The organism is Roseomonas sp. KE2513, assembly GCF_016107305.1.
Taxonomy (GTDB): domain Bacteria; phylum Pseudomonadota; class Alphaproteobacteria; order Acetobacterales; family Acetobacteraceae; genus Roseomonas.
In genome coordinates this window covers 1-42,958 of the sequence record NZ_RCVR01000040.1, presented here as the reverse complement: position 1 = coordinate 42,958, position 42,958 = coordinate 1, and the positions used below count along the sequence as shown (strand labels likewise).

At 64.3% G+C, this 42,958-nt stretch carries 40 protein-coding genes and 6 pseudogenes; 28 read left to right on the top strand and 18 right to left on the bottom strand.

The window, feature by feature from the left end; genetic code table 11:
• Nucleotides 1-556: 556 nt before the first annotated feature.
• The 3 genes from D9599_RS25245 (at nt 557) to D9599_RS25235 (ending at nt 4,054) form a co-directional block, all read left to right on the top strand.
• Nucleotides 557-1,966, top strand: coding sequence for a globin-coupled sensor protein (locus D9599_RS25245; RefSeq protein WP_232480889.1), 1,410 nt, complete (start codon nt 557-559; stop codon nt 1,964-1,966).
• Nucleotides 1,967-2,058: 92 nt separating this feature from the next.
• Entirely contained in the window at nt 2,059-2,892 is an 834-nt protein-coding gene (locus D9599_RS25240) for an alpha/beta fold hydrolase (protein ID WP_198384063.1), read from the top strand.
• Entirely contained in the window at nt 2,885-4,054 is a 1,170-nt protein-coding gene (locus tag D9599_RS25235; RefSeq protein ID WP_198384062.1) for a histidine kinase dimerization/phospho-acceptor domain-containing protein, read from the top strand. The genes D9599_RS25240 and D9599_RS25235 overlap by 8 nt, the downstream gene beginning before the upstream one ends.
• On the opposite strand, the gene D9599_RS25230 is transcribed toward D9599_RS25235, so the two are convergent.
• On the bottom strand, nt 3,945-4,613 hold the full coding sequence (locus D9599_RS25230; RefSeq protein ID WP_198384061.1) for an AraC family ligand binding domain-containing protein: 669 nt from the start codon (nt 4,611-4,613) through the stop codon (nt 3,945-3,947). The two genes, D9599_RS25235 and D9599_RS25230, sit on opposite strands and share 110 nt — an antisense overlap.
• A 162-nt stretch (nt 4,614-4,775) precedes the next feature.
• Here D9599_RS25230 and D9599_RS25225 point away from each other — a divergent pair, with 162 nt between their 5' ends.
• Nucleotides 4,776-5,090, top strand: a complete 315-nt coding sequence (locus D9599_RS25225) for a hypothetical protein (protein WP_198384060.1) — start codon at nt 4,776-4,778, stop codon at nt 5,088-5,090.
• Between the two features lie 326 nt (nt 5,091-5,416).
• Complete coding sequence (locus D9599_RS25220) at nt 5,417-5,596, top strand: DUF3309 domain-containing protein (protein ID WP_198384059.1); 180 nt, start codon at nt 5,417-5,419, stop codon at nt 5,594-5,596.
• Nucleotides 5,597-6,204: 608 nt separating this feature from the next.
• Here D9599_RS25220 and D9599_RS25215 read toward each other — a convergent pair.
• From D9599_RS25215 to D9599_RS25180, 9 genes are all read right to left on the bottom strand, one after another.
• Entirely contained in the window at nt 6,205-7,092 is an 888-nt protein-coding gene (locus D9599_RS25215; RefSeq protein ID WP_198384058.1) for a tyrosine-type recombinase/integrase, read from the bottom strand.
• Nucleotides 7,092-7,226, bottom strand: coding sequence for a hypothetical protein (locus tag D9599_RS32040; RefSeq protein WP_255531661.1), 135 nt, complete (start codon nt 7,224-7,226; stop codon nt 7,092-7,094). Before D9599_RS32040 ends, D9599_RS25215 begins: the two co-directional genes overlap by 1 nt.
• A gap of 67 nt (nt 7,227-7,293) precedes the next feature.
• Entirely contained in the window at nt 7,294-7,701 is a 408-nt protein-coding gene (locus D9599_RS25210) for a PIN domain-containing protein (RefSeq protein WP_198384057.1), read from the bottom strand.
• Nucleotides 7,698-7,934 carry an AbrB/MazE/SpoVT family DNA-binding domain-containing protein gene (locus D9599_RS25205; protein ID WP_198384056.1) on the bottom strand — a complete coding sequence of 79 codons (237 nt, stop codon included), beginning with the start codon at nt 7,932-7,934 and terminating at the stop codon, nt 7,698-7,700. Before D9599_RS25205 ends, D9599_RS25210 begins: the two co-directional genes overlap by 4 nt.
• A 747-nt stretch (nt 7,935-8,681) precedes the next feature.
• Nucleotides 8,682-9,329, bottom strand: coding sequence for a CoA transferase subunit B (locus D9599_RS25200; protein ID WP_198384055.1), 648 nt, complete (start codon nt 9,327-9,329; stop codon nt 8,682-8,684).
• 13 nt (nt 9,330-9,342) lie between these two features.
• Complete coding sequence (locus D9599_RS25195; protein ID WP_198384054.1) at nt 9,343-10,098, bottom strand: CoA transferase subunit A; 756 nt, start codon at nt 10,096-10,098, stop codon at nt 9,343-9,345.
• 66 nt (nt 10,099-10,164) lie between these two features.
• Nucleotides 10,165-11,079 carry an NAD(P)-dependent oxidoreductase gene (locus D9599_RS25190; RefSeq protein ID WP_198384053.1) on the bottom strand — a complete coding sequence of 305 codons (915 nt, stop codon included), beginning with the start codon at nt 11,077-11,079 and terminating at the stop codon, nt 10,165-10,167.
• A 90-nt stretch (nt 11,080-11,169) separates the two neighbouring features.
• The gene (locus D9599_RS25185) at nt 11,170-12,306 is read right to left on the bottom strand and encodes an acyl-CoA dehydrogenase family protein (RefSeq protein WP_198384052.1); all 1,137 of its coding nucleotides are present in this window, start codon (nt 12,304-12,306) and stop codon (nt 11,170-11,172) included.
• Nucleotides 12,307-12,348: 42 nt separating this feature from the next.
• Nucleotides 12,349-13,128 (bottom strand): crotonase/enoyl-CoA hydratase family protein, encoded by a 780-nt coding sequence (locus tag D9599_RS25180; protein ID WP_198384051.1) that lies wholly within the window; start codon nt 13,126-13,128, stop codon nt 12,349-12,351.
• 273 nt (nt 13,129-13,401) lie between these two features.
• On the opposite strand from D9599_RS25180, the gene D9599_RS25175 reads away from it, so the two are divergent.
• The 18 genes and pseudogenes from D9599_RS25175 (at nt 13,402) to D9599_RS25090 (ending at nt 32,006) form a co-directional block, all read left to right on the top strand.
• Nucleotides 13,402-13,983, top strand: coding sequence for a TetR/AcrR family transcriptional regulator (locus D9599_RS25175; RefSeq protein ID WP_198384050.1), 582 nt, complete (start codon nt 13,402-13,404; stop codon nt 13,981-13,983).
• A gap of 252 nt (nt 13,984-14,235) precedes the next feature.
• Nucleotides 14,236-15,132 carry a 3-keto-5-aminohexanoate cleavage protein gene (locus tag D9599_RS25170; protein WP_255531664.1) on the top strand — a complete coding sequence of 299 codons (897 nt, stop codon included), beginning with the start codon at nt 14,236-14,238 and terminating at the stop codon, nt 15,130-15,132.
• Between the two features lie 64 nt (nt 15,133-15,196).
• Nucleotides 15,197-16,336: an FAD-dependent monooxygenase gene (locus D9599_RS25165; protein ID WP_198384048.1), complete on the top strand. Its 1,140-nt coding sequence runs from the start codon at nt 15,197-15,199 to the stop codon at nt 16,334-16,336.
• 46 nt (nt 16,337-16,382) lie between these two features.
• A complete protein-coding gene (locus tag D9599_RS25160; protein WP_198384047.1) occupies nt 16,383-17,951 on the top strand; it encodes a class I adenylate-forming enzyme family protein in 1,569 nt (522 codons plus the stop codon).
• A 70-nt stretch (nt 17,952-18,021) separates the two neighbouring features.
• Nucleotides 18,022-19,026 (top strand): tripartite tricarboxylate transporter substrate binding protein, encoded by a 1,005-nt coding sequence (locus D9599_RS25155; RefSeq protein WP_198384046.1) that lies wholly within the window; start codon nt 18,022-18,024, stop codon nt 19,024-19,026.
• A 145-nt stretch (nt 19,027-19,171) separates the two neighbouring features.
• Nucleotides 19,172-20,248, top strand: coding sequence for a cupin domain-containing protein (locus D9599_RS25150; RefSeq protein WP_198384045.1), 1,077 nt, complete (start codon nt 19,172-19,174; stop codon nt 20,246-20,248).
• On the top strand, nt 20,245-20,955 hold the full coding sequence (locus tag D9599_RS25145) for a fumarylacetoacetate hydrolase family protein (protein WP_198384044.1): 711 nt from the start codon (nt 20,245-20,247) through the stop codon (nt 20,953-20,955). The genes D9599_RS25150 and D9599_RS25145 overlap by 4 nt, the downstream gene beginning before the upstream one ends.
• 170 nt (nt 20,956-21,125) lie before the next feature.
• On the top strand, nt 21,126-21,923 hold the full coding sequence (locus D9599_RS25140; protein ID WP_198384043.1) for a GntR family transcriptional regulator: 798 nt from the start codon (nt 21,126-21,128) through the stop codon (nt 21,921-21,923).
• 30 nt (nt 21,924-21,953) lie between these two features.
• Nucleotides 21,954-22,892: an ABC transporter substrate-binding protein gene (locus D9599_RS25135; RefSeq protein ID WP_198384042.1), complete on the top strand. Its 939-nt coding sequence runs from the start codon at nt 21,954-21,956 to the stop codon at nt 22,890-22,892.
• Nucleotides 22,893-22,902: 10 nt separating this feature from the next.
• Nucleotides 22,903-23,712 (top strand): ABC transporter ATP-binding protein, encoded by an 810-nt coding sequence (locus D9599_RS25130; protein WP_198384041.1) that lies wholly within the window; start codon nt 22,903-22,905, stop codon nt 23,710-23,712.
• The gene (locus D9599_RS25125) at nt 23,709-24,470 is read left to right on the top strand and encodes an ABC transporter permease (protein ID WP_198384040.1); all 762 of its coding nucleotides are present in this window, start codon (nt 23,709-23,711) and stop codon (nt 24,468-24,470) included. The genes D9599_RS25130 and D9599_RS25125 overlap by 4 nt, the downstream gene beginning before the upstream one ends.
• Nucleotides 24,470-25,222, top strand: coding sequence for an ABC transporter permease (locus tag D9599_RS25120; protein ID WP_198384039.1), 753 nt, complete (start codon nt 24,470-24,472; stop codon nt 25,220-25,222). The genes D9599_RS25125 and D9599_RS25120 overlap by 1 nt, the downstream gene beginning before the upstream one ends.
• A 155-nt stretch (nt 25,223-25,377) precedes the next feature.
• Nucleotides 25,378-27,468: a hydantoinase/oxoprolinase family protein gene (locus D9599_RS25115; RefSeq protein WP_198384038.1), complete on the top strand. Its 2,091-nt coding sequence runs from the start codon at nt 25,378-25,380 to the stop codon at nt 27,466-27,468.
• A complete protein-coding gene (locus tag D9599_RS25110; RefSeq protein WP_198384037.1) occupies nt 27,465-29,612 on the top strand; it encodes a hydantoinase B/oxoprolinase family protein in 2,148 nt (715 codons plus the stop codon). Before D9599_RS25115 ends, D9599_RS25110 begins: the two co-directional genes overlap by 4 nt.
• A gap of 92 nt (nt 29,613-29,704) precedes the next feature.
• A complete protein-coding gene (locus D9599_RS25105; protein WP_198384036.1) occupies nt 29,705-30,442 on the top strand; it encodes an SDR family NAD(P)-dependent oxidoreductase in 738 nt (245 codons plus the stop codon).
• A gap of 70 nt (nt 30,443-30,512) precedes the next feature.
• The gene (locus D9599_RS25100; RefSeq protein WP_198384035.1) at nt 30,513-30,947 is read left to right on the top strand and encodes a thioesterase family protein; all 435 of its coding nucleotides are present in this window, start codon (nt 30,513-30,515) and stop codon (nt 30,945-30,947) included.
• A 50-nt stretch (nt 30,948-30,997) separates the two neighbouring features.
• Nucleotides 30,998-31,626, top strand: a pseudogene (locus tag D9599_RS25095) (IS3 family transposase); the annotation flags it as partial.
• Between the two features lie 149 nt (nt 31,627-31,775).
• A complete protein-coding gene (locus D9599_RS25090) occupies nt 31,776-32,006 on the top strand; it encodes a DUF6429 family protein (protein ID WP_198384034.1) in 231 nt (76 codons plus the stop codon).
• Nucleotides 32,007-32,024: 18 nt separating this feature from the next.
• Here D9599_RS25090 and tnpC read toward each other — a convergent pair whose 3' ends face one another.
• From tnpC to tnpA, 3 genes are all read right to left on the bottom strand, one after another.
• Nucleotides 32,025-33,560 carry an IS66 family transposase gene (tnpC, locus tag D9599_RS25085; RefSeq protein ID WP_232480890.1) on the bottom strand — a complete coding sequence of 512 codons (1,536 nt, stop codon included), beginning with the start codon at nt 33,558-33,560 and terminating at the stop codon, nt 32,025-32,027.
• Between the two features lie 113 nt (nt 33,561-33,673).
• Nucleotides 33,674-34,024 (bottom strand): IS66 family insertion sequence element accessory protein TnpB, encoded by a 351-nt coding sequence (tnpB, locus tag D9599_RS25080; protein ID WP_198384032.1) that lies wholly within the window; start codon nt 34,022-34,024, stop codon nt 33,674-33,676.
• On the bottom strand, nt 34,021-34,446 hold the full coding sequence (gene tnpA / locus D9599_RS25075) for an IS66-like element accessory protein TnpA (RefSeq protein ID WP_232480887.1): 426 nt from the start codon (nt 34,444-34,446) through the stop codon (nt 34,021-34,023). Before tnpA ends, tnpB begins: the two co-directional genes overlap by 4 nt.
• A gap of 120 nt (nt 34,447-34,566) precedes the next feature.
• Between tnpA and D9599_RS25070 the strand changes: the two are divergent.
• Nucleotides 34,567-34,785 (top strand): annotated as a pseudogene (locus D9599_RS25070) (DDE-type integrase/transposase/recombinase); the annotation flags it as partial.
• Nucleotides 34,786-35,019: 234 nt separating this feature from the next.
• Here the strand turns inward: D9599_RS25070 and D9599_RS25065 are convergent.
• Nucleotides 35,020-36,313 (bottom strand): annotated as a pseudogene (locus D9599_RS25065) (IS110 family transposase).
• 119 nt (nt 36,314-36,432) lie between these two features.
• Here D9599_RS25065 and D9599_RS25060 point away from each other — a divergent pair.
• Nucleotides 36,433-36,771 (top strand): annotated as a pseudogene (locus D9599_RS25060) (transposase); the annotation flags it as partial.
• Here the strand turns inward: D9599_RS25060 and D9599_RS25055 are convergent.
• Nucleotides 36,768-37,478, bottom strand: a complete 711-nt coding sequence (locus tag D9599_RS25055; protein ID WP_198384030.1) for a cation:proton antiporter — start codon at nt 37,476-37,478, stop codon at nt 36,768-36,770. The pseudogene D9599_RS25060 and the gene D9599_RS25055 overlap by 4 nt on opposite strands.
• A 327-nt stretch (nt 37,479-37,805) precedes the next feature.
• Here D9599_RS25055 and D9599_RS25050 point away from each other — a divergent pair, with 327 nt between their 5' ends.
• The 3 genes and pseudogenes from D9599_RS25050 (at nt 37,806) to D9599_RS25040 (ending at nt 40,309) form a co-directional block, all read left to right on the top strand.
• The gene (locus D9599_RS25050) at nt 37,806-38,150 is read left to right on the top strand and encodes an acyl-CoA thioesterase (protein WP_198384065.1); all 345 of its coding nucleotides are present in this window, start codon (nt 37,806-37,808) and stop codon (nt 38,148-38,150) included.
• Between the two features lie 120 nt (nt 38,151-38,270).
• The gene (locus D9599_RS25045; protein WP_198384029.1) at nt 38,271-39,533 is read left to right on the top strand and encodes a ferritin-like protein; all 1,263 of its coding nucleotides are present in this window, start codon (nt 38,271-38,273) and stop codon (nt 39,531-39,533) included.
• Between the two features lie 69 nt (nt 39,534-39,602).
• Nucleotides 39,603-40,309, top strand: a pseudogene (locus D9599_RS25040) (IS6 family transposase).
• A gap of 31 nt (nt 40,310-40,340) precedes the next feature.
• On the opposite strand, the gene D9599_RS25035 reads toward D9599_RS25040, so the two are convergent.
• The 3 genes and pseudogenes from D9599_RS25035 to D9599_RS25025 form a co-directional block, all read right to left on the bottom strand.
• Nucleotides 40,341-41,147: a C45 family peptidase gene (locus D9599_RS25035; RefSeq protein WP_232480886.1), complete on the bottom strand. Its 807-nt coding sequence runs from the start codon at nt 41,145-41,147 to the stop codon at nt 40,341-40,343.
• A 388-nt stretch (nt 41,148-41,535) separates the two neighbouring features.
• Nucleotides 41,536-41,703: pseudogene (locus tag D9599_RS25030) on the bottom strand (IS630 family transposase); the annotation flags it as partial.
• 106 nt (nt 41,704-41,809) lie between these two features.
• Nucleotides 41,810-42,865, bottom strand: coding sequence for a hydroxyacid dehydrogenase (locus D9599_RS25025; RefSeq protein WP_198384027.1), 1,056 nt, complete (start codon nt 42,863-42,865; stop codon nt 41,810-41,812).
• Between the last annotated feature and the right edge of the window lie 93 nt (nt 42,866-42,958).

The following is a 42,958-nucleotide window of genomic DNA, read 5'->3' as shown; positions in this document are numbered from 1 at the left end:
ATTGAGGCTCATGTGCATGGACCCTTGCAGATCGCCGATAACGTCGAGGCTGTCGTGCTGGATCTCTGCTTCAAGAGCACACGCGTTGAAACCGCAGCCCGCCTCTTGCCTTGTGCGGTGGAGTGGCACGGATGGATTCCGCCTGCCGGTTAATCGGCTCGAGGCCTGCCAACGCTGTCGCGGCCAAGCTGCCGCCGATGCACTCGCCTCCATAAGCGTTTTTGGCTTCGTCACACCCTTGGAGATCGGGGCGGATTGCTGGCATGGACTACCAGTTGGCCAAACGGGCATGGCATTGTGTCGCCCGCTTTGGCCTTGGCTAGGCGCATAGGTCTGGTTCCTACCCTGGGCGGCGGTAGCTCCGGCTGGGAAGGCTATTGCGGCAGTCGGTTGACAGGAGGCATTCGAAGTTGGAACGCCAAGAGACAGGATGAGCTTTGTGTCCTTGCTGAAGGACGGCGGCGCCGCGCTGCTCGACAATCAATAACCAAGTCTTTTAGTCGGTTAACAATTAATTCATGAAAGGGCAGCAGATGCGGGAATAGCGTCGCAGGTTTTGGACGACGCGTGTCCTCTGGTCAGGAAACGAGAAACAATCATGGCAACAGCAGTCGACCCCGCTCAGCGCAAGCGGCTGGATGCCTTTGGCATCACAGAAAACGATCTGGTGTTGTTGCGGCGACAATCCGGCTACGCACAGGAACGGCTGCCCGCGTTGATTGCGGAATTGCACCCGGCCTTCGCCAGCTGGCCGGAGATCCAATCCGCGCTGATGACACCCGAAGTGCACCAAATCCGCGTTGCTCACTGGCAGCGCGTGGTCTCTGGTGAGCTGGGCGAGGGCTTCATGGAGTCGGCCGAGCGGCTGGCCCAGGCTTTCTATAAACACGGTGTGCCGAGCTACGCGGTGGCCATCTGCCACTCCACCGTGGGCGCCGCGATCTGCCGAGATCTCGGGCTGGACGTGCCGCTGCCCTTGGGCCTCTCGGTTGCCTGGCTTTTCGGTGGACGCAAGGCGGCTCGGGGCAGGGCGGTGCTGGTCGCGGCCTTGAACCGTGTCGCCTGGCTCGACCTTGAGGTTCTGCTGGAAACCTATGTCGCCGCCGAGCGGGCATCCCGCCGCATGACGCTGGACCGTTTGGCACAGGGCTTCGAGGCCAAGATTGGCGGCGTGGTTCAGAGCGTTGCCAGTTCCTCCGCGCAGATGGAGGCTGCCGCAATCCCGATGGCGGAAGCCGCGGCACGCACCACCGAAGGCTCCGCTTCGGCCGCGCTGGCAGCGGATGAGGCGAACGGGAACGTGCAGACGGTGGCCGCCGCCACGGAGCAGCTGACAGCCTCCATCGGGGAGATCACGCGGCAGATGAGCCAGTCCTCAGCCATGGCAGGGAAAGCCGCGCAGCAGGCGCGGGACACCGACACCCTGGTTCAGGCGCTGGCGGAGAATGCGAGCCGCATTGGTGACGTGGTTCGGCTGATCGGTGACATTGCCGGGCAGACCAACCTTCTGGCTTTGAACGCCACGATCGAGGCCGCACGCGCGGGTGAGGCTGGCCGGGGCTTCGCGGTGGTGGCCAGCGAGGTCAAGGCGCTCGCCACCCAGACCGCCAGGGCCACGGAGGAGATCGGTGGGCGGATCGCGGCCATCCAGGCGTCCACCGGTCAGGCTGTGGAAGCGATCGAGGGGATCTCGCACGTCATCAATGAGATCAGCGGCATCACCACGGGCATCGCCGCCGCCGTGGAGGAGCAGGGTGCCGCGACAGGGGAAATCTCACGCAGCGCGCTACACGCCGCGGCGGGAAATCAGCGGGTGAGCGCACTCATGGGTGACATCCACACGGATGCGACGGACACGTCCAAGGTGGCTGGCGAGCTGGCGGGAACCGCTAGGGACCTTTCGGCGCAGTCCGGTGTGCTGCGCCTGGCGGTGGATGGCTTTCTTACGGACGTGCGTGCCGCCTGAGGGCGGTCTTGTCCTTGCGGGTTTCCGCGCCAGTTCCATTCTCTGGAGCAGTTGATAAGTCCTGACCAAAACAAGCCAGAGGTGGCGACGAGATGTTCTCCGCTCCTTCCAACGCTGATCCGACGGTGGCACGCTACAATCTTCGCCTTGCCGGCACCTCTGGCCCCACAATCCTTTTCGCACACGGGTATGGCTGTGATGCTTCGATGTGGCGCCTTGTTACGCCTGGCTTCACAGATAACTATCGCACTGCTCTCTTTGACCACGTAGGATCCGGCCGCAGCCGGGTGCCGTATGACCCAGACCGTTACGCCACGCTCAACGGCTACGCCGACGACGTACTTGCCATATGCCATGCGCTCGGGCCGGAGCCCGTGGTGTTTGTGGGCCACTCCGTCAGCGCCATGATCGGGGTCCTTGCCGCAGTGCGGGAGCCGGAGCGCTTCTCTCAGCTTGTACTTGTCTGTCCCTCGCCGTGTTACATTGACGACGATGGCTACCAGGGTGGATTTACGCGAGAGGACATCGAGTCTCTCCTGATCTTGCTGGAGGCCGACCATGATGGCTGGGCCCGTGCCATGGCGCCTACCATTATGGCTAACCCTCACCGCCCCGAACTGACCGAGGAGCTGGTCGAAAGCTTCTGTCGCGTCGACCCTCAAGTGGCGCGTCACTTCGCGCGGGTGACATTCACCTCCGACAATCGTGCAGACTTGGAGCGGGTTCAAACCCCGACCCTGATCATCCAGTCGGCCGACGACGGCATCGCCCCGCTCTCCGTCGGCGACTACGTCCACCAGCACTTGGCCGGCAGCAAGCTCGTCGTCATCAACACGTCCGGTCACTGCCCACACCTCAGCGCCCCCGTCGAAACAACGAAGGCGATCAAGAACTTCCTGCCGGATGCCGGAGCCTCGCTTGCCTGAGTCCAGCGGGGAAAGCCGCCTTTCCCTGCAGCTCGTGCAAGAGAGCGCCGAGGACCTCTACGAGGAGGCACCCTTCGGCTACCTCTCAAGCCAGGCAATCGACGGGCAGATCCTGCAAATCAATCAAACCCTCTGCCGCTGGACCGGCTACCGAGCGGATGAGGTCACCGGAGTCCGGCGTTTCGGTGACCTCCTTTCCCCGGCAGGGCGGATCGTGCATGCGACCCGTCACATCCCGCTTCTCCAGACGGCCGGTGCGGCCGACGGCATCGCACTCGAACTGGTGCGCACCGATGGCAGTCGTCTCCCGGTGCTGATGAACTCCGTTGTGCGACATGCTTCCGACGGTACGCCGCTCCTCACCAGGACAGCGCTTTTCGATGCAACGGCTTACCGCAGGTATGAGGCCCAGCTGATCGATGCGCGGGATCGTGCGGAACGATCCGAAGTCGAGACACGCCGTGCTCTTGCCGCTGCTGAAGCGGCTAACCTGGCGAAGGTGCGCTTCTTCGCCGCGATGAACCATGAGTTTCGTACCCCGATCAGCATCATCACTGGCTTCGCTGATCTGCTTGTGGAGGCTGCAGAGCAGAAGCGGGTGGTACCCACAGCTGACTGGACACGGGACATTGCGCATGCGGCAGCCCACCTGCTGGAACTGCTGGAGGATACCACCCGCTATGCTCAACTGGACGAGCTGAAGCAGCGGTTGGATCTCCACACCGCGAGCCTGCATGGTGCTGCCCGGGCAGGACTGTTCCGTGCCGCTGCGATGATTGAGCGGGCGCAGGTGACCGCCAGGCTGGAAGAGGGTGACGAGGTATTCGCCACTCTTGACAAAGAGCTTGCGGCAGAGGCGGTGTCTTGCAGCTTGCGTGACTTCGCTTACCGGGCTGGACCGGGTGCAGAGCTTCGGCTCCGTTATTTTGATGCGCCCGCAAGGATCGAAGTGAGCTGCTCTACTCTGCTCCTCTCTGAGGAGATGCGGGCGAGTGTCGGGGTTCCTCTCGATGCGCCGGCGGTGCTGCACCGCGGGCTTCAAGGAGCAGGTGTCAACATAACCATTGCCGCGCGGATAGCGGTTCTTCATGGAGGCAAGCTGAGCTTAACGTTGGACGAAAGGGGAGGAGCATCTTTGGTACTTTTCTTTGCAGCGAGCTGAGCAATGTGTCTGCATCAGACTGCGTTGCATGAACCAGCTTGGGGGCGAAGAAGGCGTCGGCAGGTGTGCGGTTATCGTTGTGCAGTGGACGACTGCCACAACGAGCAAGAAGATGGGCGAGCACCCGCATCAGGTGCTCCTCCGCACCGAGTGCATCGGGGTCCGGCACGGTCAAACTGGCAAAAAGCTGGACGAAGCGGTCCGCAAGAAGAGGATCGCGCAGGACGGGAAGGGTAATTTCTGCGTCGCCGCGTAAATCCTCCGCCAGCGCTAAAGTCACGTTATCCGGATCAAGGTAGAGCATCCGCCAGGACCGCGCGCCGCCCTGCACAGGTCCCGCATCGTGCATCTCGCCCGGGTTGACGGTGATGATGTCGCCGGCACCGGACTTCGACGTGGCCGATGCCACTCCAGGACCATGGGCACCGGCGTGGAGGACGCCAATGCCGAATTGGTCATGGGCATGGCGGGGAAAGGAGCGGTTGGAAGTGAGCGCGAAAGCCTCGACACGGGGGATGGCGGATCGGTGCTGCTCTGCCCGGTGCAGGCTCTCCGTCACGCCTCTGAACTCCATGGTTGGCAGTCATGTTTCGGTAAGTCGATAGTGCTCGCGCGCGGCTCCAGGGCAAGTCACACTGGCTTGCCTGAGCCAGAGATAACTTGGTCAGGAGCGCAGCCGATCCTAAGCTGCCGCTCCTCACAGCGCGGAGGACGCAGACCAATGGCGATCAACATCGACGCTCTGACCGAAAGCGAACTGATCGACCTCAACCGACGTGTTGTCGAGCGCCTCCGCTTCCTGCAGCACATGCGGGCCCACAGGCAGATGCTGGAGTTCAAGGTTGGTGACCGGGTCACCTTTCAAGGTGACGGGCGTGGCCAAGTGGAGGGCATGCTGGTGCGCTACAATCGTAAGACCGTTACGATCATCACTGACGATGGGCACCAGTGGAATGTCTCGCCGTCGCTCGTTTCGAGGGTCACAGCTGCTGGCAAGCAGCCCCAGGCGCCCTCAAACGTCATCCGGCTGAAGTAGCCACCCTCGCTGCCCGCCTTCCGGATTGGGGCCGCCACAGCATCGAGCCCAAGTTCGTGGCGCTGACGCGCGATGGTGATCAATGACGGTGAACACCGCCACCCGCCTCTCAGCTGTCCAGGTAGTGGTTACGTTTGTGTCCGATGTGCTGTCCAGCGCCTCCTGCCTACAGAGGCTATGGAAGAGGTTGCGGCGGCACTGAAACCCACAATGGGCACGCGACGTATGTTGGTTGATGGCTTGGTGCCTGGTGCCTTCTCCCCGTTTGGTGGGGCGGAACGCACGGGTGGGCGGTTCCTCAGGCACTGACGCGCGGAGGTTTTGCGATGTCCCTCATCCTGATCATCATCGTGCTGTTCCTGCTGTTTGGCGGGGGTGGGTATTACGGCTACCGGTCCGGCTATTATGGCGGCGGAGGGTTTGGCGGGATCCTTGGGTTGTTGGTGATCGTCCTGATTATCTATCTGGTGTTTGGCGGGGGCGGCGGCCGGCTCGGCGGGCTGTAGGCCGCTTTCGACAGCGCGGGTTCGCCGAAGCGCTCGCCTCACCGAACGCGGTGCCAAGCTCAGCGGCGGCTTCTTCCACGTGAAGAACATCGGCATCCTGTCTGATCCGCGCGTCCTGCTGCAGACGCTGTGCATCATCGTCTAGCCGGCGGTTAACCAGTAGCAGCACGGCCGAATGTCGCGATTTGGCTTTGCTGCACCGCACAAAAGAGATACTACGCTTCTCTGATTGGGTTACGGCGTTCGGCTTTGCTTCGCTGCCGCAACGCCAGGGGACGATCGTCCCGCCGGCTCATGGCTTTCGGGGTGCCATAAAGCGGGGATGCACGGTCCCCGACGGTTAGATTTGCTGCTTAGAAGTAGCTGCCAGCCCCAAGTAAGGTTGGCGCCGCTCATTCTGAATTGATATCAGATCGGCGACCTGGTGCAGCTAAGCACTGGATAAGGCCGCCGGTGCCGCAGGACGTGTCCTGACAGGCGCCGGCGGCTCTTCGTTTGATTGCCGCCACTGTGCATCCAACTCAGCAGCCACTGTGATTGCCGTCACCGGCGGCAGCGTCGGACGAACGGGCAAGTTCCACTCTGCACCGCCGGCAGTTTCCCCGCGATCAACCCCCGTCGCCTGGCTCGCCCCAAATGCCCTTCGTCGGGTTGTTGCGCCAGAGGTCGGCTGGGCGAAGGTAGCCGAGGGCCACGTCGGCGGAGCGGTGCCGGGTCTGTCGCATGACCTGGGCAAGGTCGGCACCGGCCTCGCCGGCCGCGGTGGCGAGCCCCGCGCGCAGCGAGTGCCCCGAGAAGCGCTCCCAGCCCTCCAGCCCCGCCGCCTCGGCCGCGCCCTTGACCAGCCGCCACACCGCCTTGTCGGAGAGCATCTGGCTTGTGAGAAGGCCCGCCTTGCTCATGCCGACAAAGAGCGGCCTTTCCTCATCCGAGGCGCCGCCAGTGATGTCCGGTCCCTTCCGGCGGAAGGCGAGCCAGGCCTCGAGGGTGGCGAGCGGGCAGAAGCCCGGCTCCTTGGGGTTGGCCCAGACGGCGACCTCCTGGCCGGCGCCGCACTGGTCCGTCTTGGAGCGGCGCACGAGGATCCGGAGCCCCCGGCCGGGAACGGGCGTGACGTCGCCGAGCGACAGCCCCGCGAGCTCGCTCCGGCGGAGCGCCGCGCCGAAGCCGAGCAGCAGCAGCGCCCGGTCGCGGGCGCCGAGCGCGGTGGTGGGGGAGGGGCGGGTGGCTAGCATCAGCCGGAGCACTTCGGGTCCGGCGGCGGCGGCCTTCTGGCGCGGGCGGGTGCCCTTGTCGCGGGCGATGCCCTCGAGAACCATGATGAGGCGCGGGTGGCGGAGGTCGAGGGCCACGCCGGCGAGGCGATGCGCCGCCTGAATGGCGGCGAGGTGGACGCGGAGGCTGGCCACCGTGAGGCCGTGGTCGGCGCAGCGGACGGCGTACATGGCGAGCGTCTCGGGGTCGCCGCCAGCGGCTCGCGGCCAAGCGAGGCGCACTAGGCCTCGAAGGCGCTCCAGGCGGAGCGATAGGCGCGGCGGGTGCCTTCGCCGCGGGCGCGGGTGGCGTAAACGGCGGCGCGCGCCGAGAGCGCCTGCAGCTCGGTGGCGCGGGCAGCGCCGTCCGAAACCACGAGGTCACCGAGGAGCGTGGTGGAGAGGCGGAGCGCGCCAGCGGGCAGGAAGGGGGGCTGGCAGCGCTCACGAGGCTGCGAAGGGGTTTTGGATGGTCAGCCTCCCCTCGACCACCTGCCCGTGCTGCAGGTCCTCCGAGAGGAGCGTGTCACAGCCGGCCTCGAGCGCCGAGGCGAGGATCAGCGCGTCGTAGATGGTGTAGCCCAGCCCTTCCGCGAGGCCGAGGGCGGTCTCGTGCACGGCGAGGCTGAGGGGACGGGGCGCAGGGCAGAGGGTGCGGATGGCGCCGAGCGCCCGTGTGACCTCCGGCCAGGGCCGGTGCAGCTTCCGCCGGGCGACGGCGGTAAACTCGTTGAGCACCTGCACGCTGATGACGCCGCCGCGGGCCAGCAGAGCTCTCGCCGCCTCGGAGCGAGGGTCGGGCTGCAGGGCGGCGTAGAGCAGGATGTTGGTGTCGAGGAAGGGAGGGGTCATTCGCCGCGCGCGTTGGCGTCGTCGCGCGAAAAGCGGAAGGCCTCGGGCAGGTACCAGCCAAGGCCGCGCAGCGCCTCCAACGCCTCGTCGCGCCGGGGATCGTGGTTGATGCGGAAGGTACGGGCGTCAGCGACCTCAATAGCGACCTCGTCGCCCTCACGCAGACCAAGCGTCTCGACGAGGGCAGCGGGAAGACGGACGGCCAGACTGTTGCCCCAGCGGCTCACCTGCATCAGGGTCTCCTTTGGATCTACACGGAGCAACGTATATCCTCCATCGAATGCGAGCAAGAGGTTCCGTCTGGAAAGAAGGATTAGCGGACGGGATGGCGCGGCCCGTGACGGAATGCGGCGCTGGCCTCCCAAGAAGCCCGAAAACCTCACCAAAACCGGGCTTTTCCGGCGAGCTGCGCACGATAACTAGTGATTATCGTGCCCAAGGGGCGGGGAGGGGGCGGTTGCCACGAACTACGGCGCTCGAACTTTTGAAACACGGCCATCGGCTTGCTGGGAGCCGACAATCCAGTGGGGCAGGGGAGGGGCGCTGAGGACTGGAAAGCTGCCAAGCCAGTGACCCGCGGCAGGCGCCCTGCCTATCGCGATCATGCCTGCGCTTTATTTGAGGCGGCTTGTCTTCTCCCCCACATGGAAAGAAGCGTTCGTCGTAGGTAGAGCAGCGTTTGCCGGCGCTACCCTGGCCCCCTTTCACAAAGGGCTTCGGGTCGCAGAATCCAGCTGATCGGGTCCGATCCAAGGACCCGATGGCGACGAAGCCGCGATCAGGAGCCTAGCCGCGCCTGCACCACCTCTCCAATTCGGCTCCCGGCGCGAGCTCTGACAAATCCGCCGAAACCGACCCTGATCCTGGTGGTAAGATCCACTACCAACTTGTTCGACCTGTAGTGCAGCCATGCCGTCCACTGCCGCCTTGATTCGAAGGAAGGCGGCCCGCCCCCTCCCGCCGGACAGCCGGCGGCCGCATCAGGCGGCCTGCAGGGCGACCTCGTACTCGGCCTCGGTCTTGGCGCGCATTTCCTCCTCGGTGACGCCGGGCGCCAGTTCGATCAGGCGCATGCTTCCCGCCTGCTTGTCGATCTGCATGACGCCGAGGTCGGTCACCACCAAGTCCACCACGCCCTGCCCCGTCAGCGGCAGGTTGCAGGCCTTGAGGAGCTTCGGCTTGCCGCCGGCGGTGTGCTCCATCAGCACGACCACCCGCTTCACGCCGGCGACCAGGTCCATGGCGCCGCCCATGCCCTTCACCATCTTGCCAGGGATCATCCAGTTCGCGAGGTCGCCGTTCTGGGCCACCTGCAGGGCGCCAAGGATGGAAAGGTCGATGTGCCCGCCGCGGATCATCGCGAAGCTGTCCGCCGAGGAGAAGAAGCTCGTGGTGGGCAGCTCCGAGACGGTCTGCTTGCCGGCGTTGATAAGATCCGGGTCCTCCTCGCCCTCGAAGGGGAAGGGGCCGATGCCGAGCATTCCGTTCTCGCTCTGGAGCTGGACGGAGACGCCTTCCGGGATGTGGTTGGCGACCAGCGTCGGAATGCCGATCCCCAGGTTTACGTAGAAGCCGTCCTCCAGCTCGCGGGCGGCGCGGGCGGCCATTTCGTCGCGGGTCCAGGCCATGGCTGGGCGCTCCTCAGCGGGTCGGAAGGGGGTCGGTGCCGGCGGCCGCCGGCGTGGCGGGCTCGGTGCGCTTGCGAGTGGTGCGCTGCTCGATCCGCTTCTCAGTGCCGTTGGGCACGACGATCATGCGCTTCACGTAGATGCCGGGGGTGTGGATGTGGTCCGGATCCAGCTCGCCCTGCCCGACCATCTCTTCCACCTCCACGACCGTCACCCGGGCGGCGGTCGCCATCATTGGGTTGAAGTTCCGCGCCGTCTTGCGGAACACGAGGTTGCCCTCCGGATCGGCCTTCCACGCATGGATGATGGCGAGGTCCGCCATGATCCCGCGCTCCATGACGTAGGTGACGCCATCGAACTCCTGGGTCGGCTTGCCCTCGGCGACCGCCGTGCCGACGCCGGTGCGGGTGAAGAAGGCGGGAATGCCGGCGCCGCCCGCGCGGATGCGCTCGGCCAGAGTGCCCTGCGGATTGAACTCGATCTCCAGCTCGCCGGCCAGGTACTGCCGGGCGAACTCGGCGTTCTCGCCGACATAGGAGGCGATCATCTTCCGGATCTGCCGTGTCTGAAGCAGCAGGCCGAGCCCGGCATCGTCCACACCGGCGTTGTTGGAGACGAAGGTGAGGTTCTTCACGCCGCTGTCGCGGATCGCCTCGATCAACAGGCCGGGGATGCCGCAGAGGCCGAAGCCGCCCGAATGGATGAGCATCCCGTCGCGCAGCACGCCGTCCAGCGCAGCCCGCGCGTCGGGGTAGAGTTTCCTGCTCAACGCATCTCTCCTCTCTGGTGGGCCGATGGCCGTTCTAATTGGGCGGACACAGTAGCCGCAGCCTCTCTACGTCGGCTCGTGTTGCTCGGGCACAGTGTGGTCGGAACGGCTCATTTCCTGAATGACGTCATACACGACGGCTATGTCGCGGCTGCCCCAGCCGCGATCCAGAGCAGCCTGGAAGCAGCGCCTTGCCGCATCAAACAGAGGGGTGGCACAGCCAGCGTTGTCGGCGAGGTCCGGGATGTGCTCAAGATATTTGGAGAAGACGCTTAGCCGTCCTGTGGAGCTGTCGAACTGCCGAGATGCCATCACAGGAGCACGCGACACCAGAAACTTCGAACTTCCTGAGCCACTCGCGAGGACCTTCGCGAGGAGATCAGGCTGGAATCCCACCTTCACGCCCAGTGCCATTGCCTCCGCCGCGGCCGCCGTGTGTACCGCCGACAGAAGATTGTTCACCAACTTCATTTTGGTGGCTGCTCCAAAGGAGCCAAGGTTGAAGACTTCACCGGTCACCAAACCGCAGAAAGGCAGGCACAGCTCGACCGCCGCGGCGTCGCCAGCGAGGTAGATACTTCCGCCGCCGGAGCGCAGCATGTCCGGCGTGCCGCTGACCTCGCCGTCAATCATTAGCGCGCCAGCCTGGGCGACCTGTTCGGCAAGGTGTGACTTGAACGGCAGGGTGTAGCTCGCGAGATCCACGACGATACTTGCGGGCCGCAGTCCTGCCAGGACGCCATCTGGCCCCCCATAGCATTCCTCAGCTGCCCGCTCGTCCGGCAGACAGCAGAAGACCAGCTCAACCGCCTGGGCGATATCTCGCGCCGTGTTGGCGGATATGCCGCCTCTTTCCTTGAAGCCGTCGTTCTCGGGGCGACTGAAACCGACTACCCGATGACCCGCCTTGAGGAAGGCATCGGCGAACACCGATCCGATGTTCCCGACGCCTACCAACCCGAGCTCAGCCACTCCGTCCATCAAAGGATCTCCCATACGAGTAGGCGGAAGCTCCTGCTCGTGCGCCGCCGATCACATCATCACAGGTAGAAGGCGCGTGAGATGGCTGCCTTACAAGCCGATCTGACGCGCGACGACGAGCCGCATGATGTCGCCAGTGCCGCCGCCTACCATCGGGAAGTAAGAGTCCCGGAGGAAGCGCTGTACTGGAAACTCAGTCATCAAGCCCCACCCGCCGAACACGCTCATAGCTTTTTGGCAGACCTCGTTACAGTTCTCCGCGGCGATGATCTTGGCAAGGGCGGCCTCGGTCGTGATCGACTGTCCGGAATCCGCTAGGCTAGCGGCGTGGTAGGTGTACAGACGCGCCTGTTCCAGCTTCGCCAGCATGTCTACCAAGCGGAACTGCACGGCCTGAAACTTCCCGATTGGCTGCCCAAACTGGGATCGCTCCCCAGCATAGCGAACCGCTGCATCGTAAGCGGCGCGACCGGTTCCAAGGGCAAGCGCCGCAGTGAAGATGCGGTCTACCGTAAGGGCCTTGTATGCATTCGTTGCGCTGTCCCCCAACTTTTGGCTGTCAGGCACGAACACGTCTTGCAGCACTAGCTCTACGGTATCCGAGCAGTGTGTCGTGAACTTCTCCAATCGACGTCCGACAGAGAAACCGGGAGATGTTGTGTCCACAAGGTAGAGCCCGTGCGCCTTCGCTCCCTTCCCGGGTTCACTCGTCGCGACGATGGTAACGAAGTCCGCGATGGCACCGTTCGAGGTGAACATCTTAGTCCCGTTCAGGAGGTATCCTCCCTGAACGCGGTCTACCCGAGTACGGACGGCGGCCGCATCCGAACCCGCGCCAGCCTCCGTGATGGCGAATGCGCCGACTTTCTCCCCCCGAAGTGCTGGAACCAAGTAGCGCTGCCGCAGATCCTCACTGCCCCAGGCATGGATCGTGTGCGTGGCAGTTGAGCCATGCATGCACACAGTGGCGGCGAAGCCCATCGAGCCACGCGCGAGCTCTTCACAAAGGATCGTGAAATAGACGTGCGGATTGGGGACACCGGAGCCGCCATACTCCTCAGGATACATCAACCCAAGGTAGCCAAGCTCCGCAAGCTCTACGAAGAGATCGCGCGCAAAATCGCCGGAGTGATCGAGCTCCTCCGCGCGAGGGACAAGCCGCTCGTCCACCCAGCGCGCGAGGTTCGTTTGAAACTCGCGTTGGTCCTCGTCAAGTTGCGGCCCCATGTTCTCGCCCTCCCTTAGCTATTTTGGCTCAGTGACTACCGGTCACTCGCTCCGGGCGGCAGGCCGGCTAGCGAAAAAGGCGTCGATGCCGCTGCGGACTTCTCCGGCGTCCTGCGACAAAGCAGCCGCCAGGCTCTCGGTGAAGAGGCCATCGGTGGCCGACATGTCGGTGATCCGTGGGAGCGCGTTGGTGACAAGGAAGTTCACAAAGGGCGTGTTGCCAGCAATTTCCTCAGCGAGCTCTAGCGCGCGGGTCTTCGCATCGCCGCGCTGCACCACCTCATGAACAAGGCCGATAAGCTCCGCCTTCTCCGCGCCCAACGTCCGTCCGGTCAGCAGCATTTCCGTCATCCGGCTCAGGCCGATCGCGCGGGAGATGCGGACGCTCCCTCCACCGCCGATGTAGAAGCCGCGCTTCGCTTCAGGCAGGCGGAAAAAAGCGGTCTCGTCGGCCACCCGAACGTGTGCTGCGGTCGCGATTTCGAATCCACCGCCGATCACAGCTCCAGTTAGTGCTACAACAACAGGCCGACCACTGTACTGCAGTTGATCGAGCACGGCGTGCCACTCGCGCGAGATTTTCATGACCTCGATCTGCGTCCGCTCCTTCTGCTCGGCGAGGTCGAGGCCAGCGCAGAAGTGCTCACCAGCCCCGGCTAGCACGACGACGCGGATTTCGGGAGGCACATCGGTGATCAATCGCCGCAGCTCCGCAAGCGTCGCCTCGTTCACAGCATTTCGCTTGTCCGGCCGCTCGAAGCTGAGCACCTGCACTGCCCCGCGCAGCTCGCAGGAGATGAATGACGTTGCCTGATTGTTCATTCCTACGCCCACTCCCTGGCGGTGACGCCGACCGTTAATTAGCCAAGCCGGCTTCTCACGATTACCATACCGATAAGTATGGTCTGAATTGAAGGAAGTCAATAAACAAACCGAAGGGTATGGACAACTGGAAGCTGGTGCTCTTCGGTAGAGGCGCTGCGTGGCCACCTGCCTATCCGTCGTGTAGTAGGCCAGCTGGAACAGCTGTACTCGTTGCAGGATCGATCAGGAGACTTCCGTTTGGCTCGAACCTTAGGTGCTGCGGCGTCTCGCATGTCGGCCAAGGGGCGTGGAGATGAGGGTAGTGGAAGGCTGAGCCGGGAGGACTGGATCGATGGGGCGATCATTTTTCTCTCTCGCGATAGGCTAGAAGCCCTGACCGTAAATGCTCTTGCCGAGCGGCTCGGGGTTACGAAAGGCAGCTTTTACTGGCACTTCGACAGTCGCGAAGGCCTTTTGGACGCCGTTGTCGATACGTGGCGCCGTCGCATGACGAGCGAAATCGAGGGCTTTATCCGCAACTCCGTCGGGTCGCCGATTGGACGACTTCGTCGCATCGTCCGAATTGCTATGGCACCTCGCCCGGATGTGCCGGGGGGGCCTCTGGAACTCCTTCTGCGGGACCTTGCCCGTCGCGACGCTCGGGTCGCGGACGTCGTCCGTGAGGTGGACGCTCGACGGCTCGCCTTCCTCCACGAGTTGTACAAGGAGGCAGGGCTAGATGACGAGAAAGCCGCCTCCTATGCGTTCCTGCATATGTCCTTTGTGATCGGGGGGCGCATCCTCCAGTCTAACGACCCTAAGGGTGAGGCGGAATTGGGGTGCAAGGTTGGAGAAGAGTTCTTGGTCCCGTAGGCCTGCCAAGGTGAGAGAGGCACTACTGTACGCCTAGCATCTCTGCTCCCGAGCCTGACCAGAAGTGCCGACAAGAGGGAAGATCACGCTTCAAAGCCCTGTTGGTGTTCGCCCCTTCCCCACAGCCCAAACCATACCTCAGGGTTTGTTTTTCGATTGACAGTCAAGCCGGACTGAGTCTAATTCCGACCATACCCAAAGGTATTGTTCAGGCTGCCTGAAGGGTTGCACAAGAAAGTCGGAGGGAATGCTATGGGGCCGAGGAAAGTCATTGTTACGGTCGCGCCGACAGGCGGAATGGCGTCCAAGAAGCAGAACCCGAACCTTCCGACCCAACCCGAGGAAATCGCTGAAGCGGTCTTCCGCTCCTACAAGGAGGGGGCTGCTGTCGCCGCTCTGCACGCTCGCCGTCCTGATGACGAGGCGACCTGCGACCCTGCGATCTATGGCCGCATGAACGACATGATCCGCGAACGCTGCGACATCGTCATTAACAACTCCACCGGCGGTGGGATCAACGGAGACATGGTTCGCGAGCTGCCGAACGGCTTGTGGGAGATCGCCTACGAAGAACGTCTCAGGGGCATTGAAGCCAACCCGGAAATGGCGACCCTCGACGCTCAGACCGTGGTGGCAAGCTTCGGCGGCCGGGAGATCCTAGTCGCGACCACTCCGACCCGATGCGAGGAGATGGCACGGCTCTTCAAGGAGCGGGGCGTAAAGCCTGAGTGGGAGGTTTTCAGTCCGGAGCATATCCTGCAGGACGTCACTCGTGCCATCGAGAAGGGCCTCGATAAGCCCCCGTACTTCATCAACATGGTGCTGGGAGCCGAGCGCGGCTTCCAGGGCGCGATGCCTTACACCGCCGACACGCTCCAGATGATGGTGCGGCTGCTCCCCCCTCAGACAATCTTCTGCGTCAGCGCGATCGGTTCGGCGCAGCTGCCCGCAACTACGCAGGCCATTCTGCTCGGTGGTCACGTCCGCGTCGGGTTGGAGGACAACAACTACTATGCCCCCGGGCAGCTTGCGACCAACGAACAGCTCGTCGCCCGGACTGTCCGAATCCTCGGCGAGCTCGGGCATGAGCCTGCGAGCGCAAGTGAGGCGCGGGAGATGATCGGCCTACCAGGCCGCTCCGCAAACTAAGCGGGTTCTCCGCTCCTGGCCACACGGCCAGGGGCTGACATCGATCGCAGTACGGAGAAGAACGATGAAGGTCGCCATCCTCGGCGGTGGGCCGGCTGGGCTCTACGCTGCTTACCTTTTGAAGCGCCAGAACCCGAACGCGCAAATCGATTTATACGAGCAGAACGCCGCCGATGTGACGTTCGGCTTCGGGGTAGTCCTGTCCGATCGCGCTCTTGAGTTCCTCGCGGCTGATGACCCAGAAACCCACGACGCGATCGTACGTGACTTGGAGGCCTGGAAGGACATTACAATTCGCCATCAAGGGCAGTCGATTCGGATCGATGGGGTAGGCTTCACTGCCGTTGGGCGCCTAAGGCTGCTCCAGATCTTGCAGCAACGTGCTCGGTCGGTCGGCGTCGAACCGCGGTTTGGGGTGACGGTCAAGAGCCTCGATGAGCTGGCTGATGCCGACATCGTTGTGGCGGCGGACGGGGTTAACTCACTCGTGCGGCGAACACATGCTGAGGAGTTCGGAGCAACCGTCACCTACCTCAACAACCGCTTCGCCTGGTTCGGTGCGCGCCGAACGTTCAACACTTTGACACAGACCTTCCGGGAAACCCCACTGGGTCACTTCAATGCGCACCATTACCGATTCTCACCAGAGCTCAGTACCTTCATCGTCGAAGTCGATCCAGAAACTTTCCAAAGCGCGGGCTTCGAACGGATGGACGAGGACGCCTCGCGTCTGCTCTGTCAAAATGTTTTCGCGGAGGAGCTGGAGGGCGCTGAGCTCATTTGCAATCGGTCAATCTGGCGGCAGTTTCCGATCGTTCACAACGATCGCTGGTCCGTCGGGAACCGTGTCCTGGTGGGAGACGCGCTACACACCGCTCACTTCTCAATTGGCTCTGGCACACGCTTGGCATTCGAAGACGTCATTGCACTCGCCAAGGCAGTTGGAGAGCACCCCAACAGTGTTCCTGACGCGCTTGCGGCTTACGAGGCAGCCCGGCGCCCGATCCTGCAGAAGCTGACGCACGCCGCAAACACCAGCGCAGAGTGGTACGAGCACTTCCCCGAGCACATGCGCTTAGCTCCTTGGGAGTTCGCCATGAGCTACATCAGTCGCTCGGGCCGGCTTGATCGCGAGCGGCTACGCCGCATGTCTCCACACTTTGTGCAAGCTTACGAAGAAAACTCTCTACAGGGCACGGGCTGACCGAAACACAGCCGACAAAAAGATCGGTGGAAGGGGAGTAAGTGCCGTGACGCCAGATGGCGAGCCGACAACGTTGAGTGAAGTGATATGCAGCAACGCTAGTCTGCGCGGCGGCAAGGTGGCCTTCGTCGATGAAAACCGACAGGTTTCCTTTGCGCAGTTCAACGGACGCGTCAATCGGCTGTGCAACGCGTTGCAGCGCCTTGGGATCCGCAAAGGCGACCGCGTCGCCTTTCTCTCCCGTAACTGCATAGAGTACGTCGAGCTCTATGGTGTGGCAAAATCCGGATCGTTGGCTGTACCGCTCAATTGGCGCCTTGCGATGCCCGAACTTGTTGCTGTCGTGCAGGACTGTGCGCCTGCCGTGCTCGTCGTGGAGGAGGGGCAGATTGCTGCCATCGACGCCGAACGCCCTAACCTTGCGGATGTCACGCACTTCGTGGCTCTGGGGCCACCGCGCGCAGGTTGGCTGTCGTATGAAGAGTTGCTTGCCGACGCCGCGGAAGACGAGCCGGAGTACTGTCCGGCACCGCACGACATCGCCTGCATCACCTACACTAGCGGTACGACTGGACGCCCAAAAGGTGTGATGCTTCGCCACGATGCTCTGGTCGAGAACGCCGCCGTTTCGGCCGCCGAAGCCATGGGCCTGAGCGACGCGGACGTGACCCTAGCCGTAATGCCGCTCTTTCACGTCGGCGGCATGTGGTATCATCTGTTTGCGAGCTTCGCCACGGGCTGCACGACGTTCATCCGTCCAGCTTTCGACCCAGCGGACGCTCTGTCCGCGATTGAGACCAACGGCATCACGAACGTCCACCTCGTACCCACGATGCTGGGCGACCTGATCGGACAACCTGGCACTGTTGCCGCCGCTCGGTCGTTGCGCCTTGTGTTCTATGCTGCGTCCTCTATGCCCGTGGAGCTTCTCCAGCGATCGATGGGCGTCCTGAGCCACTGCCATTTCCTTCAGTGCTACGGGTCGACGGAAGCTGGCATGGTGACGGCTCTTCTTCCCTCCGACCATGAGGAAGCGGTGCGGAATAGCGAGCGCGAACACCTCCTCCTCTCCTGTGGGCAGGCACTCCGAGGCGTTCAGGTCCGTATCGACCGAGACATTGGCGTTCCGGACGATATCGGCGAGGTCCTCGTCGGTGGCTCTAAGATCATGGCGGGATACTGGGGTCGGGATGATGCTACCCGCGCAAGTCTTTCGGATGGCTGGCTGCGGACTGGCGATTTGGGCCGGATCGATGACGAAGGTTACCTCTACATTGTCGATCGCAAGAGCGACATGGTGATCAGCGGCGGAGAGAACATCTTTCCGTCGGAGGTGGAGCAAGTCCTCTACCGACACCCGGAGATCCTGGAGGCAGCGGTCCTCGGTGTAGCGGACGCCCGCTGGGTTGAAAAAGTGGTTGCGGCCGTGGTGTTGAAGCCGGGGTCAGCATTAACACCAGGCGACATCATCCAGTTCGTGCGCCGACATCTGGCCTCCTACAAGTGCCCCAAGCTCGTCCTCATCATGGACAACCTTCCGAGGAGCGGGGCGGGGAAGGTGCTGCGCAAGGATCTACGCAATCGCTTTGATGTCTCAAATCAAACGGCGGATTGAATTCGGCTCCGCGGGCCAGGGCACCTGCAGAAGCATCGTCTGAAGCGGTCGCATTCACAGAGGAAAACAAATGATCAAAAGCATGATCTCTAGGCGGAGCACCGTCGTCGCACTGGGCGCCGCCCCCCTTATCGGCGCCCTCGGGCGATCCGCTGCGGCACAACCCCGAGCAGCCTTGGACCGCAACGCTCGCATGGTTGTCGGCTACGTGCCGGGAGGCCCAACCGATACGATTGCTCGCCTTCTCGCAGAGCGGTTGCGCGGCACCTACGCGCCACAGGTCATCGTGGACAACCGTCCTGGTGCCGCCGGCCGCTTAGGTGTGGAGTTGATCAAGGGCGCCGCTCCGGATGGAACTAATGTCCTTCTCACGCCAGCCACGACGCTAACGATCTTCCCGCACGTTTATCCCCGCACGACGCGGTACGACGCGCTAACGGACTTCGTCCCGGTGAGCACGATTTGTGCTTCGCCCTATGCCTTCGCTGTTAGGGCCGATCATCCTGCGCATGACCTAGCGTCCTTTGCGGCTTGGGCGAAGCAGCAAGGTGATGCAGTACCCTTCGGAAGCCCAGCGGCGGGTGCTGGTCCCCACTTCGCTGGCGTCAGACTGGCCCAGAAGATCGGCGTCCAGCTAACCCATGTGCCCTACCGCGGCACGGCCCCGGCCTTGCAGGACATGCTTGGGGGGCAAATTCCTGCCGTCTCCCTGCAAGTGGGCGACCTCGTTGAGTACCATCGCGCCGGCAAGGCGCGGATCCTCGGCGTGTCATCGGCGGCTCGTCTTCCCAGCCTGCCCGACGTCCCGACTTTCAGCGAGCTCGGCCATCCGGACCTCACGGGCGAGGAGTGGTTCGGGATTCTTCTGCCCGCTCGGACGCCTGCGCCCATGGTGGAAGGGCTTCACACGGCCATTCTCAAAGCGGCTGAAAATCCTGAGCTCCGGGAAGCTCTCGAGCGCCAGCAGTATCGCATGTTCACCCAGTCGCCGCAGGAGTTCGCGGAGCTGATCAGGACGGAACGCGCCAAGTGGGGCCCAGTAGTTCAGGAGTCTGGCTTCAAGTCTGACGAGTAACAGCAGGACGGCAAACCGAGATGGCGGGGCGTGGTGGCGCCCAGCTGCAGTGTGCCTGCCAAGTAGTCGGCCAGTCCTCCAGACTGGCCGACAGACCCGAGAGGTCGGCTGGTCGACCTCTGGAACTCCTTCACTGGAGAGTCGAATGAGTGACCCTCAAGCACACAGCGGCGCCTCATCGCTCGGCACCCTCGACGAGCTGCCGCAGGACTATCGGGATGCTATGACTTCCGCGAACCTGGTTCCGCTCTGGCCCAGCATGCGCGGCTTTCTGCCCCACGATGCTCCCCGCCCACAGACACGCCCCGCGTTGTGGCGCTACTCGGAAGTAAGGCCCCTGCTGCTCCGGGCGGGCAGCTTGACTCCAATTGAGAAGGCAGAGCGCCGCGTTCTCGTCTTCTCGAATCCCGGGCACGGGTTGGATGGTCTGCACTGCACTGGGACGATCTACGTCGGCATGCAGATGATCCTACCGGGCGAGATCGCTCCGAATCATCGGCACACGCCGTCGGCTGTTCGCTTGGTCGTCGAGGGCGAAGGGGGCTCCACTATCGTGAATGGCGAGCGACTGCCCATGGAGCGCGGCGACCTAATCCTCACACCGGCTCTCCAGTGGCACGAGCACACGCACGCCGGCTCTGGCCCGGTGATCTGGATGGACGCGCTCGACCTTCCTCTGGTCGTCGGGATGGAGGCATCATACGCCCTGGAGGGGGCTTCACAGACCGTCAAGAACGGCCTGGATGCCTCAGTCACTCGCTACCGGCGAGCCGGTCTCGTCCCCTATCAAAACTTCGCTTCGCCGCGTGCGCAGTATCCACTCATGCGCTGGCCCTGGGCGGAGGTGCGTGCAGCCCTTGAGGCCCTGGCTTCGGATACCGATGAGGGCAAGCCAGTACATCTTGGCTACGTGAATCCCGAAACGGGTGGGGAATGCCTGCCCACCCTCGGCTTCTCGGCAATCATGCTCCGGTCAGGTGAGGAGGTGACACTTCCCAGAGACAGCGCCTCCGCCGTGTTCCATGTTGTGTCGGGCACGGTTCAGGCCGAAGTGGCAGGCGAGGCGCTGCTTAACGCGGAAGATGCGGACGTCTTCGCCGCACCAGCCCATGCACGGGTCCGCCTCGTCAATCGTTCGACAGCTAAGCCCGCCTTCCTGTTCCAAATCGATGACGCACCACTGCAGCGCAAGATTGGTATCTACGAAAGGTTTGACGCATGACCACCGCACTCGACCTTCTTTTTGAACCCGATGCAACGCCAACACTGGAGGTCGAGGGCGGTGGTCGTGTCCCGGTCTCGCGCATCTTCTGCGTCGGGCGGAACTACGAAGCCCACGCTGCGGAAATGGGCACCCAGGTGGACCGCGAGGCGCCGTTCTGGTTCACCAAGAGCCTGCACGCTATCGTCGAGAGCGGATCGTCCGTTGCGTATCCGCCGGGCACAGGAGACTACCACCACGAGATCGAACTCGTGGTGGTCCTCGGGCATGGTGGCTTCCAGGTCCCATTGGACAAGGCTCAAGAACTCATCTTCGGGTACGCCGCAGGCCTCGACATGACCCGCCGGGACCTTCAGCTCGCCTCCCGCGCCAAGGGCCGTCCCTGGGATACGGGCAAGGACTTCGAGGAAAGCGCCGTAATTGGGAAGGTCGCACCGGCCGCCCGCATTGGGCATCCCGCAAGAGGGCGCATCTGCCTGTCCGTAAATGGGGTGGTAAAACAGGACGCTGACCTGGATCACCTCGCCTGGAAGGTGCCAGAGCTCATCGCGAACCTTTCAACCCTTTACCGCCTCCGTCCGGGCGACCTGATCATGACAGGAACCCCGGCAGGTGTGGGACCTGTGGTGGTCGGTGATCGCCTTGAGGGGGAGGTTAACGGGGTCGGTGCGGTTTCCCTCAGCGTCAGCGCCGCCGCTGAGGCCTGAGCGAGGTACATACGGGCGGCATCGTAGGGCAGACGACGCGCTGTCCTACTGCAGCGATGCAGGCCTTAGCCGCCTACTGGGGCTCGCAGGATCAACGCGGGCCGGCAGGCGAGCGGGCTTCATTTGAATACCGATGCGCTGATGCCCCATTCCCCCGGAGCCAAACCGCAATGATCGACAGATCGAACTTCAATCGATCATTGACTCGATCGTCGATGATTTGCACGATCTCGGTGATGATGAACGAGCCCCGGCGCCTGCCCTTTGAGATGGCGCCTTCCAGCGCCGGCCTACTGGGTGGTCCAACCCTGACCGACGAGGCCGAGCGCCGGATCAGGCAGGACATCCTCTCCATCGTGCTCGAGCCGGGTACGCGTCTTCGCTTAGACAGCCTGCGGGGCCGCTATCAGGTCGGGGCCAGCCCTCTTCGCGAGGCCCTGTCCCGCCTCGTCGGCGAGGGCTTGGTCGAGGTCGAGGGTAACAAGGGCTTCCGCGTCACCCCACTCTCGGGTGCTGATCTCGTCGACATTGCGTACATGCGCGCCACGATTGAAGGACAGGCGGTCAGAGATGCGATCGCACGGGGGGACGCGGCGTGGGAGGGTAACATTGTTGCCGCGCTGCACCGCCTAGTCCGCGCCACTGAGACTACGGCGACCGACCCGACTAGCTTGGCTACTTGGAATGCCGAGCACGACGCATTCCACCGCGCGTTGATTCATGCCTGCGGCAGCCACCGTGCCCTGGATGCACAGAGACGTCTTGCGGAGCAGCACGCACGGTACCGCATCGTGTTGATGGGCGCGAACATGCCACGCCAGCTTCTCGTCGACGAGCACCGGGCAATGGCCGAGGCGGTGCTGGCCCGAGATGCGGACTTGGCTCAGCGCCTACTCGGCCAACACATGCGAATCACGAGCGACTTCTACGCCCGACAGCTATGCGGGGCCGCTTCGCCCAGCGACTAGCTCATGCGTAACCAAGCGGAGGAAACAAGAATGATCACGCGTAGGTGCCTTGTGAGCGGTGCTGCTACGGTGAGCGCAATGCTGATCCAGCCGGCCCAGTCACAGGGCGTAGGCAAGATCCGCATCGGCTACACGGCCGTGCTCGACTACACAGCCGCATTCGTCGCTCAGGAAGAGGGTTTCTTTCGGCGTCAGGGGCTGGAGACAGAGCTCCAGCTTATTCCGCTGAACTCCACGCTGCCAGCTGCACTGCAGTCCAATTCGATCCAGATCGGCGGGCCAACGCCGTCCGTCATGATCTCCGCAGTAGATGGCGGGCTTGATCTCGTCGCCCTCACGGCATGCGCCGAGATCACGCGGGAGGTGACGACCTTCGGCGTGGTGGTGAAGACTGGTTCCGACGTCCAGGACGCCACGGGCTTTGTGGGGAAGAGGGTCGGCGTACCGGGATTGAATGCTTTCCTCCATGTGCTGTTCCGGAAGTGGCTTATGGACAAGGGCGTGGACCCCCGCCGCGTAACCTTCGTAGAGGTGGCCTTCCCTCAGATGGCCGACGTGCTGCGCGGCGGCACGGTGGACGCAGTGGTGACCGGCGAGCCTGTCTTGAGCCGGATCGTCGCCAGCAGCACCGGCCGCCTCGTATCAAATATGACCCCGGAGTTAGCTGAGCCGCTGCCAACCGCGCTCTGGGCAACCACTCGCGCCTGGGCCACGCGCAACCCTGACGCCATTCGTGGCTTCCGGAGCGCAATTGCGGAGGCGGTGGCATGGACAGGGAGCAACAGTGACAAGGCTCGGGAATACATCGCCAAGTACACGCGCCTTCCCATAGAGATCGTTCGTACCGTCCCGCTTGCCCGTCTGCGCTCCGACGTCACGCAGCGGGAGTTGGAGGCGTGGGTCCGCATTATGACCGAGCAGGACATGCTGACGTCCAAGATCGACGCAGCGCGCCTACGGCTAGCCTGAGGCCGTGATCATGGACGGCATGCAGGGCGCTGCGGGTACGGTTCGCTCAGGCGAGGTCATCAAGCCCGCCATCGCCTTTGAAAGCGTCCACCTTGACCTGGGAGGACGGGAGGTGCTGCGCGATGTCAGCTTCTCCCTGCCATCCGGGAGCTTTGGCTGCGTGATCGGACCATCGGGCAGTGGCAAGACCACGGTGTTGCGTCTCGCCGGCGGCTTCCTCCAGGCGAAAAATGGATCCGTCTGCGTCGGCGGTGTCCCGCGCTCCGGCCCGTCGCGGGACGTCGCAGTCGTCTTTCAGGACTATGGCCGCGCGCTGCTGCCTTGGCGCGACTCCTACGGCAACGTCTCCCTCGCACTCGAAGCCGCGGGCGTACCTCGGAGTGAGCGCAAGGACAGGATCGAGCGCCTGCTGACCACCGTCGGGCTCGGCAAGCATCTTCACAAGTATCCGTCGGAAATGTCCGGTGGCATGCAACAGCGCCTTCAAATCGCGCGCTGCCTCGCTCAGGAACCTCGAATCCTCTTAATGGACGAGCCCTTCGGTGCGCTGGACGCGATGACCCGGCAGACCCTCCAGGACGAGTTGCTTCGCCTTGTCTCTGACAGCGGCATGACCGTGCTCTTCGTTACCCATGACCTTGAGGAGGCGCTCTATCTCGGCGACGTGGTCGTGGCGCTCGCAGCTAATCCCGGGCGGGTGGACCGGGTGGTGACGGTTCCGCTGCCCTCACCGCGGAGCCAGCTCGCCACCCGCGAGCACTCGGAGTTTCTGCGTCTCCGGCGTGAACTGTTCGGCCTCATGCAGGATGGCCACGGATGATGCGCTCGGCCCGGCGTGGGGTGGTGATCCCGCTGCTCCTGCTCGCGTCCTGGGAGATCGCCTTCCTAGGGCAGCCCCCTAGTGACTCCCTAGCACCACCCAGCGCCGTCGTCCGAGCCGGTGCGACCGCCCTAGCTGACGGATCTCTGGTCGTCGCGACCTGGGAGACGCTCTCGGTGGTCGTGTCCGGACTGCTGCTTGGCGGGGGCGCGGGGATGGTGGCTGGCATCGTCCTCGGCCTCGTGCCGGCCTTAGCTCGCTTGGCCCGGGCGCCGGTAGAGGCGCTACGGCCGCTTCCTTCCGTCGCCCTGATCCCCCTGGCCCTGCTCGTCTTTGGCTTTGGACCTGCGATGGGCGCCTCGGTCGTTGCCTTTGCAACCTTCTGGCCCATGCTCGTCCTTAGCCAAGGGGCCGTCGGCGGCGTTGACCGTACCCTGCGCGACGTGACCCGCGCACTCCAGCTCGGACCGGTGGCGCGGGTTGCCAAAGTCATCCTTCCCGCGGCCCTGCCGCGGCTCGTCGTCGCCCTGCGTCTTGCAGTCGGCGTGGCCCTCGTCGTCGCGGTTACGGTGGAGATCGCGGCAAACCCGCAGGGGTTGGGCTATTCACTGACCATGGCCCAGCAGGGGCTCGCCCCCGCCCTGGCACTTGCGTACCTCGTCTGGATCGGCGTGCTCGGCTGGGGGCTCAACAGGATCCTCGTTGCAGCGGAGCGGCGATTGCTTCTCCATCATGGGCAAGCCGGGGGGGGGCGCTAATGCGCGCGGTTCGCGAACTCGCAGTTGCCCTGACCGGCCTCGGGATAGTGCTGCTCGTCTGGTGGGCGGTGACGGAGACCGGACTAATCTCACGCGCCTTTCTGCCGAGCCCGGACGCTGCGCTTGCCGCGCTCCAGCGAGGGCTGGCGCGCGATCTTCTCGCACAGACAGGGGCGACCGTGATCCTGATGTTCCAGGGATGGCTGCTCGCCAGCCTTGTGGCCATCATTCTCGGCGCGCTGATCGGACTGAACCAGACGGCGCGCGAGACGCTGGAGCCCCTGCTGGAGTTCATCCGGCCTCTCCCGGCCTCGGCCATTATCCCTATTGCCATCGCAGTCTTTGGCCTGACGCCGGGTATGGTTTTGAGCGTGGTTGCCTTCGGATCGCTGTGGCCGACCCTGCTGGCGACCGTCCACGGCTTCAAGTCCGTGGAGCCGCGTTTGGTTGAGGTATCACGTGCCCTAGGCCTCTCGCGCCTTTCCTTCGTCTGGAAAATCGGTCTGCCAAACGCGGTCCCGGATGTCCTGGCCGGCATGCGGCTCTCGCTGACTGTGGCACTAATCCTCGCGATCGTGACGGAAATGCTGGCCGGGCAGCAGGGACTGGGCACGGCAATTCTGCTGGCAGGCCGGTCGTTTCGCGCGGCCGATATCTTTGCTGGCTTGATCCTGCTCGGCCTGATCGGCCTGATCAGCAACCTCGTGCTCGAGGCAATTGAGCAGCGGCTTCTGCGCTGGCGGGCGGCATAACTCATTTAACTCGGGAGGATTGTCATGGCGATCAGGAATGCAACCGTCACAGTGGAGACAACGAGCATCTTCCACAGCCAGGACACCGGCCTAGCCCTGCCTGCCACGCCCCAGGATTTGCCAAGCGCCGAGTGCTGGCGGGCGGAGGTCGCAGGGTGAGCTATTACGTCGGGACAGATGTGGGCGGCACCTTCACTGACATGTGGGTCGCCGATGGGAGCGGGCAGGCGCGGGTCTTCAAGAGTCCTACGACGCTAGACGTCATGACTGGCGTGCTGAACACCACGCGATTGGCCGCAGAAGGTTACGGGCTGTGCTTCGAAGAGTTCTGCGCCCGTATCGTCCGCTTCGGGCATGGGACGACAGTCGGGTTGAACGCCCTGTTGACCAGGCGGGCGGCACGATGCGGCGTGCTGACCACCGAGGGTTTCGGCGACACGCTCGAGATCGGCCGCATGCGGCGCCTGACTTCCGGCCTCTCGGAGCTGGAGGTGACGGACTTCTTCCTGCACAACCGCTATGATCCGATCGTGCCGAGAGACATGGTGGAGGAGGTCCCGGAGCGGATCGACGTCAACGGGCGTGTGGTGCGCCAGCTGGATGAGACGCAGGCGCGCGCCGCCATTGCCCGGTTGGTGGCGAAGGGGGCACAGGCACTCGCGATTTGTACGCTCTGGTCGCCTGTGAACCCAGTGCACGAGCTGCGCCTGCACGAGTTGGCGCTGGAGGCGATGCCGGATGCCTTTATCACCCTCAGCCACGAGGTGTCTCCCGGCGTCGGCGAGTATGGCCGCATGTCGACCGCCGCCGCCAACGCCGCTCTCGGTCCCGTCGCCGGCCGCTACCTTTCGCGCCTCGAAAAGGAGCTCCAAGCGGCGGGCATGACGGTTCCCGTGCTGATGATGACCAACGCCGGCGGGGTCCTGCCGACCGCGTCGCTGACCGACCGGCCAGCCTACGCTATTTTCTCGGGGCCAGCGGCCGGTGTGATCGGTTCCCTCGCCATTGGCGAAATGCTGGGGGAGAAGAACCTTCTCGCGACTGACATTGGGGGGACCTCCTTTGACGTCGGGGTCATCGTCCGTGGTCGCCCCGTGATGCGGCAGGAGATCTCCGTCGCCGGCGCCGACATCCGCGTGCCCTCCATCGACGTGGACAGCATCGGGGCGGGTGGTGGGTCGATTGCTAGCGTGCAGTTCGGGGCGTTGCAGGTCGGGCCCCAGAGCGCCGGATCCATGCCAGGTCCCGCCTGCTACGGGCGGGGTGGAACGGAGCCGACGGCGACTGACGCAGACCTCGTGCTTGGCGTGCTGGATCCTAACAACTTCATTGGCGGGGCCATGAAGCTCGATGGTGAGGCGGCCCGCCGCGCCATCCATGATCGCATCGCCAAGCCGCTGGGCGTGGATGTGATGGAGGCAGCCTGGGGCATCCGCGAGGTGCTGGACGCGAAAATGGCGGCGCTGCTGCGCCGTGCCACCATCGAGCGTGGTCATGACCCACGGGATTTCGTGTTCCTGGCCAACGGCGGCGCCGGGCCAAGCCATGCCTGGGCCCTGACGCGGGAGCTTGGCCTTCCGAAGTTCATCGTGCCGGCGGCGGCGACCGCGCAGTCGGCCTTTGGCTGTGCCAACTCCTCGCTGGGCCTGACACGGGAAAGCCCCGTTTATCTGAGGGCAGGGGGTCGGGCGGTGCCGCCCGACAGCCAGCTCCAGACCGTCGAGGCGGAACTGGCCCGGCTTTCCCAGGAGGCGGCGAAGAACCTCGAATCCGCCGGCGCGCGCGGTGACCTCGTGCTTGAGCGCGTGCTGTCAATCCGCTATCGCGGCCAGACCAACACGCTGGACATTGTCGTGCCGGGCGAAGCTTTCGGCGCGGACGCATTCCTCTCCGCAGCCCGACAGTTCGAGCAGGAGTACGAGGGCCTCTTCGGACGCGGTGCAGCCTACAGCGCGGCAGGCTTTGAAGTGGTCGGCGCGAGGGTAACGGCTACCGGCCATTTGCCGCCTCCCCGGATCGCTGCCTCGGGCGAGGCCATGCGTCCGGCGGGAACCCGCTCGATCCTGTTTGACCTTCGGGCCGGTCCTGTCGAGGCCGCCATATGGCGCACGAGCTTTCCGCCACCTGGTGCTGAGGTGGTTGGCCCTGCCGTCATCGAGTTCCCGGGGCAGAGCGTGGTGGTGCCGCCGGGCGGCGTCGCCCGGGCCGATGAGATGGGGAACCTGCACGTGAGCATCGCCGCATGAGCAACGTCACGGTCAACCCGGTCGTTTACGAGGTCATCCGATCCCGCCTGCTGGCGAGCACGGAGGAGATGCGGATCGCGCTGCAGAGCGTCTCCGGCTCGCCGACCGTCACGGAGGCGTCGGACTTCTTCACAGGCCTTTTCCTGCCCGACGGATCCTTTGCCTCCATGGGCTTCCAGGTCTCCTTACAGGCTCCGGTGGTAGGCCACCTCATACGCGCCGTTCACGACCGGCCTCACCTTGAGGTTCGTGACGGGGACATGTTCATGGGCAATGATCCCTTCGTCGGCGCCTTGCACCAGAACGACCTCCAGCTCACCGGCCCAATTTTCGCCGACGGTCAGCTGATCGCATGGGCAGGGGTGGAGGCACACGTCACCGATATCGGTGGCATGGACTTCGCTTCGTGGTCGCCCCGAGCGCGCGACTGCCGCCAGGAGGGCCTCCGCATCCCTTGCGTGAAGGTCGTGGAGGAGGGGCGCCCGCGCGAGGACATCCTGGAGATGATTCTTACGGCGACCCGCCTCCCGGCCCAGCTTGGCTTGGATATCCGGGCCTTCATCGCCACGATAAACGTGGCACGTAGCCGAATTGCGGAACTCGCGGGTCGGTACGGGGCGGGCACTGTCTCCGAGGTCATGCGGCTCATGATCGCCCAGTCGGAGAGGCGGACCCGTGCCCGGTTACGCGAGCTGCCGGACGGCATCTTTCGCGCCACCGACTTCCTCGAGCACGATGGCGAAGCGAACCGCCTCTATAAGATCCATGGCGTGCTGGAGAAGCGCGGCGAAACGCTGCGTTTCGACTTCAGCGGCTCCAGCTACCAGGCGCCTGGTTTCATCAACTGCACGCGGTCTGGGCTTGAAGGGGCGGTGATCGGGTCAGTGATGCCGATGCTCGCCTGGGACATTCCCTGGAACCGAGGTATCCTGAACTGCTGCGAAATCGTCGCGCCCGACGGATTGGTAGTCACCGCGCAATACCCTGCGCCGGTCGGATCGGCGACCGTGGAGGCGATCTGGACCACGACAAACGTGGTGAGCGCTTTGTGTAACCGGCTTCTGGCCTGCTCCAAGAGCTATGCGCCCCGCGCGCAGGCAGTGGCGCAGGGAACCATGGCGACCTTCAACCTCGGCGGCCGCAACCAGTATGGTGAGCCCTTCGGGTTGCACCTGATGGACCCGCTCGCCGGTGGATACGGGGCTTTCGCAAGCAAGGACGGCTACGACGCCGGCGGTCCGCACAATTCGCCCATGGCGTCGATCGCTGATGTCGAGAGAAACGAGCGCGCTGTTCCTCTTTTCTACTTCTACCGCCGGCTGGCGCGGGACACAGGAGGCTGCGGCACCTTCGCGGGCGGTGCCTCGGCTGAACTTGCACTAACACTGGCCGGCGTGGACGAAGCCGAGGCGCTGATCATGACGCACGGAGCCGAGGTGCCGAACACGGCAGGCCTCGCGGGCGGCTTACCTGGCGCGACGGTCGTGCAGCGCTGGGCAGAGCAGGGTGCCTCGGAAGGGGTGCTGGACGCTGCTGCCCGCTTCGAAATGCTCGGACCCAAGCCGGGCCTCCGGCCTATGCGCCGCGGCGACGTCTTTGCCGTGTCCTGGCAGGGCGGCGGCGGATGGGGCGACCCTCTTGGACGCGACCCTGATGCAGTGCTCCGCGATCTGAACCGCGGCGTAATCTCGACACAAACGGCGAGCGAGATCTACGGCGTGTCAGTCGTGGACGGGGCCCTGGACCGGGACAGCACGGAGGCCCTTCGCGCGTCGATCCGCCAGAGACGAATAGGGGTCGCTATGCCCGCGAGGACGGTTGTAGGAGAAGTCCTCCTGCCGATTGGGCCCGCGCTAACGATCGTGCGTAACGCCGAGGGCGACCACGTCATTGGACCGTCAGGACACGTCCTATCTTCTGGGCATACGCGCTGGCGGGAGGGCGCCGTCTCTGCGCCCGTCCAGGCGGACCAGCTTCCGATGCACGTGCTCCATGCAGAGCTGGCGATGACTGCTTGGTATTGCCCGGTCTCGGGCATCCTGCTCGCCCTTGACATCCACCGTGCGGACGAAACTCCGCAACACGACGTGGAGATCGACCTTGCCCAGCTGACTGCGCCGACCACGGCTCAAAACGTGGCCTGACTCACCTTCGCCTGCCGCGTCCGGCAGGGCCGGCAGGCAGGCGGGGTAGGCCGCCGCAGAGAGGGAAGCACGGTGCACTGGGAGAATCGGAGATGACCAAGCGCATTCTTATAACCGCCGCGGCAGCGGGCATCGGCGCTGCCATAGCACGCCGAGCGAAGGCGGACGGCTACGACGTCATCATCTCCGACGTTGACCAGGAGAAGGGTGAGCAGCTGGCCAAGGAGGTGGGCCTGACCTTCGTTCGCTGTGACCTAGCGAGGGAGGCGGAGGTCGTCTCTCTTATTGGGCAGGTCGGGCTTGTAGACCTACTAGTGAACAATGGCGGCGTCTCCGGGCCGACGGCGCCCGTCGCCGAGGTATCGACCGCAGATTGGGAGCGTGTCTTCGCCGTGAACGTCACGGCCACTTTCGTGGCGTGCCGCGAGATGGTCCGCCTTATGCGGCCTGCCGGGAGGGGAACGATTGTCAACATGTCTGCTGCGGCGGCGAAGATCGGCTACCCGAACCGCGCTGCCTACGCCGCTTCAAAACGTGCGGTTCTCGGCCTTACGGCTTCGCTTGCCCGAGAGGTCGGCGCGGATGGTATACGGGTCAACGCCGTCCTGCCCGCAGCCGTCCGTGGAGAGCGGATGGACACTGTTATCGAGCGTTACGCGACTGCCAACGGCGTATCGATCGCGCAAGCAGAGGCGACATATCTACGCCGGCAGGTGACAGGTCGCTTCATTGAGCCGGAGGAGATCGCGGCCCTGATCCTGTTCCTCGCCACGGACGAGGCACGCTCCATTACGGGTGAGTTCATAAGTATCGATGGAGGGTTTGAGTGAACGATCAAGCCGAACTGGACCGTGCGACAAGGCCCATGCCTATTTCGCCCTCTATTGCGGAGACCAGGACATGAGTGATTTCGTTCGCTCCATCCCGGTTCGATGGAACGACTGCGATCCTGCCGGCATCGTTTTCCACGCGCACTATGTGCGTTGGATGGATGAGGGCTTCCACGACCTAGCGCTCGTCCGAGGCGTGGATTTCAGGGCAATGGAGGCGATGGATCCGAACTTCCGCAGCTCGCCTCTCGTGGACATCGGATGCGCCTTCCGAGCTCCGGCTCAGTACGGCGACCTGCTGGATCACCGTATTGCCCCACCAGAGATCGGCAGTGGGCGTGCGTTTCGCGTCCTGCACAGGTTCTACAAGGGCGAAACTCTGGTTGCGGAAGGCCATCAGGTTAGAATCTGGGCCATGGCCGGGCCGGGAGGGGAGGGGCTGCGAGCCATCGTGGTACCAGGACCTATCGCAGCCAAGCTCCGGGGGGATGACCTGCCCCCCTAGAAGTGGGCCGCCGGAGATGAGAGTCCGGCGGTATGTCGGAGGGGTATGGGATGGCACGCAAGCACCACAAGCCGGAGGAGATCGTCGCCAAGCTGAGGCAGGTTGAGGTGCTGACAGGCCAGGGCAAGCCGGTGGTCGATGCGGTTCGGGCGATCGGAGTGACGGAGGCGACCTACTATCGCTGGCGTGCCGAGTATGGCGGGCTGAAGCTGGACCAGGTGAAGCGACTGAAAGTGTTGGAGCAGGAGAACGGCCGTCTCCGGCGGGCAGTGGCTGACCTGACGCTGGAAAAGCTGGTGTTGAAGGAAGCCGCCTCGGGAAACTGGTAAGCGCCCCTCGTCGCCGGGCATGCGTTGCGCATGTCACGGCCAAGCTGGACGTCTCGGAGCGGTTTGCCTGCAAGGTGCTGGGTCAGCACCGTTCGACGCAGCGCAAGGTGCCGAGGGCGGCCGACGACGAGGCGGCGCTGACGGTGGCGATTACTGACTGGGCTCGGCTGTATGGCCGGTATGGCTACCGGCGGATCACGGCCCTGCTGCGGATCGAGGGCTGGGCGTGCAACCACAAGCGTGTAGAGCGGATCTGGCGTCGTGAGGGCCTGAAGGTGCCCTCCCGACAGCCCAAGCGGGGGCGGTTGTGGCTGAACGACGGCTCGTGCGTGCGTCTGCGTCGTAAGCGTTGCGTCGGCGACAGGCCGGATGTGAGTTGACAGCGTGCGGTGGTGTTGCTCCCGCGCTGGGACGGCGAGAGCTGCGAGGTTATCTTGATTGACGTAACGGGTCGTTCGGTCTGACGATCCCCGGTCTTCGACGAACCGGAGCCACGGAGATGGACGTCGATACTGACAAGATCGACGATGCGGTCTTAGCTCTGCTGCAGTTGACCTTGCACGATGGTTTCAGGGCCTGGAAGGGCCATGACTGGGACGCACTGGGTCGCCTTCATCGTAAGGGGATGATCGGTGATCCGGTTGGCAAGGCCAGATCGGTGGTGCTCACCGATGAAGGCTTGGCTGAGAGCAAGCGGTTATTTGATCAGCTTTTCAGCAAGCCCGGATGACGGGTTCACGCGCCGTGCTCACGCGGCCAGTTCGGGTGTCCTGTTTGAATTGCTCGGTTGCCAGTTCCATGGCAGCAGGGTGTCCAGCTCGGCGGCCTTTGTCCGCCCCGAGACGATGCGCTCCAGCACGTCGGTGAGCCAGGCCTGCGGGTCGATGCCGTTCAGCTTGGCGGTCTGGAGGAGCGTCATCGCAATCGCCCAGTGCCACGCCCCGCCATCGCTGCCTGCGAATAATGCGTTCTTGCGATTGAGGGCGACCGGACGGATGGCGCGCTCGACCACGTTGGAGTCCATCTCGACCCGGCCATCGTCGAGGAACACGGTCAGGCCCGGCCAATGCCGCAAGGCGTAGCGGATGGCCTTGGCCAGATCCGAGGCGGCGGAGACGCGGCCCTGATGGGCCTGCAGCCAGGCATGCAGGGCCTCGACGAGGGGTCGACTTCGCGCCTGCCGCGCCTGCTGTCGGTGTTCGGCAGGATGACCGCGGATCTGGCTCTCGATGGCGTAGAGCGCCTGGACCTGCGCCAGCACCTCGGCCGCGAGCGGTGACCCGGTGGAGGCGTGGAACTCGTAGAAGTACCTACGCATGTGGGCCCAACAAAAGGCGAGGGTGACCGAGCCGTCGGCGCGGTCGCCCGCCAGCCGCTTGAACCCGGCATAGCCATCCACCTGCAGCACGCCCCGGAACGTTGCCAGGTGCCCGGCGGGGCGCAGGCCCTTGCGGTCCTCGGTGTAGGCATAGGCCGCGATTGGGTGCCCTGGACCGCACCACGGCCGGTCATCGACCGCGTAACACCAGAGCCGTCCGGTCTTGGTCCGGCCGCGGCCGGGGTCGAGCACCGGCAGCGTCGTGTCGTCGGCGAACAGCTTGGGCGCGGACAGCGCCGTGCCGAGGATCAGGTCGTAGAGCGGGGTCAGCCACCAGCAGGCCCGGCCGACCCAGTTGCTCAGGGTGGAGCGGTCCAGGGTGACGCCCTGCCGCGCCAGCATCCGCGACTGGCGGTACAGCGGCAGGCTGTCGCAGAACTTGCTGACCACCACATGCGCCACCAGCGCCTCGGTGGCCATGCCACCATCGATCGGCCGCTCCGGTGCGGGCGCCACCACCACAGTGCCCTCGCAGGCTCGGCAAGCGTAGCGGGGGCGGCGGGTGACGCGGATCCGCAGCTGGGCGGGCACGATGTCAAGCTGCTCGGTGCGGAGCTCGCCGATGGCATGCAGCGCGCCGCCACAGCAGGGGCAGTCGCGGCATGCGACGTCGATCAGCACCTCGTAGCGCGGCAGATGCTCGGGCAGGGCGCCGTGGTTGCGCCGGGGCGGCGCCGGGCGGCGGCGCCCCTCCCGGGCCTCCGCCGCATCCTGCCCGGCCTGGTTCTCGGCGATGCTCTGCTCGAGATCCTCAAGCCCCAGCTGCATCTGGTCCGGGCTGAGCTGTTCCGACCGGCGGCCGAACTGGTGCCGCAGCAGGCGTTGGATCAGCAGCCGGAGCTTGTCGTTCTCGGCATGCAGCGCATCGTGCTGATGCGCCGCGGCGGCGACCACCTCCCGGAGCATCCTCTGCAGGATGGCGGGATCATCGGGCAGCGTGTCGAGGTCGATCTGCACGCCCTGATGATGGCGGATGCCGCCGCGTCGGAGCTACCGTTTCCAGCCGAATCGCAGCCCTGTTACCCGGCCAGCTCCGGCCTGCGGCGCGGCACCGGTGCTCGCCATTCGCAGCCGTCGAGCAGGGCCGCCAACTGCGCCGTGGACAAGGCAATGCATCCCGTCGTGGTGGTGGTCGGCCAGACGAACTGACCCTGCTCCAGCCGCTTCGTCAGCAGGCACAGGCCAACCCCATCGTGCCAGAGCAGCTTGATCAGTCCGGCCCGGCGGCCGCGAAAGGCGTACACCGCCCCGCCGAACGGGTCCTCCGCCAGGCCCTGCTGCACCAGCATCGCCAGGCCCGTCATCCCCTTGCGCATGTCGGTCACGCCGCAGGCGAGGAGGATCCGCAATCCAGCAGGCGGCGCGATCATCGGCGGCCCAGTGCAGACAACACGCGGCGCAGCACCGCCTCGTCCACCGCCGCCCCCACCCGCACCGTCACACCATCGGGCAGCACGATCTCGATCGAGGCTGGCACAGCACCGGGCATCGCGTCCGAGGAGGCCACCTGAGGCACCGGCTGATCGGCTGCCGCGCCTTCACCGTCGGCCAGCGCGGCGACCGGCACGAAGCTCGGTGACGCGGGCAGCACCGCCTTGAGATGGTCCTCCACCAGCTGCCGACGCCAGGTGTAGAGCAGGCCACTGCCGATGCCGTGCCGCCGCGCTACCGCGACCGGCGAGCCGCCCGGCTCCAGGCTCTCCATGACGATGTCGCGTTTCTGCTCCGGCGTCCAAATCCGCCGCCGCTCGCCGCGGGTGATCACCTCAATCGGCGCCCCGCGCACGCTCATACGATCAATCGTAGGAGCGTCCTCAACCTCTGTGACCCGCGGTGGCAGCGTCTTGCCCATCCCGCACTTGCATCACAGCACTATCCCGCGCCGCAATGTGCCGCCGCCGCGACGCTTACTCTGCGTCCGGAGCGGCCAAATCAGGTCTGGGCCTATGACTTCGTGGAGGACCGTACTCGGGACGGGCGCAAAATCCGGATGCTGAATGTCGTAGACGAATTCACCCGCGAGTGCCTGTGCATCCGCGTCGGGCGCAAGCTGGGCTCCGCCGAGGTGATCGATGTCCTGAGCGACTTGTTCATCCTGCGCGGCACACCTGGCTACATTCGTTCGGACAACGTCCTAGAACGGGAAGGCGTGGGACGCTTTGGCCAACAAGTCTCCATCGCCAGTTTGCACTGACGTCAGAACGCGCAGCAACACAAAACCAGGTGGCCTCCACCGCGATGGGGGAGCTCTCGACCATAGCAAACACAGGGTCCGTCGGCGGCCCCCACGTCCTTGTAGAGACCGCCGCGGCCCTCACCGTCCTCGAGACGAGATGCAGACCCAGGTGGAAGACCCGAACATTATCTACAGGGTCGCGGATGCGCCCTCACGGCTCCGATAGAGAGGGGTTCTTCCACCTGGTACCGGCCCCTCGACGAAGGGCCGGTAGTCGACACCGCCTTTGATGATCGCGTGAACCACGCGGGCCATCTTGGCGGTGATCGCTGTGAACGCCTTGCGCCGGAGGTCCGGATCGTCCCGGTCCTTGGCGACATAGCGCTCGAACTTGGCGCCGAAGCTGTTCTCCCGCTGACGGATGGCGACCTGGGCGGCCATCCACAACGTCCGGCGCAGGCGGGCATTGCCGCGCTTGGACAGCTTGGTCTTGCCGCGGAACTGGCCGGATTGGTGGGTGGCGAGATCCAGGCCGCAGAACTTCAGGAACTGCCGGTGATGCCCGAACCGGCGCAGGTCACCCGCCTCGGCCAGGATGGCCAGCGCGTTGATCGGCCCGATGCCCGGCACCTGCTGCAGGCGCCGGAAGTCGGCGTGCTCGCCCAGCAGCTCGCCCGCGAGCCGCTCGATGGTGTCGCGCTGGGCAATCAGGTGCCGTGCCTCGGCGATGACGAGGCGGAACATGGTGATGGCAGGCGCCTCGGGCGGGATCGGCAGCGCGATGGAGGTCTGGGCGGTGTCGTAGATGTCGCCGAGCAGGCGCGCCTTGGCGACCTTGCGGCCGGCGAGGTCCCAGGCAGTGGCGACGAAGGCCTCCTTGCTGAGGGCGGTGATGCTGGCCGGCACGGGAAAGCGCTCAAGGAGGGCAATGAACCAGTCGCTGCGGGTGTTGTTCCGGAAGCGGTCGACCTCGGGGAAGTACAGGGGCAGGTAGTGGGTCTGGATGCGGTGGAGCGCCTGGGTCTTGGCCTTGGAGACCACCTCATGGGTCATCGACAGCTCCTAGATGTCGTTGATCCCGTGCTCCAGCAGGTCGTGGTAGGGCTTGGCCGCGCCGATCCGCAGCATGTGCAGGATACACCTGGGCGTCCTTGGGATCGTTCTTGTCCCAGCCGTTGTGCAGCGCCTCCCTGGTCCGAGCGAGGGCCACCGAAGAAATCAGCCGCACGTCGAAGCCCGCCTGCACCAGCCGCCAGGCGAGTGGGCGGTGGTAGTGCCCAGTCGGCTCGAGGCCGACGGTCACCGGGCGCTCCAGGGCGTGCAGCTCGGCCACCAGTCGGTCGTGCTCGGCACGGCTGTTGGTTACCGTCATCCTACGCCGCCGCCGGGCCTTGGGCACCTCGATCAGCACCTCGTTCCCGAGCTTGGCGACATCGATGGCGACAAGGACCGTCGCAGGGGGTGTAGGCTGGGGCCTCGTCATGGCCGGTCGGCTCCTCTCCGTGTGGCTGGACACCATCACTGTGGAGGCTCGCTGGCCGGCCGTGGCCGCCTTTGAACCGGGTCATACCCAGATCCGGTTCAACCTTCCCGATGTGCTATGGGCCCGAGTTCGCCGCCAACGTCGTGAAGGGCTGGATCGGCGGCGTCGGTGCCAAGACGGCTTACATCGAGCCGGGAAGCCCATGGGAGAACGGCTATGTGGAAAGCTTCAACGGCAAGCTCCGCGACGAGCTGCTGAACGCCGAGGTGTTCAACACACTGGCCGAAGCCCGCGTCCTGATCGAGCAATGGCGGGTGCACTACAACACCGTTCGCCCGCACTCATCCTTGGGCTACCGGCCACCTGCGCCGGAGGTCGTCTTGCTTGGCATGCCGACGCCGCCCGGCAATCCTGTCCCGACCGGGTCACCTCCACAGCCAGCTACAATGCTGCACTAACTTTTCGTCCGGACCACTCGTTGGGGGCTGGTCAGGTAGGGCGCGGCAAGGGAAACCGCGATCTCGACCGGCGCTGGTCCCGCCCGATCACGGAGCCACAGCACGGCGCGGCCGATGATGAAGCCGGCCGCCGCGCCACCGGCGAGAGCCCAGGCCACGTCAAGGGCCGCCTCCGTCACCTCTGGTGCCGCACCCTCTCGCATGGCGCCCGTGACGAGGGCGAGGGCGGTCAGCGCCACGATGCGTGATGCCATCTCCCGGGCCTTCAGCGCGTCTGTGAGAGCACGGGGTACGTGAGGCGCGCCCTTGGCCTCCTGGAACAGCCGCGTGTCGAAGAGCGCGGCAACGACGCCGAGGAGGAGGGCCGCGGTCCATGTGATGCCCGGCAGAAGGACGTAGCGCGAGAGGGCGGCAACGCCCAGCACCGTCAGGAGCGAGACGGCCACCCCGACGATGACGCCCGGCAGAAAGAGGTGGCGCAGGAGGTGCGGCGTGATCCGGACGGCAGCGGCGTAGATGACTGGCGGCAGGAAGAGCCCGATCGCGAGGTCCGGGTCCACCCGGATGGGTGCGGAGCCGGGGAGGAACCCAGCCGTGAGCCCCGCACCGAAGAGGAGCACTGTCGCGGGAAGCTTAAGAAAGTGCGCCAGCGCCAGGAGCGGTCCAATGCCGGCCAGAAGCAGGGCGATAAACTCGACGGTGCCCATGCTGGCGCTCCTGTCCCGGCTACCCTCGGCAGCTCAGCCGTGACAGAGGAAACGCAGGGCGACCGGGATAGCTCCTCCGCGACAACTTGGCCTCTGTGCTCCTTAACCTCGGGGCAGCGGCCGAATTTCTCGGCATGATGTCGGATTTGATAACCCGATCGTGGTGGGCGCGTTCCCCTGGATGTCTGCAGCCTCTGCTATGCGGCAGCGAGGGGAAAGGCAGCGTTCAAATACCCACACCGAGCGACCGTCTTCCAGCAGAGGAACCGAGCATTGACCGGAAAGCCCCCCGAGATCCCCGGCGGCGCACAGTTGCGGACGATCGCCATGCCACGTGACACCAACGCCGGAGGCAGCATCTTCGGCGGCTGGACGCTGTCGCAGATGGACTTGGCCGGGGGTACCCTTGCGGCCGAGCACGCGGAAGGACGCGTGGCGACCGTCAGCATCGACGCCATGCGCTTCCTGCGGCCCGTTTCGGTCGGCGACGAGGTCAGTTGCTACTGTACGCTGCAGGAAATGGGCAAATCGTCCGTTGCCGTCAGGATTGAAACCTGGGCTCGCGAACGTGGCGGCAAACCTGCAGAGAAGGTGACCGAGGGCGTTTTCACGTACGTTGCGATCGACGAGGAGGGTCGCCCGCGTGACCTCCCAGCGTCAGAGGCGAGATGACGATCGAGGCCCCACATCCGCAGCCGTCTGACATGTGCCAGGGCCTTCGGCAGAGCTTCGCCAAGCCACTTTTTGTCGAGACCGGCTATTTGCAATCAGTAAGCTGAAAGCCGGGCACAAATGAACAGCAAGATAGATCCTGTGGCGGAGCCGGCAGTCGTTACGGGAAGCCGGGAGCAACTCCTTCACCTGCTCGCCGAGGCATCGGAGATCGAGCACACCCTCATGTGCAGCTATCTCTACGCTGCCTTCAGCCTCAGACGTGGGGAGAGGGAAGGGCTTTTTACAACCGAGGCCTCAACTGTGGATCGGTGGCGTAAGACCATCATGAACGTGGCGGTCGAAGAAATGGGCCATCTTCTCATGGTGGCAAACCTGACTGTTGCGGTTGGCGGCCGGCCCCACTTCGCCAGACCGAACTTTCCCGTCGCGCCCGGGTACTTTCCTTCGGGGGTCGTTGTCCGCCTCACCGGCTTCTCGCGCGAGACGCTGGAGCACTTTATCTTCCTTGAACGTCCGCAAGGATCTCCGGGCGAGGATAATCGAACCTTCAGTCAGGAGAGCTACGGCCGTGAGCAAGCCGTCCGCGGCCTGATGCCGAGTGCGCAGGACTACACCACGATCGGACACCTCTACGAGGCAATCCGCGCAAACCTCATTTCGCTCGCAAGCCATCTTGGAGAGGGCGGGCTGTTTCTGGGCGGTGCCGAACGGCAGGTTGGGCCTGACGTGGTCGATTTCCAAGGGGTGACCAAGATCGCTTCCTTAGAAGCGGCTTGCACCGCAATCGACTTGATCATCGAACAAGGTGAAGGGTCACCAGAGGAGCAGGAGGATTCGCATTACCGAAGCTTTCTGAGCATTCAGAGCGAATTTGAGGAACTCGCTCGTGGGAACCCCTCCTTTGCACCCGCATGGCCCGTCGCAGACAATCCTGTGCTCCGGCTTCCACCAAGCCCCGAGGATAAGGTCTTTGTCGACCATCCAGAGGCTGCGGTACTGCTAGATTTCACCTGCTCGGTCTATGGCTTGCTGCTACGCCTCCTTGTGCAAAGCTTTGGCCGAGCAGGTTCGGAGCCAGTTCTTGAGCAGAAGACGCTGATCTCAGCCGCCATCGAGCTCATGCATACGCTAGCGGGTGCGTCCGATCAGCTTGCGCGCCTGCCTGCGAGCCTATCCACACCCGGTGTGAACGCTGGCATGAGCTTCACCATGTTACGTGGGGTTGAGCCCCTGCTCGACGGACGTGTCGAGGAACAGCTCATACGTGAGCGAATGCGAGATCTGGCTGATGCTGCGCGAACCATTCCTCAACTGCCGAGCGCCTTGAGCGCAAGCCTCGATCGACTTGCTGAAGCATTCTCTCTTCAAGCGTCTTCCTGAACGTGCTGCATCCCTTCGATAGGCATTGTCAGGTTGGCGGGACCGGAGGGCCGTGGCAGCCTGCACCGCATGAACTCGCCTAATCCGTACCGAGGCTTCCGCTATCCAGCCGAGGTCATCCAGCATGCAGTGTGGTTGTACCACTGCTCAGCCTCAGCCTGCGTGACGTCGAGCTGATCCTTGCTGCACGCGGTATTGTCGTCAGCTACGAAACCATCCGCGAGTGGGGCCTGCGCTTCGGCCGGCTGTTCGCGAACGAGCTGAAGCGGCGGCGGCCAAGGCCAGGCGATAAATGGTTCATGGACGAGGTGTTCATCCGCATTCGCGGCATGTTGCACTACCTCGGGCGTGCGGTGGATCAGGACGGCAATGTGCTCTACATCCTGGTTCAGAGCCGACGCAATGCCAGAGCCGCGAAGCGGTTCTTTCGCAAGCTGCTGAAGGGGCTGGAGTACGTTCCCCGCGTGATCGTCACCGACAAACTTCGGAGCTACGGCGTTGCGAAGCGCGAGATCCTACCAGGGGTGGAGCATCGGCAGAGCCGCTATCTCAACAACCGCGCCGAGGTGTCACACCGGCCGACACGACGGCGAGAACGGCAGATGCAGCGGTTCAAGTCGCCGCGCCACGCTCAACGGTTCCTCTCCACCCCCAGCCGGATCCACAACCACTTCCAACTCCGTCGTCACCGCCTGACTGCCGACCAACACCGCCAGGTCCGCAATGCCGCGTTCAGCGCCTGGCGCGATGTGACCAGAACTGCACCAACTATCTGAGGGTGGCGCCAGCTCGAGTGCTCCTTGCGTCCTACGTCGCCAACCTGACAAGGCCATTGGAAGGTCCGACCTCGAAGACCCCGGACGGTGACAGTTCGATGGAAACCGCCCTCTGCCTATCGACGACGGTCAGGGCCGTGGAACTCCGGATGGGTGTCGCGCGCGCCAGTTCGATGGCCTGCTCGACCGTGGCTGCCTCCTCCAGGATCGTGGCTGCAAGGAGGTGGACAGGTATGCCGCCTACGCCGTCGTCCTGCTGGGCGAGGATGTTGAGGAAGAGGCCGAGACCCGCGCTGTTGACGCCGATCTTCCCGAGGATCCCGTGTTCCGTGATGCCCACGTAGTCGTGGACGTATCCCCTCACGGCCTGGGTATGCCAGTAGTCGTTGAGCTCCTCGTTCCAGTCCCAGGTCTGGACGCCGAACGGTGTTGTCGTCCGTTCCGTGCTGCGACCTACGGGAGCGTATATCAGGGTGCTGCACTCGCCAGGTGCACCATTGGTGGCCATGCCGAGCAGTTCGGTTCGTGCATTGAGAGCAGCGATCTGCCAGGGATCGACACCAGCCTCACTGGCTATGCCGTCCATCTCCTCCACGATCCGCGGCCGCCAGGCCCCGACATCGTCGATGACGCGCCCCGAGGCGGCCTGGATCGTCTCCCGGTCCAGTCCGGCCTTCGCGAAGAAGGCCTCGTAGGCCTCGAGACCGCCGAGCAGTTCGTCCCCGAGCAGGGAGGCACGCTGTCTCCCACGCTCTGCCGCTTCGGTAGCGTCGAGCAGCAGATGGGGCCGGTCGCTCCGGCGCCGATAGGTGAATGTCGGCTTCGAAAGGGAATTCATGGATCGCCTCTATCGTTGGGTTCCGCGCACTGCGGGTTCTGTCAGCGATCGCGCCAGAGCTGCCGCCTCGCGCCGGCTGACGCTGTGAGCTTACCCTGCCGCGAGGACGGAGAGCACGGTTGTCGCGCGACGGAGATGAAGCATGCGACGGCGGCTGGCGGGAACATACTGGTTGTGGCGGACGCGAGGACGGATGTAGAGGGCGGTCGAATTTCAGGCCACTTACCCGCCCTACGGCGAGCTCTCCAGCCCCCATGATTTCAATCTCGGATTTGCCGTAAGGGCTTGAGCAGATTAGCTCTTGGCGGGTCCGCTGCATCTGCCAGGGGTTGGTGAAGTGGCCTAGTTTTACTCCGCCCCGTGGCCTGAAATTGGACCGCCCTACAGAGCTCACACCCACTCGGTGTGCCACCTCCAGGACCGTCAGCTGCTCGGCCGATAGGGGGACGATGTTCGCCCGCTGCACATGCTTGAGCGGGCAGTTCCGGTCGCCAAGGATCGCTGCAAGCCGCGCGCGATTTTCAGTTCCAACAATGACGCTGACGGTCTGGGCCATACCGTGAAACTTCCAGAGCAGCGCTGCCTTGTGAATCCTACGTCTGCGTCAGTGCACAAGAAGGTTTGCGAGGTGCATTCCGCAGCGGCGCCAGTTCTATCGGGCGTCAGGGCAGTGGATCCGGAGGATGCCCCATCAACTGCTCGAAGCGGCCTGCATAGAGCGGCCAGACCTCAGGATTGACCAAGCGCGACGGCACCTTCCCAGCCAAGACATCGATCCATTGCTGTGCCGCCATGGCGGACATTTGGCGAAGCGCTTCTGCAGTGATACCGGCGGTGTGCGGGCTAGCGATGACATTGTCAAAGCGCAACAATGGGTGTTCGGCGGGTGGTGGTTCCTTCAGAAAGACGTCGATGCCAGCGCCGGCAAGTCGCTTATCTACTAACGCCTGAGCCAGGGCAGCTTCATCGTGGATGCCGCCACGCGCGGTATTGATGAAGTAGGCCGTTGGCTTCATCCGCTCAAACTCAGCTGCACGGAAGAGGTTGAGAGTCTCGGCGTTGCGCGGACAGTGGACTGACACGAAGTCGGACTGCGCCAGGAGCGCCTCCAGCGTCGTTTTTTCCGCCCCCCTAGCGCTGACTTCCGCCGAGTCCAAGTAAGGGTCGTAGGCTAGCACCCGCATGCCGAACAGGCCGCCGCACAGGGTAGCCAGCCGCCGTCCGATCAGCCCCAGACCGACAATGCCGACCGTCTTGCCGAGGATGTCGTTGCCCTGTAGCGCATACCTGTCTACCGCGTCGCCTCGGCGCAACATCTTGTCCGCTATGACCATCCGCTTGGACAAGACCAGCATCATCCCCAGTGCATGCTCAGCCACGGCTTCCAGGTTGCTGCCGGATTGGTGGAGAACGAGGATCCCAGCCGCGGTGCATGCCTCAGTCTCGATGTAATCGTAACCCGCGCCGGTCGAGCTCATGGCAAGTAGGCATGGGCTGCGAGAGATCAGCGCAGCATCGCCGAACCAAGGGTCCTGCAACTCGGTCCGGGCCTGCACCTGGTAGCCGTGGGCGCGGGCCAGCGCGGCATCGTTGACGGATCGTGGGTCGGCATAGCGTAGACGTCGTAAGTCAATATCGGGCTCGACGGCCAGTATCGCCTCGGCCACTGGATCGACCCATTCTTCGAAGTACACCAGCCTCTTTGGCTTCTCGGTCATGCTGTCTCTTCCCTTGTCGTGGCCTCCGGCCACCGCCATCAGCCCTGCCAGCCCATACGGACCGATAACTCCTGTTGGGGCATGCCAAGCCTA

What these genes read in the sequence shown, in the direction of transcription:
- D9599_RS25140 (WP_198384043.1), top strand. Translation starts at nt 21,126, where the DNA reads ATGATCGACAGATCGAACTTCAATCGATCATTGACTCGATCGTCGATG.
- D9599_RS25120 (WP_198384039.1), top strand. Translation starts at nt 24,470, where the DNA reads ATGCGCGCGGTTCGCGAACTCGCAGTTGCCCTGACCGGCCTCGGGATA.
- D9599_RS25150 (WP_198384045.1), top strand. Translation starts at nt 19,172, where the DNA reads ATGAGTGACCCTCAAGCACACAGCGGCGCCTCATCGCTCGGCACCCTC.
- D9599_RS25025 (WP_198384027.1), bottom strand. Translation starts at nt 42,865, where the DNA reads ATGACCGAGAAGCCAAAGAGGCTGGTGTACTTCGAAGAATGGGTCGAT.
- D9599_RS25165 (WP_198384048.1), top strand. Translation starts at nt 15,197, where the DNA reads ATGAAGGTCGCCATCCTCGGCGGTGGGCCGGCTGGGCTCTACGCTGCT.
- D9599_RS25145 (WP_198384044.1), top strand. Translation starts at nt 20,245, where the DNA reads ATGACCACCGCACTCGACCTTCTTTTTGAACCCGATGCAACGCCAACA.
- D9599_RS25170 (WP_255531664.1), top strand. Translation starts at nt 14,236, where the DNA reads ATGGGGCCGAGGAAAGTCATTGTTACGGTCGCGCCGACAGGCGGAATG.
- D9599_RS25045 (WP_198384029.1), top strand. Translation starts at nt 38,271, where the DNA reads ATGAACAGCAAGATAGATCCTGTGGCGGAGCCGGCAGTCGTTACGGGA.
- D9599_RS25155 (WP_198384046.1), top strand. Translation starts at nt 18,022, where the DNA reads ATGATCAAAAGCATGATCTCTAGGCGGAGCACCGTCGTCGCACTGGGC.
- D9599_RS25240 (WP_198384063.1), top strand. Translation starts at nt 2,059, where the DNA reads ATGTTCTCCGCTCCTTCCAACGCTGATCCGACGGTGGCACGCTACAAT.
- D9599_RS25185 (WP_198384052.1), bottom strand. Translation starts at nt 12,306, where the DNA reads ATGGGGCCGCAACTTGACGAGGACCAACGCGAGTTTCAAACGAACCTC.
- D9599_RS25035 (WP_232480886.1), bottom strand. Translation starts at nt 41,147, where the DNA reads ATGAATTCCCTTTCGAAGCCGACATTCACCTATCGGCGCCGGAGCGAC.
- D9599_RS25135 (WP_198384042.1), top strand. Translation starts at nt 21,954, where the DNA reads ATGATCACGCGTAGGTGCCTTGTGAGCGGTGCTGCTACGGTGAGCGCA.
- D9599_RS25180 (WP_198384051.1), bottom strand. Translation starts at nt 13,128, where the DNA reads ATGAACAATCAGGCAACGTCATTCATCTCCTGCGAGCTGCGCGGGGCA.
- D9599_RS25100 (WP_198384035.1), top strand. Translation starts at nt 30,513, where the DNA reads ATGAGTGATTTCGTTCGCTCCATCCCGGTTCGATGGAACGACTGCGAT.
- D9599_RS25220 (WP_198384059.1), top strand. Translation starts at nt 5,417, where the DNA reads ATGTCCCTCATCCTGATCATCATCGTGCTGTTCCTGCTGTTTGGCGGG.
- D9599_RS25090 (WP_198384034.1), top strand. Translation starts at nt 31,776, where the DNA reads ATGGACGTCGATACTGACAAGATCGACGATGCGGTCTTAGCTCTGCTG.
- tnpA (WP_232480887.1), bottom strand. Translation starts at nt 34,446, where the DNA reads ATGAGCGTGCGCGGGGCGCCGATTGAGGTGATCACCCGCGGCGAGCGG.
- D9599_RS25210 (WP_198384057.1), bottom strand. Translation starts at nt 7,701, where the DNA reads ATGACCCCTCCCTTCCTCGACACCAACATCCTGCTCTACGCCGCCCTG.
- tnpC (WP_232480890.1), bottom strand. Translation starts at nt 33,560, where the DNA reads ATGCTCCGGGAGGTGGTCGCCGCCGCGGCGCATCAGCACGATGCGCTG.
- D9599_RS25190 (WP_198384053.1), bottom strand. Translation starts at nt 11,079, where the DNA reads ATGGACGGAGTGGCTGAGCTCGGGTTGGTAGGCGTCGGGAACATCGGA.
- D9599_RS25130 (WP_198384041.1), top strand. Translation starts at nt 22,903, where the DNA reads ATGGACGGCATGCAGGGCGCTGCGGGTACGGTTCGCTCAGGCGAGGTC.
- tnpB (WP_198384032.1), bottom strand. Translation starts at nt 34,024, where the DNA reads ATGATCGCGCCGCCTGCTGGATTGCGGATCCTCCTCGCCTGCGGCGTG.
- D9599_RS25175 (WP_198384050.1), top strand. Translation starts at nt 13,402, where the DNA reads ATGTCGGCCAAGGGGCGTGGAGATGAGGGTAGTGGAAGGCTGAGCCGG.
- D9599_RS25050 (WP_198384065.1), top strand. Translation starts at nt 37,806, where the DNA reads ATGCCACGTGACACCAACGCCGGAGGCAGCATCTTCGGCGGCTGGACG.
- D9599_RS25105 (WP_198384036.1), top strand. Translation starts at nt 29,705, where the DNA reads ATGACCAAGCGCATTCTTATAACCGCCGCGGCAGCGGGCATCGGCGCT.
- D9599_RS25055 (WP_198384030.1), bottom strand. Translation starts at nt 37,478, where the DNA reads ATGGGCACCGTCGAGTTTATCGCCCTGCTTCTGGCCGGCATTGGACCG.
- D9599_RS25110 (WP_198384037.1), top strand. Translation starts at nt 27,465, where the DNA reads ATGAGCAACGTCACGGTCAACCCGGTCGTTTACGAGGTCATCCGATCC.
- D9599_RS25200 (WP_198384055.1), bottom strand. Translation starts at nt 9,329, where the DNA reads ATGGCCTGGACCCGCGACGAAATGGCCGCCCGCGCCGCCCGCGAGCTG.
- D9599_RS25225 (WP_198384060.1), top strand. Translation starts at nt 4,776, where the DNA reads ATGGCGATCAACATCGACGCTCTGACCGAAAGCGAACTGATCGACCTC.
- D9599_RS25205 (WP_198384056.1), bottom strand. Translation starts at nt 7,934, where the DNA reads ATGCAGGTGAGCCGCTGGGGCAACAGTCTGGCCGTCCGTCTTCCCGCT.
- D9599_RS25125 (WP_198384040.1), top strand. Translation starts at nt 23,709, where the DNA reads ATGATGCGCTCGGCCCGGCGTGGGGTGGTGATCCCGCTGCTCCTGCTC.